The organism is Sulfitobacter sp. S223 (genome assembly GCF_025143825.1).
Classification (GTDB): Bacteria; Pseudomonadota; Alphaproteobacteria; order Rhodobacterales; family Rhodobacteraceae; genus Sulfitobacter.
This window is the reverse complement of sequence record NZ_CP083560.1, coordinates 1,479,092-1,536,762: the sequence shown is the minus strand read 5'-3', so window position 1 is coordinate 1,536,762 and position 57,671 is coordinate 1,479,092. Positions and strand designations below refer to the sequence as shown.

Sequence of the window (57,671 nt, the reverse complement as noted above, 5' to 3'; positions counted from 1 at the left end):
CAAACGATCAAATCCCTCATCGGTCGCCAAAATGGCGTCGATAAAGGCATCTGCCATTTCATTATAGGCCTTCATGATCGCGCGCTTCGCATCATCGCTCGCGCCTGCACCCGTTGCGGCGATGAACTGTGTAAATGCACGTTCGTCCGTCGACGCGTTATCATGAGGCAGGTTGTAGGGCTTGAAAATCACCCCTGCCACGGTTTCGAGCGTTGCGGGAACCTCAGCCTCCATCACTTTGGCCAGTTCTTTCAGACGCGATGTGATTGTCACCGTTGATCCCCGCGCGATGACCGCTTCCATCAGCTTCATTTTGGTGTCGAAATGATAGTTGATCGTTGCCTGCGCAACACCGGCCGTCTTTGCAATTTCGCGCAAGCCTACGCCATCGTAGCCCTTCTTTGTAAAGGCAACGAGGGCAGCGTCCAGAATTGCATCATATCTAGATGTCATGGTCGGGGTAACCGCTCTTGGGGTCTTGGTTGAATGATACCTGCTACATCAAGCGGCGCATTCAAACAAGGATAGGAAGCAGCAACAATTTATTCGCAACAGCTTGGCGAGCTGAGCACATCAAGCCTGAGCACAAGATCTAATGCTCGGTCAGACCAGTAGCAGGGCTTCCAACCATGCACGCGATCTTGAGCTAAGCTCTGCCCGCACGATCGAAACCATCAAATTACTGTTCAACTGATCATTCCCATTGCTGATCGAGTGATTAGGATATAGAAAACTAATCGATCGACCAGTTTTTGTGGTGTTCCGCGATTGCGAGGCCCACACATTAGAATTGGCCTGATCCAGCGTTGGAACGTCACAAGATTTTAGAACGAATACATTTAAACAGACGATATATGACGCCTTTGCCTGCGCGGCGCCCCATAGGTAAGACAATTTCAGTCTCGACCTTGGACCCAGGAAACGAAAGCTGGACTGCTCAGGCCTAACTGCTTGGTGTTTTATCAACGGAAAACGCGGTCTCGGGCGTAGCCCCGAAAGGACCACCGCAATTCGTCAAACTTCGACAGAAAAGCCGGGACTACTGCGCCAAAAGGACAGCGGACACCGGCGCCAAGGCCACCGAATTTGCGCGCTCCGCCAAACCCCAGACCAGCAACGCCTCGATCGTTTCGGGGCGCAGACGGCCCAGCATGATCACGCCGCCTTCCTGCCCGGCCTTGAACGCGGCTTGATCCAGAAAGCGGCGGATGACGCGGGGCTGCTGGCCCTCTGCATCGAAATCACGGAAGACAGGCGCGGCGGGTACCCCTTCCTTGATGGCCAGCTTTGGCATCGAATTCAGACCACGGCTTTGTGTAACCAGTCCGTGACCGCTGGCTTGCAAGATGCGGGTGACCTGATCGGCCACTTCACGACTGCTTTGCAGCCCCTCGCCCGTACCTTCCAGCACGCCAACAATTTCCGGCATCCCGTTGAGCGCCACGCTCAATGAAACCTCTGCATCCGAAGGCCGTGCGCCTTGGGGCAGGTTTACCATCGCCAGCACATCAAAGCCTTCGGCGCGGTAACGCTCGACCCGCTTGGCGGCATCAAGCAGGGTCACATCAACAGCAAAACTGACCGGATAAGGAAAGCTCGACAGCGCCGGCAGCCCGATTTCAGCGGCATCCAGATCGGCGCCTGTGTCCATCAAGACAATACCCATCAACGGCTTGCCTTCGGGGTTGTCGAAAGGCTGTGCATAGCGTCGGATCGGTGGCGCCTCGGAAGGGTCAACTGACGCAGTCTCGGTCAGGGTTTCAACGTCGTCGCTTTGTCCGTCGCGGGTAATCAGACTATTTGCCGGTGTCCCGACGCCTGGCAACACCGGCGTGCCCAAAGACGCGGATTGCCCTACCGGCGCAGGCAAGATCCTTGGTTTTGGAGCAGCTTGTGTCGCTGGCTCGGGCACGGGTTCAATGGTCTGGGGCTGTAGTGGCGCTAGGGTTTCTGGCGGCACCACTGCGACAACGACCTCCTCGGCAGGGTCTTCAGCCTGTGGCTCCAAAGGGGCTGGTTCGGTCACAATGCCCTGTACGACCACATCCGCATCGGCACTGTCATCGGGGATCATCGGCGCCAACGCTTGGGGGTTGGGCAGAACCGGGGATTCGTCATCAGCCTGTACGCTCACAGTTGGAGGAACTGGAAGCGGTTCGGACAAGTTGGCCGCGCTGCCGGTTTGTGGCTGAGGTAGCGTTTGCGGAACCTGTAGTGTTGTGTCCGTTTCGCTGCTTTCTTGCAGCGGCAAGGGCCGCGGCTGAACGGCGACAGCGGCGCTTTCAGACGTCGGTGGCGTAACCTGCGTGGCTTCGAGCGGCTGTTCGGAAACCGCCTCATCCAGCTGTGTTGCCATTTGCGGTGGCTTGGCTGCAGCAACGGGTTCGTTCGGCGATTCTTCGCTGGCAGGTTCGCGCAGGCTCGTCTGTGGCTGCAAAGGCGCGCTACCGGTATCGCCGGTGATCGTTACGCGCGGCTGCACGATAGAAGTTTCGGGGACGGCGACGGGTTCTGCCGTTCCAAGCTGCGGTGCGGGCCGGGGTTCAATCGGGACGACCAACGACACCACGCCTGCCACACCCAAACTGAAGGCAGCGCCCAATACAATACCGCTCAAAATGCCCTGTGCCATAACTACTGCACCCTTGTCCTGTTACTCCGTATCTCAGACATTCCGGATATTATGCTCCGGTTAATGCAAGATGCGGCGGCCCTGCCCCTTGACGATTGCGCCCAAGACTGACCATTTACTCAATGTACCTATACCCCGTCTCTATCCGCCTTCTCTAGTCCTAATACGAAGTTTCCCCAAGATGCTCCTGTTGATCGATAACTATGACAGCTTCACCTACAATCTGGTGCACTATCTAGGTGCGCTTGGCGCACAGATGGAGATACGGCGAAACGACACACTCAGTGTGAAGGACGCGCTTGAGATGCGCCCGTCAGGCATCGTTCTGAGCCCGGGTCCCTGCGATCCCGCGCAGGCGGGCATTTGCCTTGAGCTGACCAAAGCCGCCGCACGGGAACACATCCCGCTGCTGGGCGTCTGTCTGGGACATCAAACCATCGGCGAAGCCTTTGGCGGCCGTGTTGTACGTGCAGACGAGATTGTGCACGGTAAACTTGGGGTGATGCATCATACCAACAAGGGACTGTTTGCAGGCCTTCCCAATCCCTTTGCGGCAACGCGCTATCATTCGCTTATCGTGGAGCGTGCCAGCCTGCCCGATTGCCTCGAAGTCACGGCGGAGCTGGACGATGGCACCATCATGGGTCTGCAACACCGAGAGCTGCCCATCCACGGCGTTCAGTTCCACCCTGAATCCATCCGATCCGAGCATGGCCACGCGCTGCTGGAAAACTTCCTCAAGGAGGTCAAACAACCCGCATGAGCGAACGTCTCAAACCCCTTATTGATGCCGCGGCCAACGGCCCGCTGACCCGCAAACAGGCCGAAGAAGCCTTTGAGATTCTCTTTACCGGCGAGGCCACACCCAGCCAGATTGGCGGATTTCTTATGGCGCTGCGCACCCGTGGCGAAACCGTGGACGAATTTACCGCGGCTTCTGCTGTCATGCGCGCGAAATGCAACGCCGTTCACGCGCCAAAGGGCGCAATGGATATTGTCGGCACCGGGGGTGATGGCAAAGGCACGCTGAACATCTCTACCGCGACCGCATTTGTCGTGGCCGGTGCGGGCGTGGTTGTCGCCAAACACGGGAACCGCAACCTCAGCTCGAAATCCGGCGCGGCGGATGCGCTGGGTCAAATGGGCCTAAAAACCATGGTTGGACCGAAGATTGTGGAAAAAGCTCTCAATGAGGCCGGGATCGGCTTTATGATGGCGCCGATGCACCATCCTGCTATCGCGCATGTTATGCCGACCCGCTCCGAGCTTGGCACGCGGACAATCTTCAACATACTTGGCCCTCTGACCAATCCTGCAAGCGTCAAACGCCAGCTCACCGGAACCTATGACCGCGCGCTCACGCGCCCTATGGCCGAAACGCTCAGGCTGTTGGGGTCCGAGACAGCATGGCTGGTCCACGGATCCGACGGCACGGACGAGCTGACGATAACCGGCGTAAGCTGGGTCAGCGCACTGCGCACAGACGGCGCGATCGACGACATCGAAATCCACCCCGAAGACGCAGGCCTGCCGGTCCATCCCTTCGAAAGCATCGTAGGCGGCACACCGGAGGAAAACGCTGTGGCGTTCAACGCACTTCTCGATGGAACGCAATCGGCATACCGGGATGCAGTTCTGCTGAATTCTGCCGCAGCGCTGCTGATCGCAGATGCTGCGCCGGATTTGCGCACGGGCGTCGAAATGGCCCGCACCAGCATCGACTCAGGTGCCGCGCGCGACAAGATCACCGCCGTGGCCCGCATCACGCAAGCAGGCTGATGTTTGAACTGGGCCGTCTCGGTGCTTGGGCAGAGTTGCCGTTCTTCACCAAAGAGCTGCCTGCCATCGAAGCCATTTTGCGCACCGAGACTCGCGAAATTCTGCCGCCGCCACCCCTTGTTTTCAACGCGCTTGAGCGCGTGCAGCCTAAAGACGTGCGGGTCGTCATCCTTGGTCAGGACCCTTACCACACCCCCGGCAAAGCGCACGGCCTTGCCTTTTCTATCACCGCGGATTTTGGCGGGCGGCTGGATAGCCTTGGCAATATATTCAAGGAATTGCAGACCGATCTGAACATCACCCGCACCAGAACCGAACTAAATGACTGGGCCGATCAAGGGGTCTTGCTACTCAACACCATCCTGACAGTGCCGCAAGGCATCGCCAAGGGCCATGCAAAGCTGGGCTGGCAAAGCCTGACAGAGCAGGTATTCGCAAGGTTGGCCAATCAGCCCTGTGCCTATCTTCTATGGGGCGCACCAGCCCACAAAGCCGCCAGAAACGTCGATTCAGTCACGAATTTCAAACTTGAAACTGCTCACCCTTCCCCGCTGTCTGCACATCGGGGATTCTTTGGCTCCCAGCCCTTCAGCCGCAGCAATGCATGGTTGCGCAGCCACGGGCATGGGTCCATAAACTGGGGCGATCCGGAGGCCATATGACACAAACAATCCTAGACAAAATCAAAGCTTACAAGCTTGAAGAAATTGCCGCCGACAAGGCAGCAATGCCATTGGCCGACGTAGAGGCGAGAGCCGCGAGCGCACCGCCTGTGCGCCCCTTTGCCGAGGCGCTGTTCGACGCATCCATCGAGAACTACGGCCTGATCGCAGAGATCAAGAAAGCCAGCCCTTCCAAAGGTCTTATTCGTGCAGATTTCGACCCTGCCGCACTGGCTAAAGCCTATGAAGACGGTGGCGCGACCTGTCTGTCGGTACTGACCGACACGCCCAGCTTTCAAGGCGCGAAAGAGTTTCTTGTTCAGGCCCGCGAAGCCTGCGACTTGCCGATCCTGCGCAAGGATTTCATGTACGACACCTATCAGGTTGCCGAGGCACGCAGCTTGGGCGCGGATTGCATCCTGATCATCATGGCTTCGGTTTCCAACGCCCAAGCCGCAGAGCTGGAAGATGCGGCGACCCACTACGGGATGGACGCCCTGATCGAGACCCATAACGCCGAAGAGCTTGAACGCGCGCTCACTCTGAAATCCCGCATGATCGGGATCAACAACCGCAACCTCAACACATTCGAGACTTCGTTGGACACAACGCGCACGCTATCAAAACTTATCCCCGGAGAGCGGATGATTGTGTGCGAAAGCGGGCTGAATACGCCTGCTGATCTGGCGGATATGGCCCGCTACGGCGCGCGCACCTTCCTGATTGGAGAAAGCTTGATGCGGCAAGACGATGTGGCCGCAGCCACACGCCGCCTGTTGGCTGATCCGCTGCGTGCGGGGGGCATGTAATGGCTCTTACTCATTTTGATGGCGACGGCCATGCCCATATGGTCGATGTGTCCGACAAAGCCGTAACTGCACGTATTGCAACGGCTGAAAACTACATCACGATGAAGCCGGAAACCTTTGATATCATTACCGAAGGACGTGCCAAGAAGGGTGATGTTCTGGGTGTAGCAAGGCTTGCCGGCATTATGGCCGCCAAAAAGACATCTGACCTGATTCCCCTGTGCCACCCGCTGCCGATCACCTCTGTCTCGGTTGACTTGGTGCCCGACGCTGAATTGCCTGGCATCCGCATCACCGCAACCGTGAAAACCACCGGCCAAACGGGGGTAGAGATGGAAGCTCTGACTGCTGCTTCTGTCGCAGCGCTTACCGTCTATGACATGAGCAAAGCAGTGGATAAGGGCATGGAAATCAGCGGCCTGCGCGTGACCTTGAAAGACGGCGGCAAATCGGGCCGTCATGAAGCCACATGATCAGCGTCCGCGAGGCGCTGGATAACCTTTTTGCGCTGACGCCGGTGATGCCTGTCGAACATGTCGCCCTGCGTCATGCGAACGGTCGTGTGCTGGCTCGCGAAGTATTGGCACAGCGCACCCAACCGCCTTTTGCCGCCTCCTCTATGGATGGCTACGCCCTGCGCCGCGCCGAAGTTGAACCGGATGCGATGTTCAAAGTGGTGGGCGAAGCTGCTGCGGGTCACCGGTACGACGGAACGTTGCATGCCGGACAGGCCGTGCGCATCTTCACCGGTGCTCCGGTACCCGACGGCGCGGATTTTGTTGTTATCCAAGAAGACGTCACGCGCCGCGGCAATCTGATTACGCTGGGACATTCCGTCGGAGAAAAAGACAACATCCGTCCCGCTGGCGGGGACTTTTGCGAAGGTGCGCCACTAGATGCTCCACGTCGTCTGTGCCCCGCCGATATTGCGCTACTGGCTTCGATGAACATCGCGCATGTTCCGGTCTATGCCAAACCTGTTGTTGCCATTCTTGCCACCGGCGACGAACTGGTCCAACCGGGAGAAACACCGGGACCCAACCAGATCATTGCCTCAAACACCTACGGCCTTGCCGCACTGCTGGAAAATCTCGGTGCCGCTGTTCGCATGATGCCAATCGCCCGCGATAATGCCGCCTCGCTCAAACGCAGCTTCGAGCTGGCCCGCGACGCTGATCTAATCATCACCATTGGCGGCGCCTCTGTGGGGGACCATGATCTGGTTGCTCCGGTCGCCGCGGAGCTTGGGATGCAGCAATCGTTTTACAAGGTTGCCATGCGGCCGGGCAAACCGCTGATGGCAGGGCGCATGCAAGATTCCGTAATGGTCGGGCTGCCGGGTAACCCTGTTTCTGCCATGGTTTGCGGCAGTATCTTCGTGGCCCCGATGATCCGCGCCATGCTTGGTCTGGGGCAAAAGCCTGCACCGGAGCGTCTGATGCCGCTGGCAGCCGCCCTGCCAGCAAATGGCCCCCGAGAGCATTACATGCGCGCCGATCTGGTCAACGGTGGCGTGACAGCTGCATCACGCCAGGACAGTTCGTTGTTAAGCGTACTGGCCTCGGCAACTGCGCTTTTGGTGCGCTCTCCGAATGATCCTGAACAACCTGTCGGAACCATGGTGCGCGTCATCGATCTTTGAAAGAGTTGACACAAAACAAGAACGTCCCTAGAACAAAAAGAGATAAACAGGGGCAAGGACCGCGCAATGCTGACCAAAAAACAACTCGATCTGCTTGCTTTCATCCACAAACGTGTACAGCGTGACGGCGTTCCGCCCAGTTTTGACGAGATGAAAGAAGCGCTTGATCTGCGTTCCAAATCAGGCATCCACCGGCTTATCACTGCGCTGGAAGAACGCGGATTTATCCGCCGTCTCGCGCACCGTGCCCGTGCACTTGAAATTGTGAAACTGCCTGACAGCATGAGCGGAGCAGGCTTTACGCCGCGCGTTATCGACGGTGACCGCCCCGATGCGTCTCCTCCGCCCGCTGCCCTGCCTGTCACAACGATTGAGGCGACCGAATTGCCGGTGATGGGTAAGATTGCTGCCGGTGTCCCGATTGAAGCGATCAACCAACGATCACACGGCGTCACAGTCCCCAATGCCATGTTGGCCGGCGCGGGGGCGCATTACGCGCTAGAGGTCAAAGGCGATTCCATGATCGAGGCGGGGATCAATGACGGCGATGTCGTCGTAATCCGCGAAACCTCAACAGCTGATGACGGGGATATTGTTGTTGCTTTGGTCGATGACCATGAGGCAACGCTGAAGCGCTTCAAACGCAAGGGCAGCGCCATCGCTCTCGAAGCGGCAAACCCCATGTATGAGACACGCGTTTTCCCTGCCGATCAGGTGAAAGTGCAGGGCCGTCTTGTCGGTCTCATCCGCTCTTACTGACGCTTCCTAATCGTCTTTGCGCCGCGCGAGGTACTCTGCGCGCGGCGTCTCTTTGGGCCAGCGCGTCCAAAGCCGTTCACCTGACGCAGCGCGGGCGGTCTTCAGAGTCATTGCGCCCTGCTCCCCCAAAAAATACGCGACAGCGCCGGTATGCCGCAGGCTTTCCGGATCGTGCAGAACGCATGGCAGATTTGTTTGCTCCAACAACACTGAGCTGATGACGATTTGATCGGGCTTGCAGCCTTTGAATTCCGCAGCCGCCCGTTTTCCTGACACATGGATAAAAAGGCCGCCCTGCTGCCAGCGGCCTGCGGCGGTGGCTTGGTCCTGACCGTCGCCATCATTCTCCAACCAGTTTCGCGCCACAAAACCCGCGCCGCGCTCCTTGCTCAGGGCGCGACCATCAGAGGTCATCACGCCCACCAGCGTACCGGTATCTGATACCAACACGGCTGGCCGCTCGGCACCGGACCAGACAACAAATGACGCCACCATGGCCACCGCGCCGCCCCAGCGCAGGCGTCCGCGCCAAAGCAACAACGTGAGAAACCCCAGCGCCAAAAGCGGCAGTACCCAGCCCCCCGGCCCCACCACATATGTCCGTGCCTGAGGCAGGTCGGCGACGAAATGGGCCACGGACAGAATCCACCGTACTCCAAGGCTCATGGCCCACAAGCCCACGGCCTCTAGCCCGAATGGCGCAAGCACAACTGCAACCACCGCCGCCGGAATAACCAGCACCCCCATCAACGGGACCGATGCAAGATTAGCCAGCAGGCCATATTGCGCGATCGCATTGAAATGCGCCGCCGCTATCGGTGCAGTTGCAAATCCGGCAACCGCAGAAGAGACCACAACCGCCAGAACCGGTTGCAGCCAACGCGGACCCAGCGGGATCTGCCCGTCACGCATCCAGCCGAAAACGGCGACCAAAGCTGTGGTTGCCGCGAATGACATCTGAAACCCCGGCCCCATCAGCGCCTCGGGCCGCAGCACCAGCACAATCGTCGCCGCAATCGCAACGCCACGCAGGCTGATAGCACGCCGCCCGATCATCAACGCAAAAAGTGCCACGCCCACCATGATAAAGGCCCGCTGTGTGGCTACGTTTCCGCCCGACAGCGCCAGATAGCCTGCCGCTGCGATCAATGCACCGCCAGCAGCAATGCTGCGCGCAGGCATACGCAGCGCCACTGGTGGCACCAAGGCAAATGCCAGCCGTAAGGCTGCGAATACCACCCCTGACATCAGCCCCATATGCAGCCCGGAGATCGCCAGCAAATGCGCCAGATTGCTCGCGCGGAGGGCGTCGAGTGCGGCTTGGCTGATTGCGGAGCGGTCTCCGGTGGTGATTGCCGCCGCAAACCCTCCTACGTCGCCGCCCAGCACTGCCTGAATTCGGGCAGACGCCGCCATGCGCAACTTGAAGACACCTAGCCCGCCCTGCGGCTCTGCAACGCCCATAAGTGGCGTGCGGGCATAACCGACAGCCCCCAACCGGACAAACCAAGCATGGCGTTGGAAATCAAAACCGCCTGGTTCTACCGGTCCGGAAGGTGGCGACAGATGACCTGTTACCATAACACGTAGCCCCGGTTCGGCCGCGATGTCAGCAGACCGGTCACCGTGCAAAGACAGTCGCACCCGTTGAGGTGTGCGCGCAGGCGGCACGCGATCCAGCACCACATTATCCAGCGTCAGGCGCAAAGCATCGGACTGGCTGCGGTCAATCGCGATGATCCGCCCCTCTACGGCGCCATAATATCGAAATTCCAATACCGGTCCCGCGACAGAATGAGCCCTGCCCGCCGCCAGCAACACACCCGCGCAAACCAGCATGCCTGCCACTGCGAAAGGCTGCACCGGCTCTGGCAAAAGGCGCGCACACATGGCGCAGACCAGCCCCAAAAGAGCAACGGTCGCCAGTTGAACGAATGAAGGTTCAAACCCCAAGGAGAAATAGCCACCGATTCCGAAGGCAAGGCAGACCGGAACCCAACCGAATAACGCGCCCCGCTGGGCGCGCATCGTTTCAGCAAAGACAGATGCCGCGCCCATTGCTTGCCCCCGTTCGCTGCACTGGATAGACAGGCGGAAACTCTATGCTGCGGTTGGTTACCAAAAGGTAAATATGACCAAAGCATGAACAGCCTGACCACCGGAAAACACCCCCGAAAGGACCGCCCATGTGCTCTGAAATCGTCACCCGTTTCGCCCCTTCCCCCACGGGTTTTCTGCACATCGGCGGCGCGCGGACAGCCTTGTTCAACTGGCTGTACGCCCGCGGCCGTGGCGGAAAATTTCTGCTTCGGATCGAGGACACCGACCGCGCGCGGTATACCCCCGAAGCGACTGAGGCGATTTTGCAGGGCCTCTCTTGGTTGGGCCTTGATCATGATGGTGAAGTTGTCAGCCAGCACGAGATGGCGCCACGGCACGTTGAGGTGGCGCACGCGTTGCTTGAAAAAGGTGCCGCGTTCAAATGCTTTGCCACGCAGGAAGAGATCGAATCCTTCCGCGAGGCTGCCCGTGCCGAAGGCCGCAGCACGCTGTACCGCTCCCCTTGGCGCGATGCCGATCCGGCAAGCCATCCCGATGCGCCGTTTGTGATCCGCATCAAGGCACCAGACGGGGGCCAAACCGTCATCCGCGATCAGGTACAGGGCGATGTGACGATTGATAACGCCCAGCTTGACGACATGATCCTGCTGCGATCTGACGGGTCGCCCGTCTATATGCTGGCCGTGGTAGTAGATGACCACGACATGGGCGTTACCCACGTGATCCGTGGCGATGACCACCTTAACAACGCCGCACGCCAGATGATGATTTATCACGGCATGGGCTGGGATGTTCCCGTTTGGGCCCATATCCCCCTGATCCACGGCAGCGACGGCAAAAAGCTCAGCAAACGACACGGCGCGTTGGGCGCTCAGGAATATCAGGTGATGGGCTATCCCGCTGCGGGTATGCGCAACTACCTTGCGCGCCTTGGCTGGAGCCACGGAGATGACGAGTTCTTCAGCGATGCGCAGGCCATGGAGTGGTTTGACATCGACGGTATCCGCAAAAGTCCCGCGCAATTCGATCTCAAAAAGCTTGGAAACATCTGTGGCCAGCATATCGCGGTCGCCGATGATGCCGCGCTGCGGCATGAAATTGAGGAATATTTGAAGGCGGCCGGGAAAAATCCCCTGACACCGAAACAGGCAGAGGGTTTGGAGAAGGCAATGTATTGCCTCAAGGAGCGCGCCAAAACATTCCCCGAACTCCTTGAAAAAGGTGAATTTATCTTGACCAGCCGTCCGGTTCAGCAAGATGAGAAAGCCGCCAAGGCTTTGGATACGGTATCCCGTGGTATACTGAGAGAATTGACGCCGCAGCTGCAAGATGTTAGCTGGGAGCGTGAAACGCTTGAAGACGTATTGAACGGTTTTGCGACCGCCAAGGGTACGAAATTTGGCGCCCTCGCCGGGCCGCTGCGCGCAGCTCTGGCAGGACGTGCCGTGACCCCTTCGGTGTTTGATATGATGCTGGTGCTGGGCCGCGACGAAACTTTGGCCCGCCTAACGGACGCTGCATCCTAAGACAGTATAAATCTGTCTATAAGGATGTCAGGGATAAGAACAATAAAGGATGCGCCGGCACGGGCTGGTGCATGTCCGGGTGCGCGCGTGCATCCGTAGCCAACCTAGAAGGGGAAACGCATGGCCGAAAGTACCAAATCCGCAACCTTGACCATTGGAGAGAAGTCCATCGAACTGCCGATGTTCTCTCCCACCTCCGGCCCTGATGTGATCGACATCCGCAAGCTTTATAATCAAGCAGGCGTTTTCACCTATGATCCCGGCTTTACCTCTACTGCTTCTTGCGACAGCACCATCACATTCATCGACGGCGATGAAGGTATCCTGACGCACCGCGGCTATCCGATCGGTGAGCTGGCTGAAAAATCCCACTACCTCGAAGTCTGCTACCTGCTGCTTTACGGTGAGCTGCCCGCCCCTAAAGAGCTCGAAGATTTCGAAGATCTCGTGACAAACCACACGATGATCCACGAGCAGATGATCAACTTCTTCCGTGGCTTCCGCCGTGATGCGCACCCGATGGCTGTTATGGTTGGTGTGGTCGGTGCGATGTCCGCATTCTATCACGATTCAACGGATATCAACGATGAATTCCAGCGCGAGGTCGCCTCGATCCGCCTGATCGCCAAGATGCCGACAATCGCTGCGATGGCTTTCAAATACACAATTGGCCAACCGTTCGTATACCCACGCAACGATCTGGATTACGCTTCCAACTTCCTGCGCATGTGCTTTGCCGTACCTGCCGAAGAATATGTTGTTGATCCGATCCTGAGCCGTGCGATGGACCGTATCTTTACGCTGCACGCCGATCACGAGCAGAACGCATCGACATCAACAGTACGTCTGGCGTCATCATCGGGCGCGAACCCCTTTGCGTGTATCGCAGCCGGTATTGCCTGCCTGTGGGGCCCTGCCCACGGTGGTGCAAACCAGGCCTGCCTCGAAATGCTGAAGGAAATCGGCACGCCGGACCGCATTCCTGAGTTCATCGCGCGCGCAAAGGACAAAGATGACCCGTTCCGCCTGATGGGCTTTGGCCACCGCGTCTACAAAAACTTCGATCCCCGTGCGACAGTGATGAAGCAATCAGCGGACGAAGTTCTGGAGCTTATGGGCGTAGATAACAATCCGATCCTTCAGGTCGCCAAAGAACTGGAAAAACAGGCACTGGAAGATCCGTATTTCGCGGACAAGAAGCTGTTTCCGAATGTCGACTTCTATTCCGGTATCATCCTCGAAGCGATGGGCTTCCCCACGTCGATGTTCACGCCAATCTTTGCGCTCGCGCGTACAGTTGGCTGGATCTCACAGTGGAAAGAGCAGCTCAACGATCCACAGCTGAAAATTGGCCGTCCTCGCCAGCTTTACCTCGGCGAAGACATCCGCTCGTATGTGGACATCGAAAAGCGCTAAACCGCGCATTTTCAGGCAATTGCCCCCGGATGCACATCGCGTCCGGGGGCTTTTTTATGCGGCATGATTATGACAGGAATGTGGCACTCGCTTTTTGGACGCCGTTAAGCCCGTTGAAAGCTTTTGCTTCTCGCCGCATCTCTCGACGTGTTCGGCAGACCGCCGGTTCCCCTTGTTCTATGGCCGAATAGTCAGTCCGAATCGCAGCTAACTGAGCCGGACCTGACACCCGTAGAACCGGCAACAACCCCATCAACGTCGGCAGGTTACGGCCGACCAAGACCCACGGAATGAGGCAGAAAACTCCAAAAGACGGCAAATTTAAGGCATTGTTTCTGGCCTGTACACAATAGTTAACAGAACCTTGACCGGTGGTCTGAACACTGAGTAGTGATAGCTTAACAACCTCGCACAAGGGATTTTTTGCTATGTTGATGTTACTAGGACTTGCGCTTCCGATGGCTATCTTGGGCTTTGCTATCCAGGATTCGGATGATGATAACGAGGATACTGTAGAACTGACGGGCACCGATGAAGCTGACCGTTTTGAAGGTGGAGAAGGTGATGATTTTCTCGACGGCATGGCCGGCGATGATGTGATGAACGGCCGCGCCGGCGATGACACCATCTTTGGCCGTGAAGGCGATGATGTTCTGCAGGGCGAGGATGGCGACGACATGCTGTGCTCCGGCGACGGGAACGATATCATCACCGGCAATACAGGTCAGGATCTGATCGAAGGCCAGGGCGGCGATGACTGGGTTTCCGGCGATTATGGCTGGGATACCGTGCGTGGTGATGCTGGCAACGACACTGTTCTTGGTGGCCGTGGCGGCGACTTTGTTGAAGGTGGTGAAGGTGACGATGTGTTGTTCGGTGGTATCATCGAAGGCATTCCGCTCAACCTCGACGAGATGACTGATCTGCGCGACGGTGCCTCCCTCAGCGATCTGAATGGTGGCGTTGAACTGCGCGACGACCGGTTCGTCGATACGCTTATGGGCGGAGAAGGTGATGATGACATGGTTGTCGGCTCCAACGATATCGCAAACGGTGGGGACGGTAGCGATACCTACCACGTCATGTCTGATCAATTTGACCCGAATGCAGGGGCCAGCATCAGAAACTTTGACACCGACGAAGATGCAATCACGATCATCGTTGATGACACCTCCGCAGACTATGAACTGACGGTCACTGATGAAGGTAACGATGCAGTAATCCGCATGGGCGACGATGTGCTTGCAACGGTGATGAACCGCGCCGGGCAGATAGCAGTTGAAGACATCACCTTAATCGCGGAAAATACAATCGAAGCAATGTTTGATCCAAACGGTGCAGTGGCCGCCTGATCCAATGGGTCAATAGGAGGGCGGGTTATATCCTGCCCTCATATAGAATAGAGCGCCAGCTTCATAGGAGCACCCCCCATGGCACATTCACTACATGACACACCGACACGCTATGAATGGTCCAAAGCAAAAAGCCTGCTACCCAGCAACGCTCATTACGAGAGAGGTCTTACCGGCGCGCTGATACCTGACGCCGAAGGTCAGACTGATCACGTCGCGGTCGTTTATGACGAAGGTGAGACCCCGCCGGAGATTACGATCAACAAGGTCTCGGGGTCAGTTCACACCGTGCTGGCAAACGGGGTCGCAGTCGCGGTCATAGCCAGTGCCAACAGCAAAGCGCCCAGAGTTGCTGATGTACTACTGGTAGAGCGGCAGGTGCTGAGCTAACACGCTGCTAGATAACAAAGAAATTCAGGCCGCTGCTCTTATTAAGCAGCGGCCATTTTTGATTGGTATCCTGAAGCTACGGTGTGATTAGCGCCCCTCGAATGAGGCTGCACGCTTTTCGGTGAAAGCAAGAACGCCTTCTTTGAAGTCCCGCGTTTTGCCGCATTTGCCCTGCTCTTTTGCTTCGAGCGTTAGCTGTTCTTCTAGCGTGTTGTTCCAGCTGTCGCGAATGACCTCTTTGACGGATGCATAAGCCGCAGTCGGCCCTGCCGCCAGATGGGCGGCTTTGGCACGCCAATGGTCATTGAACCGATCATCCTCGACAGCTTCCCAGATCATGCCCCATTCATCTGCCTGACGGGCTGAAATCTTATCGGCAAACAGCGCGGCCCCCATGGCTTTTGCCATACCCATCTGACGTGGCAATGTGTAGGTGCCTCCTGCATCCGGTATGAGCCCGATCTTTGTGAAAGCCTGAAGGAAATAGGCGCTCTGCGTTGCAAAGACGACATCAGTCGCCAGCGCAAGATTGGCCCCTGCCCCCGCAGCCGCCCCGTTGACCGCAGCAATCGTCGGAACAGGACAATTCGTGATCGCGCGCAGCATGGGCGCGTATTCATCGCGTAACATCCGCTCCAGATCGATAGACGCCCCGGTGGCACGATCGCCCAGATCCTGACCAGAGCAAAACGCTTTTCCTGCGCCGGTAATCACAACAACGCGTGCATCCCGGCCGCCTCTGGTAAATGCGTGCTCGATCTCGGCCCGCATTTGCGTGGTAAGCGCATTATACTTGTCCGCACGGTTCATGGTTATGACGGCCATGCCATCATTCAGCTCATAGGTAATCGTCTGGTAGTCCATGGCACCCTCATATCTTGCTATGTTACCTCAAGTGATAACACAGACGTCTAGGGCTGCCATCCCGACGGGACGTTACTTGCTCAGGATGTCGCGGAGCTTTTGTGCTTCTTCATCGCTGAGCCCTGCATCTTGCGGCGCGTTTGCACGGCTGCGGCCGCGCACATAAAGCATACCGGCCCCCCCTGCGAGCAGCAGCATGATTGGCCCTGCCCACCACAAAATCCAGTTCGCGCCGCCCCGTGTCGGATTCAACAGCACATACTCGCCATATCGCGCAACGATAAAGTCGACGGCCTCAGTATCGCTATCACCCTCGACAAGCCGTTCCCGAAGCAGCAGGCGCAAGTCTTTGGCCAACGATGCGTTGCTCTCGTCAATGCTTTCGTTCCGGCAGACGAGACAGCGCAGGCCCTTTGACAGCTCCCGCGCGCGCTGCTCCAATACCGGATCAGACAGAACTTCATCAGGTTCGACGGCAGCCAGCGGGCTGGCGAGCAGCATCAAGATCAGGACAAAACGCTTCATTCTGCCGGCACCGGTGCGTCTGCCCGCTTGCGCGCGCCCACCGCCACACGGAAACGGCGGTCAAACAGACTGAAGATACCGCCAAGCGCCATCAGAGCACAGCCAATCCAGATCCACGTTGTCATCGCTTTCACATAGGTCCGCACAGCCCAGCCGCCGCCAACCTGCTCATCCCCGATCACAAGGTAGAGGTCGCGTTTGGCGTTTTGGTGGATGGCCGCTTCGGTCGTTGGCATCTGGGCAACCGGATAAAAGCGTTTTTCCGGCGCAAGGGTCGCCACGAACTCTCCATCCCGTACAACATCAATCACCGCCGTTGTAGACACATAGTTTGGTCCGTTTTCTTTGGTCACACTGCGCAGGGTCATTTCATAGCCGAAGACTTCGAACGGCACATCAATCTGCGCCACACGAATGTCCTCAACCGTCCAAGCGTAGATTCCGGCAATCCCTACCATTGTGATGCCAAGGCCCGCATGGGCCGTCGCCTTACCCCAGTCTGCTCCCGGCAGACGGAACAAGCGGCGTAAGCGGTTTGGCCCACGTCCTGTCCGCTGTAACAGATCAACCACAACGCCCATCAGTATCCATGCACCAAGAAACATGCCCACAGGCCCGATCAGGCTGCGGCCTGTCTGCATGGCCCAAGCCAGCCCGCCAATCGCAACGGCAACTACGAACACATAGCGCAGCGGATACAGCGCGCGTTTCAGGCTGGCGCGCTTCCACGCCATGGAAGAGCCAACAGGCAACGCAAGGCCCAGCAACACCATGAATGGTGTGAAGGCCGCATCGAAAAATGGTGGCCCGACGCTCAACTTACGGTCAAAGAACATCTCGGCCAGCAGTGGCCACATGGTCCCTACGAAAACGACAAAGCATGACACAGCAAGCAGAAGGTTGTTCAAAACCAGCGCGCTTTCGCGTGAGACAAGTCCGAAGACTCCTTTCGCCTCCATCGCGCCGGCGCGCAATGAATACAGGATCAATGCGCCACCCATAAAGAACGCCATGATCCCCAGAATGAAAATCCCGCGATCAGGGTCGTTTGCGAAAGCATGTACAGATGTCAGCAAGCCCGAGCGCACAATGAACGTGCCGATCAGCGAAAAGCCGAAGGCAAGAATTGCCAGCAGGATCGTCCAGCTTTTTAGCGCCTCGCGCTTTTCGACGACAATGGCGGAATGCAGCAGCGCCGCAGCCAGCAACCATGGCATAAAACTTGCGTTCTCTACAGGGTCCCAGAACCAGAAACCGCCCCAGCCAAGCTCATAGTAGGCCCACCAAGAGCCCAATGCGATGCCAATCGTGAGGAAAACCCAAGCGGCAAGTGTCCATGGTCGCACCCAGCGCCCCCATGCTGCATCCACACGCCCTTCAATCAGTGCTGCCACGGCAAAGCTGAACGCCATGCTTAGCCCCACATAGCCGAGGTACAGAAACGGCGGATGAAAAGCCAAGCCCGGATCCTGAAGCAGTGGATTAAGGTCTTGGCCGTCAAATGGCGGGACGACCATCCGGTCAAACGGGTTGGATGTCAGCAGGATAAACGCCATGAACGCCACCCCGATAGACGCTTGAACGCTCAATACGCGGGCGCGCAGACTGGCCGGAAGCTGGCCACCGAACCATGCGGCCATCGCGCCGAAGAGCGCTACAATCAGCACCCAAAGCAGCATGGACCCCTCGTGGTTACCCCATGTTCCGCTGATTTTATACAGCATCGGCTTCATGGAGTGACTGTTCGACACAACAACGGCAAGACTGAAGTCAGACGTGATAAAGGCCCATGTCAACGCCCCGAACGACGCCGCGATCAGCAAGAATTGCACCCCTGCCGCAGGTTCCGCAACGGCCATCCAGCCGGGCCAACCTTTGGCTGCCCCGATCATAGGCACAATCATTTGAACGAGTGCGACGCCGAAGGCGAGCAGCAGGGCGAAATGTCCGAGTTCTGTAATCATGCGCGCAATATACGCTCTGAAAGCTGTCGATCCAATCACAATCGGAAGGTCAAAGAGCCGCAGGTGTTTACCGCGCCGCGCGCCATTCGCGCAAAGCTGCGTTGTCATCGCTCAGAAGTGCCTGCGCAGCAAGTCGCGCGTCAGATCCTGCGTCCGCCACTCCCACAGAATCAGCCCTCAGCTTTTCGATTATCTCGATGTTTTCGACCACCTTTGGGACATGCTTGATCGTGTTGACGATGCTTCTCTGGAAGTCCTGGGATTTCACCTGATGGCGCGCACCGAAGTAGAAAGAGACAATGACCCCCAGAAGCCACCACAGCGGTTCCGGCACCAGCGCGATACCCTGCATTCGTTGCGCAAACCACAAGGGGGCGACCATTGCGGATACGAATAACCCCAATGTTCCCAAAGCAAGCGCCGGACGTGGAAGCCGGTTCACCCCATCCATAAAACGGTCGAACCCACCCTTGGCAGATGCACGGAACTCCTGCCCGTACTGATCCATCGCCTGCCCCTGAACAACTGCTCCGCGCGCCGCTGCTGTTTCAGCGTTCTCGCGGAACACCTCGACTGTTTCACGCACCACGTTGCGGTTATCCCCGAAAACGATACCAAAGAGACGGTCAATCATGCCCATGCTGATGTCCTTGCTTTGAATTGTGCTGCCGTCATGTGGTATTGCGGGGCGATGAATTCCTCAGCCCGCTTTATCCATCCGCCCTTTCCACCTGCCCGTGTGCGGGCGTATTTGCGGCTGGATGTGCGCCGGTCAGCAATGCGGAAATAATAGTTGCGCCGCGCGATACCGTAGGCGTTGGTCATCTCTTCGGGTCCAGCCTCAAAGGCCGCGCGTACTGCAGACAGGCTTTGAGGCCCCAGCGCACCATCCACGGCCACCTTGAAGCCCATTTCGACCAGCAATTGTTGCAGGATTTTCACCGCATTGCTGCCCGCGTTCACATACATATCAAACACAGTCGCCTGTAATGGCTGCGGCAATTCCGCTATAAGCGGGCGATTGTAGTAATGCTCTAGGAAAATCTGCACTGCCTGTGGACGGCTCAGAGCGCGCACGTCCGCAACAGTGATACTACCGTCGCGGTCCAAATCAAGACCCAGACGCCGCATTGTGTGAATAGTCACCCCGAAGTTGGTCGCCCCACCCGGATCATCGGGATCATTCACAAACCCGCCTTCGCGGTCGACAATTTCCTGAGCAATCTGCCTGACAGAGTTCATCGCATTTCCCCTCGCAATTTAGGGGAAATCAAGCCTGAAAGAAGTTAACGGCTGCTAAGCTATGCGTGCGCTCCTAGCTGTCAGGCTCCTTGTAGACGCCTTGTTCTTTGAGCGCATCCACAACCTCTTTTGGCATATAGGTTTCATCATGTCGCGCAAGAATTTCAGTGGCTTGAAAGACACCATTAATGTAGCGACCTGTGCCGACCATGCCTTCATTTTCACCGAACAGGTCAGGCAACACACCAGCATAGATCACTGGAACACTTGCCCCGCCATCTGTTACAGAAAAGCTGATCTGCTCGCCCTCTCCCCGTTTAAGAGTGCCCTCTTCGACCAGCCCGCCAATGCGGAAAACCTCTGTCGGTGAAGGCGGCTCATCCATCACCTGACTGGGGGCGCGGAAGAAATTGATACCGTCCCGCATGCCATAGCCGATCAAAGCGGTCGAGCCGATCAGCGCGACAACCGCCACAGCGATCAGTTGAATACGGCGCTGTTTTTTCAGACTTTTCATGCGGGCCTCACAAGGTCATGGGAACAGGGGCGCCATCATCAGCCCCTCTGTCTCTTCAATACCTAACATCAGATTTGCGTTTTGCAACGCTTGGCCTGACGACCCTTTGGTCAGGTTATCAAGCGCGGCAACCACAATGGCGCGTCCTTCGATCCGGTCCCCGGTCACCCCGATATGGCAAAAGTTCGAACCACGGATATGGCGGGTCGAAGGCGCTTCTCCGAAGGGCAATACGTCAATGAACGGCTCTGCCGCATAGGCGTCCTGCAATGCGCCATGAATCGCCTGTGGGTCACCCTTTACATAGATTGTCGCAAGAATTCCGCGGTTTGCAGGCATCAGGTGCGGCGTAAACTGGACTTTCACAGGGCGCCCGGCAAGCGCTGAGAACTCCTGATCAAACTCGCCCAGATGGCGGTGCGTACCGCCCAAGGCATAAGCGTGGTAGCCTTCGGACAACTCTGCATGCAGCAGATTTTCCTTCAGCGCGCGGCCTGCGCCGGACACCGCACACTTGAGATCAAGAATGATGTCATCCAGATCAATCAGGCCAGCTGTGATCAATGGCCGCAGGGCAAACTGCCCCGTGGCCGCGTTGCAGCCTGTGCCGGCGACCAGACGCGCGGTCTTGATCTCTTCACGGTAAAACTCGGTCAGGCCATATACGGCCTCGGCCTGCTGCTCCAACGCGGCATGTGGATTACCATACCAGCGCGCGTATTCCTCGGGATCGCGCAGCCGGAAGTCGGCAGACAAGTCAACGATCTTAAGGTCTTTGGGCAGCTGTGCGATCACCTCTTGCGAGGTCTTGTGCGGCAGCGCGCAAAAGCACAGGTCAATCTGGGAAAAATCGATGTCGTCCATCGTCACCAGATCAGGCAGATCCAGATGGCGCAGGTGCGGGAACACAGATGTCATGCTCTGCCCCGCTTTCGAGTTTCCACCCAAAGCTTTGATTTTCATGAAAGAGTGACCGGAAATCAACCGGATCAGCTCGGCTCCGGTATAGCCTGAAGCGCCAAGAATTGCGATATTATATGTCATGTGTGTCGTCCGTAAATGAGAGGATATCGGTCAGGTGCAGCCTCAGGCTGCGGTAAACGAGATCGGTCGTCGGAGAAACTGTGTCGCGCGATCACTGACGCGTTTCGGATCACCGGTGGTCAGGAAACCCGCCTTACCGCTTCCGACTTTGTCAGGATGGCGGCCAAGGTAATGCGCAAGGCTTTCGGCGACCAGATCGGCCTGACTGAACACGGACACATCCGCCCCCAACGCATCCTGAAACGTCTCTTTCATCAGCGGATAGTGTGTACAGCCCAGAATGGCTGCATCCGGCTTTGGCATCTTGCGCTTCAGCGCATCCACGTGGCTGCGCACCAGAGCTTCGGCAAGGATCATATCCCCGTCCTCAATCGCATCCACGACACCGCCACATGCCTGCGCTTCAACATCAACGCCGATGGCGCGGAATGCCAATTCGCGCTGGAAGGCACGCGTCGCCACGGTGGCAGGTGTGGCAAAAAGCGCCACGTGTTTCACTGCAACTTCGCGCGGCGGAGAATTGTCGCCCCACTCCCGCTCTGTCAGCGCTTCGATGAGCGGCACAAAAACACCCAACACCCGTTTATCCGCGGGCACCCAGCCTTCTTGCATCCGCCGCAGCGCTGCGGCAGAGGCCGTGTTGCAGGCCAGCACAACCAGATCGCAGCCTGCATCAAAAAGACGCTGGGTCGCGGCAACTGTTAGATCATAGATATCATCGGCATCGCGCACGCCATATGGCGCATGCGCACTATCGGCCAGATAGATGAATTCCTGATCCGGCAGGCGCGCCTGAACGGCTTCCCAGATCGTTAAGCCGCCTAAACCGCTGTCAAAAATACCTACCGCCATGCGCGCCTTACCGGCTGCGATGCCGGTCCTCAAAATCATATCCCGCCGCGAAACATTCCGGCGGTTCTGGAGCAAGCTCATACGTGGCTTTGCGCAGGAAATCCATCATCGCTTTTGCATCACCCGCCATCGGCTCCAAAATATCGCGGCCCAGTGGTTTTCCGATAACAACACGCACAGGCGTGTCGACGCGTTTGTTAAATTCCTTGATCAACAATCCCATGCGCAGGGTGACATGCATATGGCTTGCAATCTGGAACATCCGGCTGGTGTGGCCATCAAAATAGATCGGCACCACAGTCGCATCGGACTTTGCGATCATCCGCGCCGTAAAGCTGCGCCAGTTGGGGTCCATCGGGCGTGAAAACGGTTTTGCAGCTGTGCTGACCGTGCCACCGGGAAAGATGCCAATCGCTCCGCCCTGCCCCAGATAGTCCAGCGCAGTGCGCCGTGTCTCAAGGTTTAGCGCAAGCGCCTCTTTCGTTTGCTCAAAGCTGATGGGCAGCAGGTTTTGCTGTAAATCCGGTGCTCGGGAAAAGACGGAGTTGGCCATGATCTTGAAATCCGGCCGAGTGCGCGACAGCACATGGCCCATCGTTAGGCCGTCCAGAATACCGTAAGGATGATTGGCGATCATAATCAGCGGACCATCGCGCGGGACATTGCCCAGCGCGCCGCCCACCACATCCAGCGTCAGCCCGTAACGCGCGACCATCACATCAAAGAAATTCGCCCCGCGCGCCAGATCGTCTTCGTAGCCACGCGCGCGTTTGATCAGGGAAATCCGGCCAGTAGAGTTTTCCATCAGCCGGATCATGGCTTTGCCGCCACGGGTCTCTGCGGACCAAGCATAGCTTAGGTCACGGATCGTAAGCGGAGATTGGATCGCTCCCATGTCGGGCTCCTTTTTCCCCGCTTTAGCCTTGTCGTGTTACAGCGGTATGACGCTACTCTGCCGCCTTTGCCAAGGGGGTACCGCCCGCGCGGATCACGCTTAACAGTTCTACGCGACGTTTTGCTGCTTTGGCCTCATTGGCTTGCTTGACCGGACCAAACCCACGAATCTGAAGCGGCAATGCAGCCAGCGCCACGATCGCTTCGTGTGTGTTTTTGTCTAGCTTGGGCAGAACGGTGCGCATGTCAGCTTCATATTGCTTGATCAATGCACGCTCCATCTTTCGCTCGGCGGTATAGCCAAAAATATCAAGAGGCGTGCCGCGCAGACGCTTCATCTTTGCCATCATCCGCAGAGGCCGCTCCAGCCACGGACCAAATTCGCGCTTCATCGGGCGACCATTTGGCCCTTTTTTGGACAACAGCGGCGGCGCAAGGTTAAAGGACATTTTAAAATCGCCCTCAAATTCGGCTTGAGCCTTTTCACGGCTGCTCAGCAACAGACGGGCGACCTCGTATTCGTCCTTGTAGGACAAAAGCTTGTGGTAACCTTCTGCCACAGCCTCGCGGACGGCACTGTCACTGATACCGTCAAGCATTTTAGCATAGCGTTTTGCCAAACCACGGCCCTGATACGCAATCAGATGATCGCGACGGAAAGCAATCTTTTCGTCCAGTGTCTTGGGCAAAGAAATCACGGTAGGTGTCAGCACAGCGGCGGCTTCAGCAGGAAACAAGACCGCCCAGCGCCCGATCTCAAATGCGCGCAGGTTTCGCTCCACCGCCGCACCGTTAAGGCGGATCGCATCCAGAACAGCGTCCAATGACAGCGGGATCAGCCCGCGCTGCCACGCACCACCAAAGATCATCATGTTGGAGTAGATGCTGTCGCCCAGTGTGGCCTTGGCAAGATCGGATGCATCAAACATAGACAGTTTGTCTTTGATCCGCGCCTCAAGCGCGAGCTCAAGCCGATCATATGGCATACGGAATTCGGTATCGCGGGTGAATTCGCCTGTGATAATCTGATGACTGTTCACCACAGCTCCGGTGCGACCGGTTGAAGTCAGGCCCAGCGTCTTATTACCCGCAGAGACCACCAGATCGCCGCCGATCAACGCATCACACTCGCCCGTGGCCACACGAATAGCGCTGATGTCTTCAGGGCGCTCTGCCAGACGGCAGTGGATGTTGACCGCACCGCCCTTTTGCGCGAGGCCAGCCATTTCCATCATACCGGCACCTTTGCCGTCAATCTGTGCAGCCTGAGCCAGCACCGCGCCAATCGTCACAACGCCTGTGCCACCAACGCCGGTGATCACCACGTTATAGGTGCCATCGATACCGGGCAGCTGTGGCAGCGGCAGATCAGGGATCTTGACTTCCGTGGTCGGATCTTTGCGGATCTTCGCCCCTTCCAGCGTCACAAAGGACGGGCAGAAGCCGTTGACGCAGGAGAAATCCTTGTTGCACGACGACTGGTCAATCGCGCGCTTACGCCCGAGCTCGGTCTCTGCTGGCACGATGGAGACGCAGTTGGATTGCACACCGCAATCGCCGCATCCTTCACAGACGTCTGTGTTGATGAACATCCGCTTGTCAGGGTCGGGAAACAGGCCGCGCTTGCGACGACGGCGTTTTTCGGCAGCACAGGTCTGGATATAGACGATGGCACTAACGCCCTCGACCTTCGCCAGCCGTTCCTGAACCGATTGCAGCTCTGCACGTTCATGGGTCGGTGTCCCTTTGAAAGCCGTAAAATCCACGTCTTCTTTTTCGTCATAGACCACTTCAAGGTTCTTGATCCCCATGGCCTTCAGCTCGGCCACGATACGCGGCGCGTTCAGATCGCCTTCGTTCTCTTGCCCCCCGGTCATCGCCACCGCGTCGTTATAGAGGATTTTGTAAGTAATGTTGGTTCCCGCAGCGATGGCCGCGCGGATGGCCTGCACACCAGAGTGGTTATACGTCCCGTCGCCAAGGTTCTGGAAGACATGCGGCGTATTTGAGAACGGCGCCTCGCCTATCCAGTTGGCCCCTTCTGCCCCCATATGGGTGAAACCGTAGGTTTCGCGGTCCATCCATTGCACCATGAAGTGACAGCCAATACCCGCATAGGCACGGCTGCCTTCCGGTACCTTGGTAGAAGAATTATGCGGACAGCCCGAACAGAAATAGGGCAAACGACCGGCAAGCTCTTCGGTGTTATCTGCGCGTCGCGCCTCGGCCAGATCAGAAAGACCTGCACGAATACCATCCGTGCCGCGCCCTTCGTCACACAAGACGTTCCCCAGCTTTTCGGCAATATCCACCGGATCAAGCGCCCAAGCAGCCGAGAAGAACTCTTGCCCGGCTTTCGTACCGCCAAAGACGCGCACATGATCACGGGTATCAAAGAGCGCTTCTTTGATCTGCACTTCGATCAGCTTGCGCTTTTCCTCGACCACGACGATCAGGTCCAACCCGTCGGCCCATTCCTGAAAACCACGCATGTTCAGCGGCCATGTCTGGCCGACCTTATATGTCGTAATGCCCAACCGCTCGGCCTCTTCCGCGTCTATGTTCAGCAAAGACATCGCATGCACCAGATCGAGATAGTTTTTGCCCGCAGCCACAAAACCAATCTTGGCGCCGGGTTTGCCCCAAACGCGCTTGTCGATCCCGTTGGCGTGGGCAAAAGCCTCTGCAGCATAGCGTTTGTGGTCGATCAGACGTCTTTCCTGATCAATACGGTCATCGACAAGACGGATATTCAAACCACCCTCGGGCATCGGAAAGTCCGGCGCGACGAAATTCAAACGATGCGGATCACCATCGACAACCGATGTCACCTCGACAGTATCCTTCATCGTCTTGAGGCCGACCCAGACCCCCGCGAACCGCGACAACGCCCAACCATAGAGGCTGTAATCCAGTATCTCTTGCACACCAGCCGGAGACAGCACCGGCATATAGGTATCCACCATCGCAAAATCGGACTGATGCAGCACGGTCGAGGATTCGCCGGTGTGATCGTCGCCCATCGCCATCACGACGCCACCATGTTTGGAGCTACCTGCCATGTTGGCATGACGCATCACATCACCGGAGCGATCGACACCCGGCCCCTTGCCATACCAAAGGCCAAAGACACCATCATATTTGCCTTCACCGCGCACCTCGGCCTGCTGCGCGCCCCAAAGTGCCGTCGCGGCCAGATCCTCGTTCAGTCCGGGCTGGAAAGTGACGTTATACTCAGTCAGCTGCTTTTCAGCGCGGCTCATCTGAAGATCGACAGCCCCCAGCGGTGATCCGCGGTAACCGGTCACCAGACCGGCAGTATTCAGCCCAGCCGCTTTGTCGCGCGCCGCTTGCATCATCATCGCCCGCACCAGCGCCTGTGTTCCGTTCAGCAGAACAGGGCTTTTGCTCAGGTCCAAGCGGTCGTTCAGTGAAATCTTTTGCTTTGTCATGGTATCCCTCCCAAGAACCCCGCAGGCCAATGGCCTGCATCAACGTGCAGAATTTTTAACCACAATAGGTCACATTTACTGACCTGTATAGCATGTAATGCATTTTCAATTTTTTTCCCCTATGGTTTAGGCTGTGTCCGGTAGCTAACTTCCGGTATGAGGCCATCAACCGGAAGGAATGGCGATGGATTGGGACAAATTAAGGATTTTTCACGCAGTGGCGGACGCTGGCTCGCTGACCCATGCCGGCGACAAATTGAATCTGTCGCAATCAGCTGTCAGCCGTCAGGTGCGCGGACTTGAGGAGCAGCTTAACACGAATCTGTTCCACCGTCATGCACGCGGACTGATTCTCACCGAGCAGGGAGAGCTGCTGTTTGACGCGACGCGGGCGATGTCAAAACGTCTGGATGCCGCATCTGCGCGCATCCGCGACAGCGAAGAAGAAGTATTCGGTGAGCTGCGCGTAACCACCACCACCGGCTTCGGCACACTGTGGCTCGCACCACGTTTGTCAAAGCTATACGACAAATACCCCGACCTCAAAGTTGACCTGATGCTGGAAGAGCGCGTTCTGGATTTGCCCATGCGCGAGGCGGATGTCGCAATCCGGCTGAAAGAACCATCTCAGGCGGATCTTGTCCGCAAGCGGCTGATGACCGTGCGCATGTGTTTGTATGCAAGCCCCGCCTACCTAAAGGCCAACGGAACACCGGGGAACATCGAAGACATCACAGATTATCGATTGATCTGCCAGAACATTGGCAGCGATCAGGTTGGTGCAGGTCTCCAGCTTATCCAGCAGCTCATGATGCATGACGTGAAGTCCCTTTTGACCGTAAACAACTACTTCGGCGTGCTACAGGGCGTGCTGAACCACCTTGGTATCGGAGTACTGCCAGACTATCTGGTGCAGGATTTCCCCGACATGGTACGGGTTCTGCCAGAGGTGGAATCAGCCGAAGTTCCTGTCTTCCTTGCCTATCCGGAGGAGCTGCGCCAATCAAAACGCGTGGCAGCATTCAAGGACTTTGTTCAAGACGAAATCATTTCGTACCGGAAGCAACTCAAAGAGAGCTAATCGCTTCTACGGCCCAGCTATGCACAAAACGCATAGCGGACATGCCACTTCGTTATCACAATCTGCCTTGATTGTGAGCAACCTGCATCTTAATTGACCCGTATAAGGATTGAGCCGCACACGCGACTCGCCTTATACCTCCCTGTTGGACTTGGCCGGGCCTTTGTGCCCGGTCTTTTTTTGTCTGCTGTTTTGGCAATCTTTGATCGCATGGCAGGATTCCCCCACCTCTGATTGCCTACAGCGGCTGAATCGCCCTTCCCCCCTGCACGCTCCTGCCATAAGAGAGAGGCCAAGTTTTATCGCCTTCGGGGAGCGCACCATGTCAGAGCCAGCCATCACGCAGGATATCATCTCGGCCCACGGGCTAAGCGAGAGCGAGTATCAGACGATTCTGGATCTGATAGGTCGTACGCCCAGTTTCACAGAGCTTGGCATTTTCTCGGCCATGTGGAACGAGCATTGTTCCTATAAATCATCCAAGAAATGGCTGCGGACTTTGCCAACGACAGGCCCTCAGGTCATCTGCGGCCCCGGTGAGAACGCTGGCGTTGTGGACATCGGCGACGGTCAAGCGGTCGTGTTCAAGATGGAAAGCCACAATCACCCTTCCTACATTGAACCCTACCAAGGTGCGGCCACAGGTGTGGGCGGTATTCTGCGCGATGTCTTTACAATGGGTGCGCGCCCTATCGCCGCGATGAACAGCCTCAGCTTTGGTGAGCCAGCCCACCACAAAACAACACAGCTGGTGCATGGTGTCGTTGCGGGCGTGGGCGGCTATGGCAACTGCTTCGGCGTGCCTTGCGTCGGCGGCGAAGTCCGCTTTGACAAAGCGTATAATGGCAACTGTCTGGTAAATGCTTTTGCCGCCGGTCTCGCCGATGCCGACAAGATTTTCTATTCGGCCGCCTCCGGTGTTGGCATGCCTGTCGTTTATCTTGGCGCCAAAACCGGCCGTGACGGTGTGGGTGGTGCGACGATGGCCTCTGCCGAATTCGATGACACCATTGAAGAAAAACGCCCCACAGTTCAGGTCGGTGATCCCTTCACCGAGAAGCGCCTGATGGAAGCCACTCTAGAGCTGATGGCAACAGGTGCCGTGATCTCTATTCAGGATATGGGCGCGGCTGGTCTGACCTGTTCCGCCGTTGAGATGGGCGACAAGGGCAACCTTGGCGTGATCCTTGATCTGGAAAAAGTCCCGACACGCGAAGTCAACATGACAGCCTATGAGATGATGCTGTCTGAATCCCAAGAACGCATGCTGATGGTTCTGCGCCCCGAGCTGGAAGCAGAAGCCAAAGCCGTGTTCGACAAATGGGACCTCGATTTCGCCATTGTAGGTGAGACAATTGCCGAAGACCGCTTCCTCATCCGTCTGAACGGCGAGATCAAAGCCGATCTGCCGCTCAAAGCGCTGTCAGGCACAGCCCCCGAGTATGACCGCCCCTGGGTCGAGACACCTAAAGCGGACGCATTGACCAATGTGCCGACAGTCGATCCCATCGAGGGCCTGAAAGCACTCATCGGGTCGGCCAATTATGCAGGCAAAGCATGGGTGTACGAACAATATGACACCATGGTGATGGCAGACAGCGCCCGCACACCCGGTTGGGGCGCTGGCATCGTCCGCGTCCACGGTACGGACAAGTCATTGGCCTTCACTTCTGATGTAACGCCGCGCTATGTCAAAGCGAACCCGATTGAAGGGGGCAAACAGGCCGTTGCCGAAGCCTACCGCAACCTGACCGCCGTTGGCGCCACCCCGTTGGCGACCACCGACAATCTCAACTTCGGCAACCCGGAAAAGCCGCAGATCATGGGCCAGTTTGTCGGCGCGATCAAAGGCATCGGTGAAGCTGTCTCTGCTCTTGATATGCCAATCGTCTCCGGCAACGTCTCGCTTTATAATGAAACAGACGGCTCCGCGATCCTGCCGACGCCAACAATCGGCGCTGTTGGCCTGATCAAAGCGTCTACCGATATCATCGGATTCGACGTGAAAGCAGGCCACGTGGCGTTGCTGCTGGGTGAAACCAAGGGCCATCTGGGTCAGTCTGCCCTCCTTGCAGAAGCCTTTGACCGCCTCGAAGGGGACGCCCCGCCAGTGGATCTGGCAGCAGAAGCAGCGCACGGCGACTTCATCCGCGCCAACCACGCGTCAATCGCCGCGTGTACCGATTTGGCCGATGGGGGCCTTGCCCTCGCCGCGTTTGAGATGGCTAACCACGCCGGCCTTGGGTTGACGTTGGAAACCAGCGAGACAGGTGCGCTCTTCGGTGAAGATCAGGCGCGCTACCTGATCGCGGCTACACCAGAGGCGGCAAAAGCCTTGATCGCCGCGGCCCAAAAGGCAGGTCTGCCGCTGGCAACCGTTGGCACATTCGGCGGCGATGCCCTCTCATTTGGCGGCTCATCGGCACCTCTGGCCGATCTGACAGGTATCTATGCCGACAGCTTTGAAAAAGTTGTGGCCTAAGCGTCATTGAAAACATCAAGGGGGCTGCGGCCCCCTTAATCGTTTCCTATCATCTGCATCAGCCGCGCCTTCTCACCCATGTCATCGGGTTTCGAGATGGCAGCAGCCAGCGCTTCAAGCGAAGCAATGGAGTGGCCGGCACGAAAGCTGTCCACATGGGGCAACATCGCACGGATGCCCGCCGCCTTCGGAGCAAAGCCATCCCAGCGCAACAATGGATTAAGCCAAATCACCCGTCGCGCAGAAAGATGTAGTCGTTGCATCTGCCGCGCAAGAGCGTCCGGATCATCGCGGTCCAGCCCGTCAGTGATCAAAAGAACCACAGCACCCTGCCCCAACACCCGCCGCGACCAATCGCGGTTGAACGCCTCGATGCTTTTTCCAATCCGTGTCCCGCCTTCCCAGTCCTGCGCCTGTGCACCGGCCGCCTTCAGCGCGGCATCCACATCGCGGGTACGCAAATGGCGGGTAATATTTGTAAGCTGCGTGCCGAAGGTAAAGGCATGCACCTGCGCCCAGCCCGCCCCGCGTTCATTCGCCACTGCATGCAAAAAGTGCAGGATGATACGGCTATATTGGCTCATCGATCCTGAGATGTCGCAAAGCACCACCAGATTGGGCCAGCGCGCTTTTGGTTTTTTCAACGCAAGGCGGTCCATCTCGCCGCCCCGCCGCAAGGCCGTACGCAATGAACGTGCCGCATCCACACGACCCTGACCAAAGCTGGCGCTACTGCGGCGCGATGGCAGCGGCTTAATCGGCAGGCTTAGTCGCGCCAGCATCCGTTTTGCCTCAGCTACTTCGGCAAGGCTCATCAATTCGAAATCCAGGGATTTAAGCCGCTCTGTGTGCGACATCGTCAAAGACGCATCCACCTCTATCACGGTCTCTTCTTCGGGCGGCTCTTCCGGTTCATCGCGCGGTGGCGCCTCTGCCCCGTCCAGCAGCGCCTCGGCCGCGCGTTTCTCGGCCGCTTCAGCTGGTCGTTCCTCCTGCACGCCGCGAATGGCTGGCAGCATGGCTGCCATCATATGCTCAAGATACCGTGGATCGCGCCAATAGAGACGAAATAGCTGTGCGTAAATACGCGCGTGCTCAGGGCGATTTACGAAACAGGCCTGAAGCGTATAGAAAAAGTCCCGCTTGTCGGTAAAGCCGGCCACCTGCACCGCCTGAATGGCATCAATGATCCGGCCCGGCCCAATAGGAAGCCCCGCCCGCCTCAGCGCACGCGCGAAATGGATGATGTTACCAGCAAGACGGGGGTTGTCAGGCAAATCAAGTGGGATCTGTTCAACCATCAGGGAACCTTGGCGCAGGTAACGCTGATGCGTGTTGTATCAACGGCATTCCGGTCATCCATATCATGCGTCAAGACTGGCCTTTGCGTCATCAAGCAGCCTTTTGGCCTCAGACCCCTGAAGCTTTGCAATGTCGTCTTGATACTTAAGGACTGCCCCCAAAGTATCGGCAATCACTTCCGGACTAAGTGTCAGCACATCAAGCGCAAGCAAACATTTGGCCCAGTCGATTGTTTCAGCCACCCCGGGCTTTTTAAACAGATCTTCAGTCCGGAGACGCTGGACAAAAGCGACCACTTCGCGACTGAGGGCTGTTGCGGCTTCGGGCGCACGGGCCTGCAAAATCTCCATTTCGCGATCAAAATCGGGATAATCCACCCAATGATACAGACAACGGCGCTTTAGCGCATCGTGCACTTCGCGGGTCCGGTTCGAAGTAAGGATCACAATCGGCGGTTCCGGCGCTTTGATCGTACCCATCTCAGGGATTGTAACCTGGAAATCGCTTAACGCCTCAAGCAGAAAGGCCTCGAATGGCGCATCCGTTCGGTCGAGTTCGTCTATCAATAATACAGGAGCCCCATTTTCGTCAGGGCGCAAAGCCTGAAGCAAGGGACGCTCGATCAAGAATTCGTCGCTGAAAAGTTCCGCGTTGAGCGCCTTTCGGTCTGCATCGCCTGTCGCTTCGGCTGTGCGAATGGCGACCATCTGTGCGGCAAAGTTCCATTCGTAAACTGCCGAAGACGCATCCAGCCCCTCATAGCATTGCAGCCTGATCAGGCGGCGCCCCATAGCGGCAGCAAGCGCCTTTGCGATCTCGGTCTTGCCAACGCCAGCCTCTCCCTCAAGAAACAGAGGACGGCCCAGCTTGAGGCTCAGAAATACCACCGTGCCAAGGGCACGGCTACAAACATAGCCCTGATCTGCCAGCATCTTTTGAACTGCATCTATAGAAGATATATCGGCCACCTGTCGCTCCCTCGGGTTGTGATCACCATACAAGGCCATTGCATCGCCGAAGCGTCAAGGAGCCATTGGTAGATATGTCACGCCACGCCGAGACGCCCTACACTGAAGATTGACGTGATTCGTCCAAGGTGGCATCCTGTTAACCAGAAAAAAGAGGTTACGGGCTATGTTGGCACCGCGGCCCGGTAACGAGGCGGATATGTTGAACCCAAAGACAGGCGCGGCAGCACCGAAAGGAGCTGGCCATGGCGAATGACCTGAGCATCACGGCCGTGACTTGCGTCAAGAATGAAGGTCCCTTCCTGCTTGAATGGATTGCCTTTCACCAATGCATAGGCGTTACCGATTTTCTTTTTTACTCCAATGATTGCGATGATGGCACCGATACCTTGCTCGACGCATTGGCAGAACTGGGACATGTGCAGCATTTGCCAAACCCCGCCGAGGGGCGAAATTATCAGATGGAGGCTCTCAAGGACGCCAAGAAGCAAAAGGTCGTGCAGGATGCCGATTGGGTCTGGGTAGCAGACGTAGACGAATTCCCGAACATCCACGTGGGCGATCACAGTTTTGCAGCCTTGATAGATGCTTGCGGCAATCCGCAGACCATCAGCCTGAATTTCCAGTTTTTCGCCAACAACGAAATTGATACATTCGAAGACCGTCCGGTCATTGAACAGTTCACCCACAGCCACAACCCGGACCTGTGGTGTGGCGAAGCCGCTATCGAAGTGAAATCTTTGGTTCGGCAGGATTTTCCGCTTCAATATTTCGGTGCGCACCGGCCCTTTTTCCAACCCAAGGTGAAGAAAAAACAGCGCCCCAGCTGGACAGACGGATCGGGTCGTGATGTACCGCACCGTTTTTTGGTGGCTGCAAATCCACGCCGCATCCGCCGTTTTCCGGCAGCCGGGTCACGGTCACATGCAACACTGAACCACTATGCCTTGCGCAGTCTCGACAGCTATCTGGTCAAGAATGATCGCGGAGACGTCAACCGCGAAAACCGGGCGTTTGATGACACATACTGGCGCGAGCGGAATGATCCCGCTTGGGAGGACACGTCGATCCGCCGCTACCTGCCCGCTTTGCGCAAGCAGATCGAGACGCTCAAATCACAAGGTAATATTGCCCAACTGCATGAAGCATGTGTGACAGCACATAAGGCGCGCCGCGATGCGCTTTTGGAACAGAAAGAATACCGCAACATGCAAAAACACCTGCGCCGCGCGTCCAAACTCCCCCCTCAGGAAGAAGCCATGTTGCGTGATCTGGGCTTGCTGGAGGAAATCCTGTGAGAAGCCTGAAGGTGGTTAATCTGGGCCTGCCGAAAACTGGCACGACATCTTTGGCACGCGCCCTGAAGATTGCAGGCTTTCGTGTTGCGGATCACCGTATCCGCCCCCGCCAGACTGAAAACCCGACGCTCAAAGACGCCTTTGTGGCCGATCTGCTTTACAAAGGTTATTTTCAAAGCGGCGACCCGGCTGAGCTCTTCGAGGATTTCAACGCCCTGACGGAGCTGAGCTGCTTGCGCAAAGGAAAATCCCTGTGGCCACAGATGGACTTTGCCCTGATTGATGCGATCCGCACTCACCATCCTGACGTGCGCTTTCTCGCGTCGCGGCGTGACAGTTGGGACGTCTCGCAATCAATGCTTGCTTGGTCCGATCTGGGCACAGACCGCCTGCCCGCCTCTGACATTCCCGGCCTGCCCGAAGGCTACGGAGAAACCAGCCGCGAGCGGATACAGTGGATCGATGGGCACTATGCCCATCTGTCGGCTATTTTCGCGGGTGACCCCGCCTATCTGGAATATGATGTGACCGATGCAGGCGCGCATGATGCTGTTGCAAACCACCTTGGCAATGACCTGCCGTGGTGGGGACAGGCCAATGCCAATTCCGAACACAAGGCAAGCTGATGCGCATATACCTTCATATCGGCCTGGAAGAGGCCAGCGCAGCAAGGGTCCAGTCCATTCTGTCCGACAAGCGTGAGCAGTTGCTGCGCAAGAGCATCCTTTATGCCCGCAGCCCCGGAAACAAGAACCACGTCCGCCTGTTCATGGCAGCGACCGACCCCGGCCACGTGGACCCGCTGCGGTTCAATCGCGGCTACATCACGCCACAAAAGCAAGCCACCTTGCGCGAAGTGGTGGTGGATGATCTGACCCGCGAGGTGGCACAGCATAACCCCGAAGTTCTGATCCTTTCTTGCACACAGCTTGGCAGTGGCCTGCGGTCGCTGTCCGAGCTGGAACGCTTGCGCGCCATGTTGGCCCCCTTGTCTGAAGACATCGAAGTGGTTGCCCATGTAGATTTGCCCACACGTATGCTGGGACGCGCTTACTCCGCGCAGCTGCTTGAAGGTCGCGGTGTAAGCTTGCAAGCCGAACTCGATCTGGCGGGCAGTGAAAGCTGGTGGCAGAAGGCGCTGGAAGCGGCACCGCAAATCGACCCTGCCGCAGGTGTTTTTGCTGAAACGCAAGCACCCAACCACTGGTTAGACTTGCCCGCTCTGGTCACTTTCTGGGAAGGTGTCTTTGGCGCGGGCAAAGTACAACTGCACAGCTATGACCCAGACCGTTTTGCCTCCGAAGAGGTGATTGATGATATTGCGCGCACCTTCAAGATAGACGGCAATATCGGCAAGGCCGAGGCCATCGCCCTGCCAGCCCCGACGCCTGAAGCAGCACTTGCCCGTGGTCGTCAACTAAATGCCCTTATCCTCCAGGTTCTGGCAAGCCGCCAGCGGATTCTCCCACGCCAGCTTTGGCGCAGTTTCGTGCAAGATGTCGCCGTCGATGGACCGCCCCTTGATCTTGCGGCGCTTCATCCGATCACCCGCCACTTTGCCCCCGGCCTGAAGGCACTCCTCAAATCCCAGCCCGGGCTAAGCGCAGATACCTTCAAGGCACCGCGCGCCAAAGGCAGCTGGTCAGAGGCTGATCCGCTATTCGGGTTCCGGCCCTCGCAATATCTGCTGGGCTTTATGTGGCGCATCGACAAGGCCACCCGTGAAGAACAGCAAAAGCGCGCGCATGATCTGGCGCGTTTGGCAGACACTGTCGCAGGCACCCCAGAGGCACCGCGCACCGAAGCCGCACCACGCGGCGAGGACGACGCACCTGACGGTCTGACCGAAACCGCACGCAAACTGATGCCCCCATTGGCCATCCAGAACTTTGAAAAGCTGCGCACCTCTCCTTTCGCCCCGCACAACCGGATGGGGTCGGTGAATGAGGAAGAACTAGCGGCAGCGTATGCGCCCATCGTGCCGCGGGTCTTGCCCGAAGGAAACTCGGGCAACGTCATCGTCGGCTGCATGAAAAACGAAGCACCCTATATCGTGGAATGGGTCGCCTACCACCGCGCCATGGGGGTCGATAACTTCCTCATCTATACAAACGGGTGTGAGGACGGCACCTCTGAAATACTTGATCGCTTGCAGGAAATGGGGGTGCTCCAGCACCGCAACAATGACGACTGGAAAGGCAACTCCCCCCAGCAACACGCGCTCAACTGCGCACTCGAAGAGCCGGTGATCAAAAATGCAGAATGGATCATTCACATCGACGTGGATGAATTCATGAACGTGCGCTGCGGCAACGGCACTTTGCAGGATTTTATCTCAGCTGTTCCCGACGCCACCAATGTCGCCATGACATGGCGCATGTTCGGTCACAACGGCATCACCAAGCTCAACGATAATCTGGTCATTGAACAGTTCGACGCCTGTGCGCCGAAGTTCTGCCCCAAGCCGCACACGGTTTGGGGTTTCAAGACGATGTTCAAAAACATCGGCGCCTATGAAAAAATCTCATGCCACCGCCCTAACAAGCTTGATGAAGCCTTTGAAAACAAGGTAAAATGGGTAAATGGATCAGGTAAGGATATGACGCGCGAAGTGGCCAAAAACGGCTGGCGCTCATCGAAGAAGTCCATCGGCTATGATCTGCTGCAACTCAACCACTACGCGCTACGCTCGGCCGAGAGTTTCCTGATCAAACGGCAGCGCGGGCGCGCCTTGCATGTCGATCGCTCTATCGGGATCAACTACTGGATCCGTATGGACTGGTCGGATTACCGCGACATCACGATCAAGCGCAACAGCCCCCGTCTCAAGCTTGAGTACGACCGCCTGATGCAGGACGATGCCTTGCGTGGCTGGCACCAAAAAGGGCTGGAATGGCACCGTGCCAAGGCTGAGGAACTGCACCAGAACCCAGAATTCGCCGATCTCTACAAAGAAGCGCTTGCCGTAAAACTAACCGAGACAGAGCGTGTGGCCTACGCACTGGCACTCGATATGGAGAGTTAAGCGATGGATGAACACCCCAACCGTGATCCCTTTGTCATGTCCAAAGGCATGAAATTCCCCAAAGACGATCATTTCATCACTGGCAAACTGCGCGCAGCGCTCCGCGAAAACCGCTATGAGGCGAAAGAGGCGCAATGCGTTCTGCGCCTTGTACGCGACGAAGATACCGTGATCGAACTGGGCGCTGGCATCGGATTTATGTCCACGCTGGTGGCCACGCGCCGCAATATCAAGAACGTCTTCGCCTTTGAGGCCAACCCTGCCCTCATCCCCTACATCGAATCCGTGCATTCCGCTAACCGGCTGTCTAATGCCCATGTGACCCACGGTCTGTTGGGTAAACGCAACGGCAGCACGAATTTCTATGTCCGGGAAAACCTGCTGGCATCTTCGATGGACCCGCATGAAGACGACACTGAGGCGAACACGCAAAAGGTGAAGGTGGATGTACTGAACGCTTCCCACGTTTTTAAGGAAATCCAGCCAACCATTCTGATCGCTGACATTGAAGGCGCAGAGGCGGCGCTGCTGCCACATCTGGATCTTACCGGCCTGCGCGGCGCTATGATTGAATTGCACCCCCAACACATCGGCCCAGAAGGCGTTAATGCAGTGTTTCGCGCCATGATGGACGCCGGGCTTGCCTATTACTCCCGCGGCTCGACCCATAAGGTCGTCTGCTTCCGGCGTGCTTGGTAGGATGACACATCTTGCCATCCTATGCGTGCGCAATGAGGCCGCGTTTTTGCTCGAATGGCTAGCCCATCACCGCGCAGTAGGGTTCGATAATTTTTTGATCTTCTCAAACGATTGTCAGGACGGCACGGATGCCATGCTCGACCGTTTAGAAGAGATGGGTCACCTTACACATGTCCGCAACACCGGTCCCTACGACAAAGGCGGAATTCAGTTCACCGCGTTGAAGAAGGCGGCGAAACACCCTGTTGTGCAGCAGGCAGACTGGATACTGCCACTGGATGTGGACGAATTTGTAAACATCCATTGCGGCGACCACACGCTGACCGCCCTGCACGAGGCTATTCCAGACGCCACAGCGATCACACTTACATGGCGGCTGTTTGGCGCGAATGGTCAGGTCCGATATGCCGATCAGCCCGTGCTGGATACTTTCACACAGGCCGCCCCTACTATCATGTACTGGCCATGGCGCGCGGCCATGTTCAAAACCCTCTACCGCAATAACGGGATTTATAAAAAGCCCGGCGTACACCGCCCCCGCGATCCCAATAGCAAAAAGTTGGCACAAGCGCGTTGGTTCGATGGAAATGGCAAAGCCCTGCCTGAACCCTTTGTAAACAAGCGCATTTTTTCAAACTTTGGACAGAATAACTATGGTCTGGTTCAGCTCAACCATTATCCGCTTGGCGCAATGGAAAGCTACGTTCTCAAGGCTGATCGTGGCCGTGCTGTCCACAGCGACGACCTGCTGGGGCTGGACTACTGGATAGAACGGAATTTCAATACTGATGAAGACACATCTATCCAGAGCCTTGCAGGCCCGCGTGCCGCCGAACTCGGCGCGCTCAAGGCTGACCCGGTTTTGTTCCGGATTCATGCCGCTGCGGTGGAGTGGCGCAGCGCCCGTTTCAAAGCTTTATTGCAGAAAGAACCATTTCGCGCGCTTTTTGGTCGCCTGATGATGGCCGCACCCTCTCAACCGGTGCCGATGAAAGCTGCGCAGTTCATGGTTCACTACGCGAATCTTGAACGCAAATCAGACTAAAACACGCCGCAATATCGCGCGTATTTTCCGCATTTTCGCCCTAATGGCTTGCTAATTCCTTCTGTAAACCTGTGTGCACAACACGCAATACGGGGCAAATTGAGGATGCGCAGATGGCCGATGATACCCTGAATTTCCAGACGTCGCTTGCCGGCATGAAGAAATCAGACTGGCTGGCAGCTGTTGAACAGCTCTGTGACGAAGACGGTTACTTTGAGCAATTGGGCAAACGCCACTATGCTGCATTTGTCGAAAAATCCGCCACACTGCTGGTCACATTCGAGACGCTTCAAGGCATACCCGCGCTTTCGTCACTGGCCCAACCGCTTGGTTGGGAAATGATGCAGCAACACGGCTGGTCAAGCCTTTGCATCGCATCAAACGGTGACACCTGGTTTCGCGACCGCGCTGTTTACGGCTATTTCGACCGGCTGATTGATGATGGATTCTTTGATGAATTCGAACAGGTGATCTTCTACGGTGCAGGCCCGTGCGGCTATGCTGCTGCTGCTTTCTCGGTCGCCTCCCCCGGGGCGCGGGTGCTTGCGGTCCAGCCGCAAGCGACACTTGATCCCCGCATCACCGAATGGGACGACCGTTTCAAACCTATGCGGCGGATGGATTTCACATCCCGCTACGGCTATGCGCCCGATATGCTTGACGGAGCAGCTAAGGCCTTCGTGGCGTATGACCCTCACCAACAGCTGGACGCCATGCATGCTGCCCTGTTCACACGCCCTAACACCCGTAAATTGCGGTTGCCCCACATGGGTGATGCGATCCAGACCGATCTGTTGGAGATGGAGCAGCTGGGCCCGCTTCTGCTGGCCATCTGCGAAGATACGCTGGATGACCCGGGCTTTGCCCGCATGATGCGTGCCCGCAGAACCCATCCGCCCTATTTGCGCAATCTTTTGGCAGCGGTAGATGCGGAAGGACGCGAGACATTTGCGCAGGCGCTGGCGCGCAATGTCACCTCACGCATGCACGCCCCGCGCTTTGCCCGCCGACTGGCAGCCAAGCAGCAAGATCCACAGCCATCAGACAACGATACTGCCCCCGAAAGCCCCGCCGATAGCTAACCACCCCGCCCGCGCGCAGACCAGATTTTGCCGAAAGACTATAGCGCGGCCCCGCGCCCCATGCTAGCACGCGGGCCATGACACAAACGCACACGATCCGCCGTCCCGATGATTGGCACTTGCACCTGCGCGATGGCGATATGCTACGTGCCGTGCTGCCACATACGTCCCGCAATTTCGCCCGCGCGATTATCATGCCAAATCTGGTGCCGCCGGTGGTCACTTCCGCCGATGCCCGCGCCTACCGCGACCGGATCATTGCCGCCATTCCGCAGGGCGACGATTTTACGCCACTGATGACCCTCTATCTGACCGAAGACACGGACCCAGCGGATGTTGCCGCGGCCCATGCCGAAGGTCTTGTCACTGCCGTGAAGCTTTATCCGGCCGGCGCGACGACAAACTCTGCATCGGGCGTCAGCGATTTTGCCAAAGTCGCAGCAGTGCTAGAGAAAATGGCAGAGATTGGCCTACCCCTTTGCACCCACGGCGAAGTGACAGACGCATCCGTCGATATCTTTGACCGCGAAGCCGTGTTCATCGACCGGGTGCTTGACCCGATCCGCCGCGCCCACCCGGAGCTGCGCGTGATCATGGAACATATCACCACATCAAATGCAGTAGACTACGTGCTGGCAAATGACGCCAACCTTGGCGCGACGATCACCACGCACCATCTGGTGATCAACCGCAACCATATCCTCGCTGGTGGCATCAAACCTCACTATTACTGCCTGCCGGTGGCCAAACGCGAAGAGCATCGCCTTGCCTTGCGTGCAGCGGCAACATCGGGCGACGCCCGCTTTTTCCTGGGGACTGATTCCGCCCCCCATACGGATGAGAACAAACTGCTGCCCTGCGGCTGTGCAGGCTGTTTTACCGCGCCCAACACCATGTCGATCCTTGCCGAAGTGTTCGAGCAGGAAGGCGCATTGGACAAACTTGAGGCATTCACCTCGCTCAACGGCCCTGCATTCTATGGCCTGCCCGCAAACGAGGATACCGTTACGCTGGTACGCGAAGAAGCGCAGTTCCCGTCGAACATTGAAACACCCGAAGGCCCAGTTACCGTCTTTGATCCGCAGATGACCCTGCACTGGACCGCCTGAATTCGCTTTCTGAATATTCCTGCCCCGAAGGACCACCGACATGATCCCCACCACATATCCTGATCCTTCCGAGATCGCCCGCCTCACCGCCCGTATGCTGCTGGAAATCGGAGCGGTGAATTTTAATACCGATACGCCCTATACGCTGGCCTCTGGCCTGCCCTCACCGAGCTATATCGATTGTCGCAAGCTGATCTCATATCCGCGCATCCGCTCTACGCTAATGGATTTCCTGACCATCACCGTGATGCGCAACGCGGGCTTTGAGGCATTCGACAACATTGCCGGTGGCGAAACAGCTGGTATCCCGTTTGCGGCCCTGGTGGCCGAGCGGATGGCTTTGCCGATGACCTACGTGCGCAAAAAACCCAAAGGCTATGGTCGCAATGCGCGGATCGAAGGCGACATGAGCGAAGGACAGCGTGTCTTGCTCGTCGAAGATCTGACCACCGATGGCGGCTCCAAACTCAGCTTCGTTGATGCGATTCGTGAGACCGGTGCGACCTGTGCCCACACGGCAGTAATCTTTTACTACGACATCTTCCCCGAGACCCGAAAGACACTGGGCGATCACGGTGTCGAACTGCATCACCTGTGCACATGGTGGGATGTACTGGCCGAAGCGAAAGCACAGGAAGCATTCCCTGAAGCAACGCTTGCCGAGGTGGAAAAATTTCTGGAATCTCCCCGTGAATGGCAGGAAGCCCGTAAAGGGTAACACCATAGGTTGACGCGTGCGCCCAATTCATCGCAAGATGTGGTGCACGCATTTCCTCCACAAGTTATCCACAGAAAACATACAGTTTGCGTGCCCGCAGCCCCTTCGCTATGCAAAGCAACGGGTCAAATCGGGGTAGAACATGAACGAGATTTCGTCACTGAACACGACAGGCATCGCTGTGCAGGCGGCCGAAACCATGCCGCATTCCATCGAAGCAGAGCAGCAGCTTCTGGGCGCGATTCTGACCAACAATGACATTTATGACCGCGTCGCCTCGGTTATCGGGCCGCGGCATTTTTATGACCCTGTTCACGCGCGTATCTTTGAGATCGCTGCCGCGCGGATTGCTAAAAACAATCTTGCCAGCCCTGTAACGCTCAAGGCGTTCATGGAAGATGACGAAGGCCTCAAAGAACTTGGTGGCCCAGCGTATCTGGCCCGTCTCGCCGGTGCTGCAATTTCCGCCTTCGCCGTGCGTGACTATGCCCAGATGATCTATGATCTGGCCGTGCGCCGTGATCTCATCGCATTGGGCCGTGATATCGCGGCCAAAGCGGCGACCGTTGATGTTGCGAACGAGCCACGCGAACAGATCGTTGAGGCCGAACAGCAGCTTTACAAACTGGCTGAGCAAGGTCAGGTAGAGAGCGGATTCCAAAGCTTTCTCAAAGCTGTAACAGACGCTGTTAATGTTGCAAACGCTGCCTATCAACGGGATGGAGGCCTGTCCGGTGTTTCCACTGGCCTCATTGATATGGACAAGAAGCTGGGCGGCCTGCACCGCTCTGACCTTCTGATCCTTGCCGGTCGTCCGTCGATGGGTAAAACCTCTCTTGCGACGAACATCGCGTTCAACGTGGCCAAAGCTTACAAGCGTGGCACCCTGCCCGATGGCACCGAGGGCGCGATAGATGGCGGTGTCGTTGGCTTCTATAGCCTTGAGATGAGTGCCGAACAGCTGGCCGCGCGTATTCTTTCCGAAGCCTCAGAAATTCCGTCCCAGCAAATCCGCTCCGGTGACATGACAGAATCCGAGTTTCGCCGCTTTGTTGATGCCGCAAAGGCGTTGGAAGCCTGTCCGCTTTACATCGACGATACGCCCGCTTTGCCGATCTCGCAGCTGGCCGCCCGTGCGCGCCGCTTGAAACGGACCCATGGTCTGGACGTGTTGATCATCGATTACCTCCAGCTGGTACGCGGCACCGGCAAGAGTGAAAACCGCGTGAACGAAATTTCCGAGATTACGATGGGCCTAAAGGCTATCGCCAAAGAACTTGATATTCCGGTCATCGCCCTTTCACAGCTTTCGCGTCAGGTGGAAAACCGCGAAGACAAGCGCCCACAGCTCTCTGACCTTCGTGAATCAGGCTCGATTGAGCAGGATGCGGACGTGGTTATGTTCGTGTTTCGTGAGGAGTACTACAAGGAACGTGAGAAACCGGGTGATCACGAGCTGGATAAAATGGCGATCTGGCAAGAAGAAATGGAGCGCCTGCATGCCCGTGCCGAAGTGGTCATCGGCAAGCAACGTCACGGCCCCATCGGCACGGTCGAACTGAGTTTTGAAGGACGCTTTACCCGCTTCGGCAACCTTGCAAAACAATGGCAGCAAGACGGGGATGATCAGGAATTCTAGGAGCGGTGGAAAACTCTGTGCACAGATTGCGCCGAGCCCTACAATTCCACATGCAACTCAAGCCCTTAAGCAACAACTCTAACGTGCATAGAATTCTGCTGTTTCGCACTTTCCGGTCGGCAATCTAACCATCGGCGTTAAACTCCCGGCCTGATTTACCTGTGGCAAGAGAGTTAGAACTGCACAGTCAGCCAAGTAAAAAGGGCCGCGCAATCAGCACAGCCCTCTTCCAGAATTTCGGTTATTTATTGTGGTGATTTGGTCTCGTAGACCAGACCTTTGGCTGTGCCTTTGGCAAAGCCTTTCCAATAATTGTGGTCGGCCTTTGGCGTGCCATCTTCATTCATAGACCAGACACCGTCATTCGAGTTCTCGACAAGCTCAAGATGCTCGCCCGCGGCCTCATCACCTTTCAGACGTTCGTCTAGCCACGCGGTAACGAAATGCTGCGCGATGTTGTTCATGCGCGCGGTGTTCCAGACCGGATCGGTGTAGTGTTCGGAGATATCAAAGCCTTTGTCTTCGTTGAAATAATAGCTCTCTGCAGGCGCTGGCATCGGCGCGCCGGAGTTATGGCCACCATTGGTATAGGTCAGCAGCGCGGTCTCGACATTGCTGACATTCTCCCAGATTGCACGCACACCTGTTTCATAAAGCGACACATCATCCTGTGATCCCGCGATGAACAGCATTGGAATTTGGACGCCGGCAAGCCCTTCGGCATCCCAGAATCCCGTGTTCATCCCCCAAGGGCCAAAGGCCACTGCGGTCTTGATCCGCGCATCGGGCAAGGCATTATGCGTGTCAGATCCGGCCTGATGGATGCCCAACGTTCCGTGGGGGCCGCCCCAGCTGTAGCCAACAGATGCCTCTGTCACGCCGCCGCCGGCTGTGATGATCGCGCCGTATCCCCCCATTGAATAGCCGATCAACCCTGTGTTGTCGGCGTTATATAGGCCGGAGAACTCGCCGCCCTCAGCCGCTTTTCCAGCCATTTCGTCCAGCACAAACAACTGGTCAAGCGAGCGGTTAACAAGCGTAGAGCCAAAAGCCGCCTGCGTGCGATAGGTACTATCGGTATGATCGATAGACGCCACGACATAGCCTTTAGAGGCCAAATTCTCGGCCAGATGTGACAGTAAGAAGCGGTTGCCGGGGTAGCCGTGACTGATCAAAACCAGCGGATAGGCTGTATCAGGTTCAGCAGGTGCCGCATCACGCATGGCACGCCCTGTCAGCGTCACTTCTGTCGTGCCATCACGCAGGTAGGCTTTTAATTCGGTCGATCCGGTCGCTCCTTCAGCTGCCGGATACCACATTTCGACCGTCAGCGGACGGTCATAGCGCGGCATTTCAGCGGGTTTATCGGCGGCAGGATCAATCGCCAGAATGTCGATCTGGTCCGGGTTAACCAGTTCAAGCTGGCGCACGCCGACAGGGAGCGCGCCATAGGCTGACAACGCAGGTGCGCTTGGCAATTGCGTATCAATCGGGTTCGCAACCGCGCCCCCCGCTGCCGCCATTACAGCTGCCGGAACAAGCATTTTTACAATCGTGTTCATTATCGTCTCCTCCTCTTTGTGATCACTCTAGTGTGGATGAAACACCTCGCAAGTTTTAGTTCACCTTACGTAACGCCCTTTCGCATAGTAAAACGGCTGCCGGTTCATTTCGTGATTGGACAAAGGTGGGCCGACTATCCACACTAAGGTCATGCGAACCCTGTTCCTTCTTTTGCTGCTCATCCTTCCGCCACATCACCTTTGGGCACGCGAAGTGGATGTAGAACTGGTGCTGGCGGTTGATGTCTCACGCTCCATGTCACCGGCAGAGCTGGAATTGCAAAGGCGCGGCTATTCAGAGGCGCTAGGCTCCGACGAAGTTATGACCGCTATCAGGAACGGCCTGCTGGGACGGATCGCGCTGACCTATGTGGAATGGGCGGGCGTAGACAGCCAGCGCGTGATTGTCCCTTGGACCGAAATTGCAACGACCGAGCAAGCGCAAGAAGTCGTCGCACTGATTGACGCCTATTATGATGACAGCCTTCGGCGCACATCCATATCAGCGGCATTATACTATGCTGCCGATAGTTTTGAGACGAACGGCTTTGAAGGACTTCGCCGCGTCATCGACATTTCCGGCGATGGCCCCAACAACATGGGCGCGCCAGTACAGCTGGCCCGCGACGAGGCACTTTCCAAGCGGATCACCATCAATGGACTGCCGATCATGACACGCGATACGATGAGCGAACTCTGGGGCATTCCGGATTTGGATACATATTATGCGCGCTGTGTCATCGGCGGGGCGGGCGCCTTTGTGTTGCCCGTTCTTGGCTGGGGGGACTTTCCCGCGGCCGTAAAACGCAAGATGGTTCTGGAAATTGCCGCCCTTCCCGCCCCTGCCCGGTCACAAGCGAAAGTGACCAAGGTACAGTCGCAGCCCCCCTATGACTGCCTGATTGGCGAGAAAAAATGGGAAAGAAATCGCGGCTATTGGCAAATTCCGTAAACCTGCAAGGCGCATGGCCTTGACGCGGACGATCAGACTGTCAAAACCTGCCTTATGAGCACTGCAACACTGACCATTGATCTCGATGCGATTGCATCAAACTGGCGCGCCCTCGCGAATATCGCGCAGGCTGAAACAGGCGCCGTGGTAAAAGCTGACGCTTACGGGCTTGGCGCGGACCGCGTGGCACGACATCTGGCAGCGCAAGGCGCACGCCAGTTCTTTGTTGCCGTGGCAGAAGAAGGTGTCGCCCTGCGTCGTGCGCTTGGCTCCGGCCCCTCTATTTCTGTATTTTCGGGCCATATGGACGGTGATGCCGAGACGATAAGGGCAGCGAGCCTTACCCCGCTGATCAATTCGCTCGACCAGATGCTGCGCCATGTCGAAGCCCTGCCAGGCCACCCTTTCGGGCTCCAGCTTGATAGCGGAATGAACCGTCTTGGCATGGAACCCGCCGAGTGGTCGGCCTTGCGCGACATCGCTTTGGCGCAGAACCCGACTCTGATTATGTCGCACCTTGCCTGCGCAGACGATCCGAACCACGCCATGAACGAAGCACAGCGCGCGGCGTTCGACGACATGACCGCTGGGATCGACGTTCCCCGCTCTCTTTCTGCTACGGGCGGTATCCTTCTGGGCGCGGATTACCACTATGATCTGGTCCGACCGGGCGTTGGTCTTTACGGAGGGTTGCCGTTCATTGACGCGATACCCGTAGTGACGCTGGATATTCCTGTCGTTCAGGTGCGTGATGTCGCAGCGGGCGAAACCGTCGGCTATGCAAACAGTTGGACCGCCAAGCGCCCCTCGCAGGTCGCGACCATCTCGGCCGGCTATGCGGACGGGCTGATCCGCGCTATGGGCCCGAAGGCACAAATGCATGCAGGTGACATGGCAGTTCCTGTCATCGGCCGTGTGTCGATGGACCTGATCACAGTAGATGTCACCGACCTGCCCGAGCCGCCGAAATCCCTTCAATTGCTAGGGCTTCATCAATCGGTAGACACTGTTGCAGGATTTGCGGACACCATCGGATATGAAATCCTGACAAGCCTTGGCAGCCGATACAATCGTGTCTGGCGCACATGACGCTTCTGCGCATTGCCAATCTGGCACTGCTGGTGCTTTACCCGATATCCTGGTTTGCACCTTTGATGCGCGCAGGGCTGCTGCCGCTGTTTGGCCTGAGCGAAATTTCAGTGATGACTGGCCTACAGTCGCTTTGGGCCTCTGATATATTTCTAGCCCTCGTGGTCACGATTTTTGCACTCTTCGCGCCCTACATTAAAACCATCGGCCTTGCGCTTATCCATTTTGACCTTCTCAGCCCGAAGGTCGAAAAAGTGCTGGAGATCATGGGCAAGCTGGCGATGGCTGATGTCTTTTTGATTGCACTTTACGTCACGCTATCAAAAGGAATCGGCATCGGACGGATCGAAATCGCGTGGGGCCTCTATTTGTTTACCTTTTGCATCATCGCGTCCCTGCTCATAAGCTTGAAAACACAACAATTGTCATCGAGATCACGGAATTAAGTGTCTTTACGGGGACAATGGCGGCAGATCTGACGCGTTCATGGTTAAATTCCCTTTGCAAGCGAATGGTAGCGGATTACTCTGAAACCGGTTCGACTAAGCGAATTTTTGCTTATTTTTTCGCCTGAGGATCGGTCATGCAAAACTTGAAAGCCGTCGGCTTTTTTATTCAGTATCTAATGCAGCGGTTGGCGCTATTTTTCTTCGCCGCATGTGCTGCTGCATTGACAACAGCAACCATCATGGCTTCCTTGGGTTTCTGGGCGTGGATCGACCTACCGCTTAGCTACGCTGGCGCACCGGTTGAGAATGCCGGCATGTATGTGCAGATCGCGGCGACAGTGCTGGCTGCGGGCATCTGTTTTTTCCTGCCAGCCAATGCGCGCATCATGCAGCTTGAAAATTCACATCGCCGCTTCAGCATGTCGATGGACGATGTCGCCCGTGCATACGGCGCGGTGCATGCCGCCGACCGTGGCCGCACATTCCAGCTCAGCTCTGAATTCGACGCCGTACGCGAGCGTTTGGCCTATCTGCGCGACCACCCAGACCTAAGCACGCTTGAGCCTGCCCTACTTGAGGTTGCTGCACAAATGAGCCACATCAGCCGTGAGCTGGCTGAAGTCTACTCGGACGAAAAGATTGGCCGCGCCCGTGACTTTCTTAAGCAGCGTCAGGAAGAGATCAGCCAGTTTAACAGCCGTCTGGACCAAGCCAAATCCATTTCAACCGAGATGAAGCACTGGCTGCATGAAGTAGAGATGGAAGAAAGCGTTGCTGCCGCACAGTTGGCCCGCTTGTCTGAGGAAATGAGTGAAATTTTGCCACAACTGGGCCGCGAAACGACCGTGCAAGTTTCAGCTATCGAAGAGGATGACAAAACGCCTCTTGATAGCACAGCATTGGACAACAGCGTTTATGAGTTGCCAAAAGCAGCGGAATAATCACGACGGCAAAGCCGACCTGTGCTCCATCGCGTTGCCCCTCTAACCCGTTGAACGAACCACGCGGCGGATGAAGATCACGCTGCCCTATCCACGCCTGGCAGAACCTTTTCCCATTGATCCTGACTGCCGCCCAAGGCACTAACGCGCCATGGCAAAAGCAACCACCACCTTCACCTGCACAAAATGCGCCGAGAAACATCCCAAGTGGTCAGGCCGCTGCGATAATTGCGGCGAGTGGAACACCATTCAGGAAGATAAGGGCATAAGCGCAGGCCCGCCGTCAAAAACATTGGGTGCGCGTCGCGGCACCTCAATGGAGCTGATGGATCTGGCAACAGAAGAGGCCCCGCCCCCGCGCACGCTCAGCGGGTTGGGTGAACTCGACCGCGTCTTGGGCGGCGGGCTGGTCGCAGCCTCTGCCATTCTGGTTGGCGGCGATCCCGGCATCGGGAAATCAACCTTGTTGCTGCAAGCGGCTGCTGCTTTCGCGAACAAAGGCCTTAAGGTCGTCTATATCTCGGGTGAGGAAGCCTCGGCGCAGGTGCGCATGCGCGCGCAACGTCTGGGGTTGTCTGACGCTAGCGTAAAATTGGGTGCCGAAACCAACCTGCGCGACATCCTGACCACACTGGACAAGGAACGCCCCGACCTTGCCATCATCGATTCCATCCAGACCATGTGGGCGGACAACGTCGAAAGCGCACCTGGTTCCGTGTCTCAGGTGCGCGCCGCTAGTCACGAGCTGACCTCCTTTGCCAAACGCACTGGCACCTCTGTTGTTCTGGTCGGCCACGTCACCAAAGAGGGCCAGATCGCGGGCCCCCGGGTGGTTGAACACATGGTGGACACTGTTCTGTACTTCGAAGGGGAACGCGGCCACCCCTTCCGCATCTTGCGCTCGGTCAAGAACCGCTTTGGCCCCGCCGATGAAATTGGTGTATTCGAGATGACTGGCCGCGGATTGGCCGAGGTTACCAACCCCTCTGCGCTGTTCTTGTCCGAACGGGGTGCGCCCTCAGCCGGATCTGTTGTATTCGCCGGTATCGAGGGCACCCGCCCCGTATTGGTAGAGATACAGGCCCTTGTGGCCCCCTCGCCCCATTCGCAGGCCCGCCGCACGGTTGTCGGCTGGGACGGCGGGCGGCTGGCTATGATTTTGGCCGTGCTTGAAGCACGCTGCGGGATTCCCTTCGCAGGGCTGGATGTCTATCTCAATGTGGCCGGCGGAATGAAGATTTCGGAGCCGGCTGCCGATCTGGCTGTTGCCTGCGCGCTTTTGAGCGCACGCGAGGATGCAGCCTTGCCCGCAGAAACCGTGGTTTTTGGGGAGCTTAGCCTCTCTGGCGCGTTACGTCCTGCGACGCAGACCGAAAACAGGTTGAAAGAAGCGCAAAAACTTGGTTTTACCTCCGCAATCGCACCCAAGGGTGGCAAGGCTGTAGGCGTTGAGGGTATTACGCTTAGACCGATGGCCGACCTGACGGCGTTTGTGGGTGAAATATTTGGCGCTGGTTAACGCGCCCTGAAGAAAGGCAAGACGAGCATGGAAGGTTTTACCATCATTGACGGCGTTGTGGCGCTGGTCATTGTGATGTCGGCGCTGCTTGCTTATGGCCGCGGCTTTGTACGTGAGCTGATGGCCATTGTCGGCTGGATTGCAGCAGCAGTGCTTGCCTATCTATTCGCACCCCAAGTCGAACCTTTGGTTCGCGAGATACCGGTTATTGGTGAATTTCTTGCCGACAGCTGTGAGCTGTCAATCATCGGGGCCTTCACGCTGGTACTGGCAATTACCCTTGTGATTGTATCGCTCTTTACGCCCTTGTTCTCATCGCTTGTTCAACGCTCGATTCTCGGAGGCTTTGATCAGGCTCTCGGGTTTGTCTTCGGCGTGGCGCGCGGTATCTTGCTGGTTGCAATCGGCTTTTTTGTTTATTCCACTGTCATCACCGGCCAACAGTTCACTGTGGTTGATGAAAGCCGCTCTTCGGTCGTCTTCGGCCGCTTCACCGATGACATCCAGAACTCCGATCCTGATCAGGCACTTGGCTGGATTACCGGGAAATACGAAGAGCTCGTCTCAAGCTGTTCAGCCGAGTAATCGGCGCTTGGGGTATTCAGGGGAATTTCTCTCTCTAAAACGCTTGAAAATATGCCTCGGCGGGTGTCCTTGCGGATATCTGCCGGATGGTTGGACGTGACAAAACAAACCTCTTAATCGCAGCGTGACTCTGCGCGCAGAGTTTCGTAATACACCCCTATCCCTTGACGGCCTCAGGAGCGCTCCCTTGTCCCATACCCCGCCCAAGACAATGCCCCCCGCCCATCCCTTTGACACATCTTACCTGACCGATGCAGGTGATGATGATAAACTAAAGGAAGAATGCGGGATTTTCGGCGTTGTCGGTGTTACGGATGCAGCCAATTTCGTTGCCCTTGGATTGCATGCGTTGCAACACCGCGGGCAGGAAGCAGGCGGCATTGTCACCCATGACCCAGAGGTGGGTTTCCAATCTGCCCGCCGTTTTGGTTACGTCCGCGATAACTTTACCAGCCAAAAAGTCATGGAAACCCTGCCCGGCCCGATAGGCATCGGGCATGTGCGCTATTCCACCGCCGGCACCAAAGGCCAGACCGCTATTCGCGACGTGCAGCCCTTCTTTGGCGAATTCGCCATGGGTGGCGCAGCGATTGCGCATAACGGCAACATCACCAACGCCAATGCGCTCCGCCGCGAATTGATCGAACGCGGTTCGATTTTTCAGTCATCAAGCGACAGTGAATGTATCATCCACCTCATGGCGCGTTCCTTGCAGCGCAACATCCCCGAGCGGATGGAAGACGCATTGCGCCGTGTTGAGGGGGCGTTTTCAATCGTTGCCATGACCCGTACGAAGCTGATCGGTGTACGGGACCCGCTTGGCGTGCGCCCATTGGTGCTTGGCAAACTCGGCGACGGCTATGCGCTTAGCTCAGAGACCTGTGCGCTGGATATCGTCGGTGCCGATTTCGTCCGTGAGATTGAGCCGGGCGAAATGGTTGTGATCACCGAAGAGGGTGTGCAAAGCCACTTCCCCTTCCGCCGCCAGCCTTCCAAGTTCTGCATTTTCGAACATGTTTACTTCTCCCGCCCTGACAGCATTCTTGGTGGTCGTTCGGTCTATGAAACCCGCGAAGCGATTGGCCGCGAACTGGCCAAAGAGGCCCCGGTAGAAGCCGACATGGTTTGCCCTGTCCCCGACAGCGGCACCCCTGCCGCAATCGGGTTCAGCCTCGAAAGCGGCATTCCCTACGCTATGGGCATCATCCGCAATCAATACATGGGCCGAACATTCATTGAACCGACCGAGAGCATCCGGAACATGGGTGTCCGCCTGAAGCTGAACGTCAACCGCGCATTGGTGGAAGGGAAACGGATCATTCTGGTAGACGATTCCGTGGTCCGAGGCACGACCAGCCGCAAAATCAAGGAGATGATTCTTGATGCCGGCGCTGCCGAGGTCCACTTTCGCATCGCGTCCCCGCCCACGTCATGGCCATGCTTCTACGGTGTGGACACGCCGGACCGCGACAAACTGCTTGCAGCCACCATGTCGGAAGAAGAGATGCGCGAGCATCTCGGCGTCGACAGTCTGAAATTCATTTCGCTGGACGGTCTGTACCGTGCGGTAGGTGAAGCAGAGGGCCGCAATAAATCTTGCCCGCAATACTGTGATGCCTGCTTCTCGGGCGAATATCCTGTGACACCAACCGACAAGGTCGAAAGCGGGTTCGTGATGAAGCCTGCCGCTGAATAGCGGCCCGCCCTGACCTTCTAGGGTCGGACAGATCCATATATTGCCCATGACCATATCAAACTTGCTGACATTAAGTGTCAGCAAGTTTGTGCTATACTGTGAACATGGCTGATCCTTTTGCTGCAACCCTATCGCTATGGCCCGCCCCCGCGCGCGCTGCTTTCACTGACATGCGCGCAGTGATTCTTGCTGCAGCCGCGGGATCGGGTGCGGGACCTCTGACCGAGAGCCTGAAATGGGGTCAACCCGCATGGCGACCTATTCGCCCGCGTCAGGGCAGCACACTTCGGCTTATGTGGCAGGATAACGCACCGCAGACACTTGCGCTTTTTGTGGACTGCAAAACAACGCTCAGCGCCACTATGCAAGAAATCTATCCCACTGAATTTCAATATGAAACCAACCGCGCACTTCGACTAGCACTAGATCGGCCACTGCCATTGCAGGCCATCGACCACCTTGCGCGGCTGACCTTTTCCTACCACCTCAAACGTTAACGGCCTCAATCCGCCGATCCTGTGGCAAAGCTCTGCCGAGGGCGTCAAACGACCCTTCATCCTGACACCAAGACTGGATAGCTCCCGCGAAACATCAACAAGGAGCAATCATGTCTACTCAAGACGCCGGCACACCGACACCGCAGAAGGTTGAACAACTTGCCACGCAAGCCGTGCAGTTGGACCGTATCGCGCTCATCGGGATTTTCGGCACCCAAGGTGCCCCCCGCGCCCTGATCCGAATGCCGCAGGGCGACACCCAAACCGTGACTGTGGGTGACACCATTCGTGGCGGGATCATTCAGGCGATAGATGCAGACCAGCTGGTCCTGTCGCGCAACGGCACGCAGCAGATCATGAAAATGCCGCGCGGCTAAAACCACTCCGTCCGGCCCCCCTTGACCTTGCGCATTCTCCCGCGCATATGCCTAGCTATGACACAGAAAACTGCATTGATCACAGGCGCCTCGCGCGGACTTGGTGCCGCTTTGGCCGAGGCGCTGGCCCCCACCCACCACATCATCGCTGTGGGCCGCACCGTTGGCGCGCTCGAAGAGCTTGACGACCGGATCAAGGCCAAGGGCGGCAGCGCCACATTGGCCCCGATGGATGTCACCACAAGTGCCGCCATGCAGACGCTGTGCCGTGGTATCCATGATCGCTGGGGCGGTCTGGATTTATGGCTGCACACAGCAATCCATGTTGCGCCCCTAACGCCCAGCGATCATATCGATGCAAAAGACCTGGAAAAATCCATCGCGTCCAACATCACCGCAACAGCGACTTTGATCAACTATGTCGCACCATTGCTGGGTGAAGCAGGCCGCGCGGTCTTCTTCGAAGATCCGGTTGTCGGAGAGAAGTTCTTTGGCAGCTACGGAGCAACCAAAGGCGCGCAGATTGCGATTGCCCGCAGCTGGCAGGCCGAAACAGCCCGCATTGGCCCGCGTGTGGATATCCTGACGCCCGAACCTTTGCCCACAGCCACCCGCGCGCGTTTCTTCCCGGGCGAAGATCGTGCGACGCTTACCGATATTCATGCAGAAGCAGCACGCTTGCTGGCAATACTCCAGAAATAAGCCCCCCCTCGCTTGCCCGTCTGACGCGCCTCGCCTATCAAGGCGCAAAGGGGCAATTTCATGCGTATTCTGATCACCAATGACGACGGCATCAATGCACCGGGGCTAAAGGTTCTGGAAGGCATCGCCACAACGCTGGCGGGCCCGCAGGGCGAAGTCTGGATCGTTGCGCCCGCGTTTGAGCAATCAGGCGTGGCCCATTGCATCAACTACACCAAACCGACCCTGATCACCCGTCTCGAAGACCGCCGCTATATGATTGAAGGCAGCCCCGCCGATTGCATCCTTTGCGCGCTTTATGATCCGATGAAAGATGCCCGCCCTGATCTCGTGCTTTCTGGCGTCAATCGCGGCAATAACGCGGCCGAGAATACGCTCTACTCCGGCACCATTGGTGCTGCGATCGAAGGCGCATTGCAGGGCGTCCCGTCAATTGCGCTGTCACAGTATTATGGCCCGGCAAACCGTACTTTGGACAATCCGTTCGAGGCTGCTGTAGAACATGGCGCTGATGTTTGCCGCCGCATTTTGGCGCAAAACGAAAGCAGTCATAACGGTTACGGTCTTTTCTGGAACGTAAACTTCCCCCCCGTGGCCGCTGCGGACGTCAAAGGCATCCGTCTAGCAGTGCAAGGCCGCAGACCCGGGGTGAACTTTTCCACTCTGCCCCATGATGCCCCGAACGGGCGACGGTTTCTATGGATCACGGGTGGCGATCAACAAGTGCCTCCTGCCGACGGCACAGACGCAGACGTGAACCTTGAAGGGTATATATCCGTGACCCCGATGCGCGCTGATTTGACCGCCCACGATGTCATCGAGAGTTTCACGGACTTGAACACATGAACGACGGCCACGATGATCATGAGACGACCGCGCAAAGGAAAATGCAGTTTCTCTACGCCCTGCGGTCAAAGGGTGTAACAGACAAGCTGGTGTTGGGCGCAATGGAGGCCGTCGACCGTGGCCCGTTCATTCGCGGCATTTTCGCAGAGCGCGCCTACGAAGACATGCCCCTGCCTATCGCTTGTGGCCAGACCATCAGCCAGCCCTCCGTCGTCGGGTTGATGACCCAAGCGCTTGAAGTATCACCGCGCGACAAAGTGCTAGAGATCGGTACCGGGTCGGGCTATCAGGCCGCTATTCTCTCAAAGCTGGCGCGCCGCGTTTATACGATCGACCGCCACCGCCGCCTTGTTCAAGAAGCGCGCGGCATCTTTGACGCGCTTGATCTCAACAACATCACGGCCATCACAGCCGACGGCAGCTATGGCCTGCCCGAACAGGCCCCCTTTGACCGGATCATCGTGACGGCCGCAGCCGAGGACCCGCCCGGCCCCCTGCTCGCCCAACTTAAGGAAGGTGGCATAATGGTGCTGCCCGTAGGTCAGTCGGACACGGTTCAGCACTTGATCCGTGTGCGGAAAACCGCCGAAGGGCTGGAATATGACGAAATGCGCGCAGTTCGCTTCGTTCCATTGCTCGAAGGGTTGGGCAAAGACACATAATCTGGTATAGAAGGCGGAAATCTCGGGGACACGAGATGGGCAGTGACAAGGACATCAAGATGACTTTTCTGAAGATACGCGTTTCCACGCGGCGTTCGCTTCTTGCGGGTGCTGCTTGTCTCACTCTTGCAGGATGTTCGGACCCGCTTGATTTCGATCTGCGTGGTCTGGGCGGCGGCTTTACAACGGCCAATGCAGCGCAAGCGCCCCTTGCCCCTCGTCCAACGCCGGATGACCGCGGCGTCATTTCCTATCCCAACTATCAGGTTGTAGTGGCCCGCCGCGGTGACACGCTGGCAGATGTGGCAAGACGCGTTGGTGTGGATACCGCTACCTTGGCAAAGTTCAACGGCATTGACCCGCAAGTCACGCTGCGCAAAGACGAAATCATTGCATTGCCAACGCGCGTGGCTGAACCGTCCCCCGCCACGGGCGCAGCGTCCACCGGCCCGATCAAACCCGTTGATATTTCCTCTGTCGCCGGAAACGCCATCAACAATGCACCGGCAACGCCAGGGGTGCAAACAACCACGCTCGCACCGATCAACGCACCGCAAGCTCAAACCGGCAAAGAGCCGACACGCCACAAGGTAGAGCGCGGAGAAACCGCATTCACCGTTGCCCGCCTCTATTCTGTGCCGGTCAAGGATCTGGCCACGTGGAACGGGCTTGGCGCTGACTTTGCAATCCGTGAAGGCCAGTTCCTCCTGATTCCCGTTGCTTCGCAGAACCCGCCAAGGACAGCGCCGGCGCAAACCGCCGCTGTTGCGACGACATTGCCAGGCCAAGGCTCCACAACGCCCACACCTCCTTCAGCGACAAAACCGCTGCCTGCCGAAAAGGTTAAACCTGCCGTTGCGCCTGCGACTGTCGCAACAACTGCGACCACCGTAGCTGCCGCTGCCCCCAAGCCCACTGCGCCAAGCAAACCTGTGGCTGATGTCGGCAAAACCACTGCGCCTGCCGCGACAGGCAAGCTTGTGCGTCCGGTCAACGGCACCATCATTCGCGAATATGCGAAGGGTAAAAACGAAGGTATCAACATCAAGGCCGCGCCGGGCACTGCCGTCAAAGCGGCCGATGCCGGCACTGTTGCCGCCATCACCAAAAGCGCCGACGGTGTTCCAATCGTCGTAGTACGTCACCCAGATAACCTGCTCACCGTCTATGCAAACGTAACGGATGTCAGTGTCGTCAAGGGCGATAGTGTCTCGCGCGGTCAAAGCATCGCAAAACTGCGCGGCGGCAATGATTCATTCGTCCACTTTGAAGTCCGCAAAGGCTTTGACAGCGTCGATCCAAACCCGTTCCTGAACTAATCTACGATCGCAGGTGCGCCGCTGTTTTTCTTTGCAGGCGATGCCCGTGCACCTTTAGGCTATATCAATCTTCTCGTCCCGGTTCGGTCGGGTCGTTAGAGAATAGTGCGATCTTGTTGCCCTGCGGGTCGCGCAGGTAGCACACAAAGAAATGAGGGCCATAGGAGGCGCGAAAGTCTGGCTGGCCTTCATCGTAGCCACCTGCGGCAAGTGCCGCAGAATGAAGTTCGCGGACCTGCTGTTGACTGCGTGCTTCAAACGCGATCATGGCACCGTTCCCCGCTGTGGCGGGTTGCCCATTAAACGTTGGTTTCACGTAGAAATCCGGCAATACGGGATGCTGCCCCGGTTGTACGGGCAGCGCATAGCTTAGCCCCTCTGGCCCCTCTTTAAGTCCGTAATCAAGGGCAGGCAGGAAGGCAGAATAAAACCGTTTTGCGCGGGCAATGTCATCGGCACCGACAGTAACATAGGCAATCATGCTGTGCGTTCCCTTCTCGAGGTCTGCTTATTGCAGATACTTTACTGCGCAACGCCAAATCAGGATCGATCAGTACACCCGCTGTACTAGGACAATGCCACGCCTCTGCGCCCGGCCAAATCGGTAAAGAACTGCCATGCAACCCGACCTGATCGGCTGCCGCGTGTGGCTTGCCATTCAATCGCTTCCGCGCGCAGGTCTTCATCGCTGATCTTCACACCATGCGCATCGCAATAGCCACGGATCATCGCCAGATACTGGTCCTGATCACAGGGATGAAAGCCCAGCCACAGACCAAAGCGATCCGAAAGCGAGACTTTCTCTTCCACCGCCTCAGCAGGATTTATCGCAGAGCCACGTTCGTTTTCGATCATGTCGCGGGGCATCAGGTGACGGCGGTTCGAAGTGGCATAAAGCACGACATTCTCAGGCCGCCCTTCGATCCCGCCATCCAGCACCGCCTTGAGCGACTTATAGTGCGCGTCATCATGACCAAAGCTAAGATCGTCACAAAACAGGATAAACCGTTCGGATGATCCACGCAGCAGGTTGAGCAGCCGCCCCACGGATGGAAGGTCTTCGCGTTGCAGCTCAACCATCTTCAGAGCCGGGAAATCGGCTTGAAGTGCGCCGTGTACTGCCTTGACCAGGCTGGATTTCCCCATCCCACGCGCGCCCCAAAGCAAGGCGTTGTTCGCAGGAAGACCAGCTGCGAATTGGGCGGTGTTCGTGAGCAAGGTATCGCGCGAACGCTCCACCCCCAGCAGCAAAGCGATATCAACACGAGAAACCTTCGCCACCGGCTCCAGCCGGTCAGGCGCAGTGTGCCAGACAAAAGCCGATGCTTCAGAGAAATCAGGCGCTGCAAGCGGCGCCGGAGACATTCGCTCCAGCGCCGCTGCAATCCGGTCCATAGGATCGTCTATCATTGATCGCGGTCCTTTTGGTCTTCTACGATCGAATCTTCACGCTCCATCTCATCAGCCATCGCCTCGAAATCCGCGTCGGCATCTTCTTCGTCGTCATAAAAGCCATCCTCGCGCAGTTGCTTTTCACGCTTGGCGTCGACCCGGCTCACCAGAAAGATCGAAATCTCGTACAGCCCGTAGACCACAACAAACAGGATCACCTGTGTCACAACGTCCGGCGGGGTGACCAACGCGG

At 57.1% G+C, this 57,671-nt stretch carries 54 protein-coding genes (2 of these 54 running past the window's edge); 35 read left to right on the top strand and 19 right to left on the bottom strand.

The genetic code is table 11. The annotated features are described in order from the left end of the window. Window positions 1-453, bottom strand: the 5' portion of a protein-coding gene (locus tag K3757_RS07385; RefSeq protein WP_260000647.1) for a TetR/AcrR family transcriptional regulator. Its footprint begins 171 nt before the window's first position; only the first 453 of its 624 coding nucleotides appear in the window; its start codon is at window positions 451-453; its stop codon lies beyond the left edge, outside the window. Between the two features lie 586 nt (window positions 454-1,039). Continuing rightward, the gene (locus tag K3757_RS07380) at window positions 1,040-2,632 is read right to left on the bottom strand and encodes a polysaccharide deacteylase family 2 protein (protein ID WP_260000645.1); all 1,593 of its coding nucleotides are present in this window, start codon (window positions 2,630-2,632) and stop codon (window positions 1,040-1,042) included. 181 nt (window positions 2,633-2,813) lie between these two features. Here K3757_RS07380 and K3757_RS07375 point away from each other — a divergent pair, with 181 nt between their 5' ends. The 7 genes from K3757_RS07375 to lexA all read left to right on the top strand — a co-directional run bounded on the left by K3757_RS07375 (window position 2,814) and on the right by lexA (window position 8,283). Then, window positions 2,814-3,395, top strand: a complete 582-nt coding sequence (locus K3757_RS07375; protein WP_260000642.1) for an aminodeoxychorismate/anthranilate synthase component II — start codon at window positions 2,814-2,816, stop codon at window positions 3,393-3,395. Beyond that, window positions 3,392-4,411 carry an anthranilate phosphoribosyltransferase gene (gene trpD / locus K3757_RS07370; RefSeq protein ID WP_260000640.1) on the top strand — a complete coding sequence of 340 codons (1,020 nt, stop codon included), beginning with the start codon at window positions 3,392-3,394 and terminating at the stop codon, window positions 4,409-4,411. The genes K3757_RS07375 and trpD overlap by 4 nt, the downstream gene beginning before the upstream one ends. Then, complete coding sequence (locus tag K3757_RS07365) at window positions 4,411-5,073, top strand: uracil-DNA glycosylase (protein WP_260000638.1); 663 nt, start codon at window positions 4,411-4,413, stop codon at window positions 5,071-5,073. The genes trpD and K3757_RS07365 overlap by 1 nt, the downstream gene beginning before the upstream one ends. After that, on the top strand, window positions 5,070-5,882 hold the full coding sequence (trpC, locus tag K3757_RS07360) for an indole-3-glycerol phosphate synthase TrpC (RefSeq protein WP_260000636.1): 813 nt from the start codon (window positions 5,070-5,072) through the stop codon (window positions 5,880-5,882). The genes K3757_RS07365 and trpC overlap by 4 nt, the downstream gene beginning before the upstream one ends. After that, window positions 5,882-6,355 carry a cyclic pyranopterin monophosphate synthase MoaC gene (gene moaC, locus K3757_RS07355; protein WP_260000634.1) on the top strand — a complete coding sequence of 158 codons (474 nt, stop codon included), beginning with the start codon at window positions 5,882-5,884 and terminating at the stop codon, window positions 6,353-6,355. Before trpC ends, moaC begins: the two co-directional genes overlap by 1 nt. Then, a complete protein-coding gene (gene glp / locus K3757_RS07350) occupies window positions 6,352-7,524 on the top strand; it encodes a gephyrin-like molybdotransferase Glp (RefSeq protein WP_260000632.1) in 1,173 nt (390 codons plus the stop codon). Before moaC ends, glp begins: the two co-directional genes overlap by 4 nt. Window positions 7,525-7,590: 66 nt before the next feature. Further along, window positions 7,591-8,283, top strand: a complete 693-nt coding sequence (gene lexA, locus K3757_RS07345; protein ID WP_260000629.1) for a transcriptional repressor LexA — start codon at window positions 7,591-7,593, stop codon at window positions 8,281-8,283. A gap of 6 nt (window positions 8,284-8,289) precedes the next feature. Here lexA and K3757_RS07340 read toward each other — a convergent pair whose 3' ends face one another. Then, window positions 8,290-10,341: a ComEC/Rec2 family competence protein gene (locus K3757_RS07340; protein ID WP_260000627.1), complete on the bottom strand. Its 2,052-nt coding sequence runs from the start codon at window positions 10,339-10,341 to the stop codon at window positions 8,290-8,292. A gap of 128 nt (window positions 10,342-10,469) precedes the next feature. Here K3757_RS07340 and gltX point away from each other — a divergent pair, with 128 nt between their 5' ends. The 4 genes from gltX to K3757_RS07320 all read left to right on the top strand — a co-directional run bounded on the left by gltX (window position 10,470) and on the right by K3757_RS07320 (window position 15,028). After that, window positions 10,470-11,870, top strand: coding sequence for a glutamate--tRNA ligase (gltX, locus tag K3757_RS07335; protein ID WP_260000625.1), 1,401 nt, complete (start codon window positions 10,470-10,472; stop codon window positions 11,868-11,870). 120 nt (window positions 11,871-11,990) lie between these two features. Beyond that, entirely contained in the window at window positions 11,991-13,286 is a 1,296-nt protein-coding gene (locus K3757_RS07330; protein WP_260000624.1) for a citrate synthase, read from the top strand. A gap of 428 nt (window positions 13,287-13,714) precedes the next feature. Next, entirely contained in the window at window positions 13,715-14,638 is a 924-nt protein-coding gene (locus tag K3757_RS07325; protein WP_260000622.1) for a calcium-binding protein, read from the top strand. Window positions 14,639-14,716: 78 nt separating this feature from the next. Then, window positions 14,717-15,028: a hypothetical protein gene (locus K3757_RS07320; protein ID WP_260000620.1), complete on the top strand. Its 312-nt coding sequence runs from the start codon at window positions 14,717-14,719 to the stop codon at window positions 15,026-15,028. Window positions 15,029-15,115: 87 nt separating this feature from the next. Here the strand turns inward: K3757_RS07320 and K3757_RS07315 are convergent, their stop codons facing one another. The 10 genes from K3757_RS07315 to K3757_RS07270 all read right to left on the bottom strand — a co-directional run bounded on the left by K3757_RS07315 (window position 15,116) and on the right by K3757_RS07270 (window position 26,382). After that, window positions 15,116-15,892 carry an enoyl-CoA hydratase-related protein gene (locus K3757_RS07315; RefSeq protein WP_260000618.1) on the bottom strand — a complete coding sequence of 259 codons (777 nt, stop codon included), beginning with the start codon at window positions 15,890-15,892 and terminating at the stop codon, window positions 15,116-15,118. Window positions 15,893-15,964: 72 nt separating this feature from the next. Next, the gene (locus tag K3757_RS07310; RefSeq protein WP_260000616.1) at window positions 15,965-16,417 is read right to left on the bottom strand and encodes a cytochrome c-type biogenesis protein; all 453 of its coding nucleotides are present in this window, start codon (window positions 16,415-16,417) and stop codon (window positions 15,965-15,967) included. After that, complete coding sequence (locus K3757_RS07305) at window positions 16,414-18,381, bottom strand: heme lyase CcmF/NrfE family subunit (protein ID WP_260001211.1); 1,968 nt, start codon at window positions 18,379-18,381, stop codon at window positions 16,414-16,416. The genes K3757_RS07310 and K3757_RS07305 overlap by 4 nt, the downstream gene beginning before the upstream one ends. A gap of 67 nt (window positions 18,382-18,448) precedes the next feature. Continuing rightward, window positions 18,449-19,021, bottom strand: a complete 573-nt coding sequence (locus tag K3757_RS07300; protein WP_260000614.1) for a holin family protein — start codon at window positions 19,019-19,021, stop codon at window positions 18,449-18,451. Then, a complete protein-coding gene (locus K3757_RS07295; RefSeq protein ID WP_260000613.1) occupies window positions 19,012-19,623 on the bottom strand; it encodes a holin-associated N-acetylmuramidase in 612 nt (203 codons plus the stop codon). The genes K3757_RS07300 and K3757_RS07295 overlap by 10 nt, the downstream gene beginning before the upstream one ends. Window positions 19,624-19,696: 73 nt before the next feature. Then, entirely contained in the window at window positions 19,697-20,140 is a 444-nt protein-coding gene (gene ccmE / locus K3757_RS07290) for a cytochrome c maturation protein CcmE (protein WP_260000611.1), read from the bottom strand. 15 nt (window positions 20,141-20,155) lie between these two features. Continuing rightward, window positions 20,156-21,184 (bottom strand): N-acetyl-gamma-glutamyl-phosphate reductase, encoded by a 1,029-nt coding sequence (gene argC, locus K3757_RS07285; protein ID WP_260000609.1) that lies wholly within the window; start codon window positions 21,182-21,184, stop codon window positions 20,156-20,158. 42 nt (window positions 21,185-21,226) lie between these two features. Continuing rightward, on the bottom strand, window positions 21,227-22,036 hold the full coding sequence (locus K3757_RS07280; RefSeq protein WP_260000607.1) for a glutamate racemase: 810 nt from the start codon (window positions 22,034-22,036) through the stop codon (window positions 21,227-21,229). 7 nt (window positions 22,037-22,043) lie between these two features. Further along, complete coding sequence (locus K3757_RS07275; protein ID WP_260000605.1) at window positions 22,044-22,931, bottom strand: lysophospholipid acyltransferase family protein; 888 nt, start codon at window positions 22,929-22,931, stop codon at window positions 22,044-22,046. A 52-nt stretch (window positions 22,932-22,983) separates the two neighbouring features. Next, a complete protein-coding gene (locus K3757_RS07270) occupies window positions 22,984-26,382 on the bottom strand; it encodes an indolepyruvate ferredoxin oxidoreductase family protein (protein WP_260000603.1) in 3,399 nt (1,132 codons plus the stop codon). 184 nt (window positions 26,383-26,566) lie between these two features. Between K3757_RS07270 and K3757_RS07265 the strand changes: the two genes are divergently transcribed. Beyond that, complete coding sequence (locus K3757_RS07265; RefSeq protein WP_260000601.1) at window positions 26,567-27,463, top strand: LysR family transcriptional regulator; 897 nt, start codon at window positions 26,567-26,569, stop codon at window positions 27,461-27,463. A 322-nt stretch (window positions 27,464-27,785) separates the two neighbouring features. After that, a complete protein-coding gene (gene purL, locus K3757_RS07260; protein WP_260000600.1) occupies window positions 27,786-29,945 on the top strand; it encodes a phosphoribosylformylglycinamidine synthase subunit PurL in 2,160 nt (719 codons plus the stop codon). Between the two features lie 35 nt (window positions 29,946-29,980). Here purL and K3757_RS07255 read toward each other — a convergent pair whose 3' ends face one another. After that, window positions 29,981-31,246, bottom strand: a complete 1,266-nt coding sequence (locus K3757_RS07255) for a VWA domain-containing protein (protein ID WP_260000598.1) — start codon at window positions 31,244-31,246, stop codon at window positions 29,981-29,983. Window positions 31,247-31,309: 63 nt separating this feature from the next. Further along, window positions 31,310-32,179 (bottom strand): AAA family ATPase, encoded by an 870-nt coding sequence (locus tag K3757_RS07250; RefSeq protein WP_409202583.1) that lies wholly within the window; start codon window positions 32,177-32,179, stop codon window positions 31,310-31,312. Between the two features lie 293 nt (window positions 32,180-32,472). Here K3757_RS07250 and K3757_RS07245 point away from each other — a divergent pair, with 293 nt between their 5' ends. The 9 genes from K3757_RS07245 (at window position 32,473) to K3757_RS07205 (ending at window position 42,830) form a co-directional block, all read left to right on the top strand. After that, window positions 32,473-33,513, top strand: coding sequence for a glycosyltransferase family 2 protein (locus tag K3757_RS07245; protein ID WP_260001210.1), 1,041 nt, complete (start codon window positions 32,473-32,475; stop codon window positions 33,511-33,513). Continuing rightward, window positions 33,510-34,139, top strand: coding sequence for a sulfotransferase (locus K3757_RS07240; RefSeq protein ID WP_260000594.1), 630 nt, complete (start codon window positions 33,510-33,512; stop codon window positions 34,137-34,139). The genes K3757_RS07245 and K3757_RS07240 overlap by 4 nt, the downstream gene beginning before the upstream one ends. Beyond that, a complete protein-coding gene (locus K3757_RS07235) occupies window positions 34,139-36,538 on the top strand; it encodes a glycosyltransferase family 2 protein (protein ID WP_260000592.1) in 2,400 nt (799 codons plus the stop codon). Before K3757_RS07240 ends, K3757_RS07235 begins: the two co-directional genes overlap by 1 nt. A 3-nt stretch (window positions 36,539-36,541) precedes the next feature. After that, window positions 36,542-37,237 (top strand): FkbM family methyltransferase, encoded by a 696-nt coding sequence (locus K3757_RS07230; protein WP_260000590.1) that lies wholly within the window; start codon window positions 36,542-36,544, stop codon window positions 37,235-37,237. Between the two features lies 1 nt (window position 37,238). Continuing rightward, complete coding sequence (locus K3757_RS07225; protein ID WP_260000588.1) at window positions 37,239-38,282, top strand: glycosyltransferase family 2 protein; 1,044 nt, start codon at window positions 37,239-37,241, stop codon at window positions 38,280-38,282. 113 nt (window positions 38,283-38,395) lie between these two features. Continuing rightward, entirely contained in the window at window positions 38,396-39,364 is a 969-nt protein-coding gene (locus K3757_RS07220) for a phosphoadenosine phosphosulfate reductase (protein ID WP_260000586.1), read from the top strand. 77 nt (window positions 39,365-39,441) lie between these two features. Next, window positions 39,442-40,473: a dihydroorotase gene (gene pyrC, locus K3757_RS07215; protein WP_260000584.1), complete on the top strand. Its 1,032-nt coding sequence runs from the start codon at window positions 39,442-39,444 to the stop codon at window positions 40,471-40,473. A 40-nt stretch (window positions 40,474-40,513) separates the two neighbouring features. After that, window positions 40,514-41,191 (top strand): orotate phosphoribosyltransferase, encoded by a 678-nt coding sequence (locus K3757_RS07210; RefSeq protein ID WP_260000582.1) that lies wholly within the window; start codon window positions 40,514-40,516, stop codon window positions 41,189-41,191. A 142-nt stretch (window positions 41,192-41,333) separates the two neighbouring features. After that, window positions 41,334-42,830 (top strand): replicative DNA helicase, encoded by a 1,497-nt coding sequence (locus K3757_RS07205; RefSeq protein ID WP_260000580.1) that lies wholly within the window; start codon window positions 41,334-41,336, stop codon window positions 42,828-42,830. A gap of 245 nt (window positions 42,831-43,075) precedes the next feature. Here the strand turns inward: K3757_RS07205 and K3757_RS07200 are convergent, their stop codons facing one another. Continuing rightward, a complete protein-coding gene (locus K3757_RS07200; RefSeq protein ID WP_409202582.1) occupies window positions 43,076-44,374 on the bottom strand; it encodes an alpha/beta hydrolase family protein in 1,299 nt (432 codons plus the stop codon). Window positions 44,375-44,543: 169 nt separating this feature from the next. Between K3757_RS07200 and K3757_RS07195 the strand changes: the two genes are divergently transcribed. From K3757_RS07195 to K3757_RS07135, 13 genes are all read left to right on the top strand, one after another. Next, entirely contained in the window at window positions 44,544-45,344 is an 801-nt protein-coding gene (locus K3757_RS07195) for a DUF1194 domain-containing protein (RefSeq protein ID WP_260000577.1), read from the top strand. Window positions 45,345-45,398: 54 nt separating this feature from the next. Next, window positions 45,399-46,433: an alanine racemase gene (gene alr, locus K3757_RS07190; RefSeq protein ID WP_260000575.1), complete on the top strand. Its 1,035-nt coding sequence runs from the start codon at window positions 45,399-45,401 to the stop codon at window positions 46,431-46,433. After that, entirely contained in the window at window positions 46,430-46,879 is a 450-nt protein-coding gene (locus tag K3757_RS07185; RefSeq protein WP_260000573.1) for a paraquat-inducible protein A, read from the top strand. The genes alr and K3757_RS07185 overlap by 4 nt, the downstream gene beginning before the upstream one ends. A 146-nt stretch (window positions 46,880-47,025) precedes the next feature. Continuing rightward, entirely contained in the window at window positions 47,026-47,823 is a 798-nt protein-coding gene (locus K3757_RS07180; protein ID WP_409202581.1) for a DNA repair protein, read from the top strand. Between the two features lie 151 nt (window positions 47,824-47,974). Beyond that, entirely contained in the window at window positions 47,975-49,342 is a 1,368-nt protein-coding gene (gene radA, locus K3757_RS07175; RefSeq protein WP_260000569.1) for a DNA repair protein RadA, read from the top strand. Between the two features lie 27 nt (window positions 49,343-49,369). Continuing rightward, entirely contained in the window at window positions 49,370-49,927 is a 558-nt protein-coding gene (locus K3757_RS07170) for a CvpA family protein (protein WP_260000567.1), read from the top strand. Window positions 49,928-50,138: 211 nt separating this feature from the next. After that, window positions 50,139-51,623 (top strand): amidophosphoribosyltransferase, encoded by a 1,485-nt coding sequence (gene purF, locus K3757_RS07165; protein ID WP_260001208.1) that lies wholly within the window; start codon window positions 50,139-50,141, stop codon window positions 51,621-51,623. Window positions 51,624-51,727: 104 nt separating this feature from the next. Further along, the gene (locus K3757_RS07160; protein ID WP_260000566.1) at window positions 51,728-52,120 is read left to right on the top strand and encodes a hypothetical protein; all 393 of its coding nucleotides are present in this window, start codon (window positions 51,728-51,730) and stop codon (window positions 52,118-52,120) included. A gap of 110 nt (window positions 52,121-52,230) precedes the next feature. After that, complete coding sequence (locus K3757_RS07155; protein WP_260000564.1) at window positions 52,231-52,497, top strand: type II secretion system protein N; 267 nt, start codon at window positions 52,231-52,233, stop codon at window positions 52,495-52,497. Between the two features lie 57 nt (window positions 52,498-52,554). Beyond that, window positions 52,555-53,199 (top strand): SDR family oxidoreductase, encoded by a 645-nt coding sequence (locus K3757_RS07150; protein WP_260000562.1) that lies wholly within the window; start codon window positions 52,555-52,557, stop codon window positions 53,197-53,199. Between the two features lie 60 nt (window positions 53,200-53,259). Next, window positions 53,260-54,045 carry a 5'/3'-nucleotidase SurE gene (gene surE / locus K3757_RS07145; RefSeq protein WP_260000560.1) on the top strand — a complete coding sequence of 262 codons (786 nt, stop codon included), beginning with the start codon at window positions 53,260-53,262 and terminating at the stop codon, window positions 54,043-54,045. After that, a complete protein-coding gene (locus K3757_RS07140; protein ID WP_260000558.1) occupies window positions 54,042-54,707 on the top strand; it encodes a protein-L-isoaspartate(D-aspartate) O-methyltransferase in 666 nt (221 codons plus the stop codon). The genes surE and K3757_RS07140 overlap by 4 nt, the downstream gene beginning before the upstream one ends. A gap of 59 nt (window positions 54,708-54,766) precedes the next feature. Beyond that, the gene (locus K3757_RS07135) at window positions 54,767-56,026 is read left to right on the top strand and encodes a peptidoglycan DD-metalloendopeptidase family protein (protein ID WP_260000556.1); all 1,260 of its coding nucleotides are present in this window, start codon (window positions 54,767-54,769) and stop codon (window positions 56,024-56,026) included. A 64-nt stretch (window positions 56,027-56,090) separates the two neighbouring features. Here the strand turns inward: K3757_RS07135 and K3757_RS07130 are convergent, their stop codons facing one another. From K3757_RS07130 to tatC, 3 genes are all read right to left on the bottom strand, one after another. Further along, window positions 56,091-56,507: a VOC family protein gene (locus K3757_RS07130; RefSeq protein ID WP_260000554.1), complete on the bottom strand. Its 417-nt coding sequence runs from the start codon at window positions 56,505-56,507 to the stop codon at window positions 56,091-56,093. Between the two features lie 86 nt (window positions 56,508-56,593). Next, on the bottom strand, window positions 56,594-57,436 hold the full coding sequence (locus tag K3757_RS07125) for an ATP-binding protein (protein ID WP_260000552.1): 843 nt from the start codon (window positions 57,434-57,436) through the stop codon (window positions 56,594-56,596). Next, a protein-coding gene (tatC, locus tag K3757_RS07120; RefSeq protein WP_260000550.1) for a twin-arginine translocase subunit TatC crosses the window boundary here: on the bottom strand, window positions 57,433-57,671 show its 3' portion. The gene runs 694 nt beyond the window's last position; 239 of the gene's 933 nt are visible here — the last part of the coding sequence; its start codon lies off the right edge, out of view; its stop codon occupies window positions 57,433-57,435. The genes K3757_RS07125 and tatC overlap by 4 nt, the downstream gene beginning before the upstream one ends.

Excerpts from the sequence above, each read along its gene's own strand:
- K3757_RS07265 (WP_260000601.1), top strand. The coding sequence starts at position 26,567 with ATGGATTGGGACAAATTAAGGATTTTTCACGCAGTGGCGGACGCTGGC.
- K3757_RS07210 (WP_260000582.1), top strand. The coding sequence starts at position 40,514 with ATGATCCCCACCACATATCCTGATCCTTCCGAGATCGCCCGCCTCACC.
- argC (WP_260000609.1), bottom strand. The coding sequence starts at position 21,184 with ATGACATATAATATCGCAATTCTTGGCGCTTCAGGCTATACCGGAGCC.
- K3757_RS07365 (WP_260000638.1), top strand. The coding sequence starts at position 4,411 with ATGTTTGAACTGGGCCGTCTCGGTGCTTGGGCAGAGTTGCCGTTCTTC.
- K3757_RS07235 (WP_260000592.1), top strand. The coding sequence starts at position 34,139 with ATGCGCATATACCTTCATATCGGCCTGGAAGAGGCCAGCGCAGCAAGG.
- glp (WP_260000632.1), top strand. The coding sequence starts at position 6,352 with ATGATCAGCGTCCGCGAGGCGCTGGATAACCTTTTTGCGCTGACGCCG.
- lexA (WP_260000629.1), top strand. The coding sequence starts at position 7,591 with ATGCTGACCAAAAAACAACTCGATCTGCTTGCTTTCATCCACAAACGT.
- purF (WP_260001208.1), top strand. The coding sequence starts at position 50,139 with ATGCCCCCCGCCCATCCCTTTGACACATCTTACCTGACCGATGCAGGT.
- purL (WP_260000600.1), top strand. The coding sequence starts at position 27,786 with ATGTCAGAGCCAGCCATCACGCAGGATATCATCTCGGCCCACGGGCTA.
- K3757_RS07150 (WP_260000562.1), top strand. The coding sequence starts at position 52,555 with ATGACACAGAAAACTGCATTGATCACAGGCGCCTCGCGCGGACTTGGT.
- K3757_RS07255 (WP_260000598.1), bottom strand. The coding sequence starts at position 31,246 with ATGGTTGAACAGATCCCACTTGATTTGCCTGACAACCCCCGTCTTGCT.
- K3757_RS07225 (WP_260000588.1), top strand. The coding sequence starts at position 37,239 with ATGACACATCTTGCCATCCTATGCGTGCGCAATGAGGCCGCGTTTTTG.
- trpD (WP_260000640.1), top strand. The coding sequence starts at position 3,392 with ATGAGCGAACGTCTCAAACCCCTTATTGATGCCGCGGCCAACGGCCCG.
- alr (WP_260000575.1), top strand. The coding sequence starts at position 45,399 with ATGAGCACTGCAACACTGACCATTGATCTCGATGCGATTGCATCAAAC.
- surE (WP_260000560.1), top strand. The coding sequence starts at position 53,260 with ATGCGTATTCTGATCACCAATGACGACGGCATCAATGCACCGGGGCTA.
- K3757_RS07205 (WP_260000580.1), top strand. The coding sequence starts at position 41,334 with ATGAACGAGATTTCGTCACTGAACACGACAGGCATCGCTGTGCAGGCG.
- K3757_RS07295 (WP_260000613.1), bottom strand. The coding sequence starts at position 19,623 with ATGAACTCTGTCAGGCAGATTGCTCAGGAAATTGTCGACCGCGAAGGC.
- K3757_RS07340 (WP_260000627.1), bottom strand. The coding sequence starts at position 10,341 with ATGGGCGCGGCATCTGTCTTTGCTGAAACGATGCGCGCCCAGCGGGGC.
- K3757_RS07230 (WP_260000590.1), top strand. The coding sequence starts at position 36,542 with ATGGATGAACACCCCAACCGTGATCCCTTTGTCATGTCCAAAGGCATG.
- K3757_RS07185 (WP_260000573.1), top strand. The coding sequence starts at position 46,430 with ATGACGCTTCTGCGCATTGCCAATCTGGCACTGCTGGTGCTTTACCCG.
- trpC (WP_260000636.1), top strand. The coding sequence starts at position 5,070 with ATGACACAAACAATCCTAGACAAAATCAAAGCTTACAAGCTTGAAGAA.
- radA (WP_260000569.1), top strand. The coding sequence starts at position 47,975 with ATGGCAAAAGCAACCACCACCTTCACCTGCACAAAATGCGCCGAGAAA.
- K3757_RS07160 (WP_260000566.1), top strand. The coding sequence starts at position 51,728 with ATGGCTGATCCTTTTGCTGCAACCCTATCGCTATGGCCCGCCCCCGCG.
- K3757_RS07375 (WP_260000642.1), top strand. The coding sequence starts at position 2,814 with ATGCTCCTGTTGATCGATAACTATGACAGCTTCACCTACAATCTGGTG.
- gltX (WP_260000625.1), top strand. The coding sequence starts at position 10,470 with ATGTGCTCTGAAATCGTCACCCGTTTCGCCCCTTCCCCCACGGGTTTT.
- ccmE (WP_260000611.1), bottom strand. The coding sequence starts at position 20,140 with ATGAAAAGTCTGAAAAAACAGCGCCGTATTCAACTGATCGCTGTGGCG.
- K3757_RS07310 (WP_260000616.1), bottom strand. The coding sequence starts at position 16,417 with ATGAAGCGTTTTGTCCTGATCTTGATGCTGCTCGCCAGCCCGCTGGCT.
- K3757_RS07125 (WP_260000552.1), bottom strand. The coding sequence starts at position 57,436 with ATGATAGACGATCCTATGGACCGGATTGCAGCGGCGCTGGAGCGAATG.
- pyrC (WP_260000584.1), top strand. The coding sequence starts at position 39,442 with ATGACACAAACGCACACGATCCGCCGTCCCGATGATTGGCACTTGCAC.
- K3757_RS07325 (WP_260000622.1), top strand. The coding sequence starts at position 13,715 with ATGTTGATGTTACTAGGACTTGCGCTTCCGATGGCTATCTTGGGCTTT.
- K3757_RS07280 (WP_260000607.1), bottom strand. The coding sequence starts at position 22,036 with ATGGCGGTAGGTATTTTTGACAGCGGTTTAGGCGGCTTAACGATCTGG.
- K3757_RS07320 (WP_260000620.1), top strand. The coding sequence starts at position 14,717 with ATGGCACATTCACTACATGACACACCGACACGCTATGAATGGTCCAAA.
- K3757_RS07140 (WP_260000558.1), top strand. The coding sequence starts at position 54,042 with ATGAACGACGGCCACGATGATCATGAGACGACCGCGCAAAGGAAAATG.
- K3757_RS07315 (WP_260000618.1), bottom strand. The coding sequence starts at position 15,892 with ATGGACTACCAGACGATTACCTATGAGCTGAATGATGGCATGGCCGTC.
- K3757_RS07270 (WP_260000603.1), bottom strand. The coding sequence starts at position 26,382 with ATGACAAAGCAAAAGATTTCACTGAACGACCGCTTGGACCTGAGCAAA.
- K3757_RS07130 (WP_260000554.1), bottom strand. The coding sequence starts at position 56,507 with ATGATTGCCTATGTTACTGTCGGTGCCGATGACATTGCCCGCGCAAAA.
- K3757_RS07195 (WP_260000577.1), top strand. The coding sequence starts at position 44,544 with ATGCGAACCCTGTTCCTTCTTTTGCTGCTCATCCTTCCGCCACATCAC.
- K3757_RS07200 (WP_409202582.1), bottom strand. The coding sequence starts at position 44,374 with ATGCTTGTTCCGGCAGCTGTAATGGCGGCAGCGGGGGGCGCGGTTGCG.
- K3757_RS07305 (WP_260001211.1), bottom strand. The coding sequence starts at position 18,381 with ATGATTACAGAACTCGGACATTTCGCCCTGCTGCTCGCCTTCGGCGTC.
- K3757_RS07380 (WP_260000645.1), bottom strand. The coding sequence starts at position 2,632 with ATGGCACAGGGCATTTTGAGCGGTATTGTATTGGGCGCTGCCTTCAGT.
- K3757_RS07155 (WP_260000564.1), top strand. The coding sequence starts at position 52,231 with ATGTCTACTCAAGACGCCGGCACACCGACACCGCAGAAGGTTGAACAA.
- K3757_RS07220 (WP_260000586.1), top strand. The coding sequence starts at position 38,396 with ATGGCCGATGATACCCTGAATTTCCAGACGTCGCTTGCCGGCATGAAG.
- K3757_RS07170 (WP_260000567.1), top strand. The coding sequence starts at position 49,370 with ATGGAAGGTTTTACCATCATTGACGGCGTTGTGGCGCTGGTCATTGTG.
- K3757_RS07330 (WP_260000624.1), top strand. The coding sequence starts at position 11,991 with ATGGCCGAAAGTACCAAATCCGCAACCTTGACCATTGGAGAGAAGTCC.
- K3757_RS07135 (WP_260000556.1), top strand. The coding sequence starts at position 54,767 with ATGACTTTTCTGAAGATACGCGTTTCCACGCGGCGTTCGCTTCTTGCG.
- K3757_RS07250 (WP_409202583.1), bottom strand. The coding sequence starts at position 32,179 with ATGCTGGCAGATCAGGGCTATGTTTGTAGCCGTGCCCTTGGCACGGTG.
- K3757_RS07275 (WP_260000605.1), bottom strand. The coding sequence starts at position 22,931 with ATGGGAGCGATCCAATCTCCGCTTACGATCCGTGACCTAAGCTATGCT.
- K3757_RS07300 (WP_260000614.1), bottom strand. The coding sequence starts at position 19,021 with ATGGGCATGATTGACCGTCTCTTTGGTATCGTTTTCGGGGATAACCGC.
- moaC (WP_260000634.1), top strand. The coding sequence starts at position 5,882 with ATGGCTCTTACTCATTTTGATGGCGACGGCCATGCCCATATGGTCGAT.